This window comes from Microcoleus sp. AT3-A2, from assembly GCF_036705685.1.
GTDB lineage: Bacteria > Cyanobacteriota > Cyanobacteriia > Cyanobacteriales > Microcoleaceae > Microcoleus.
The window spans coordinates 57,672-115,342 of record NZ_JAUBVF010000014.1; the positions used below are offsets into that span (position 1 = coordinate 57,672).

The window sequence follows — 57,671 nt, forward strand, 5'->3', positions numbered from 1 at the left end:
ACCTGCAAACCACCCGTTAATTCTATTTGCCCTCCAGCGTTGACTGTCACCCCCGTGGCACTTCCCCCGCCACCAGTCAACAACTGCGGCAAAGATGCAACTGGCAACACCCAATTTTGAGGCAAACTCCCGGCTACAGATTGCGGCTGAATCTCCAAACTCAACAGATTTCCCGGTTGACTAATTCTGACTAAACTCTCGCCCGGTACAGCCGCAACAGTAATATTTCCTCCCGGTGCAGAAAGTTGTCCCGTACTCAAAACCGTGCCGCCCAATAAAGTTAAATTTTGCCCTTGTCCCACTGCCAAATTGCCTAAATTGATAATTCCCCCCGGCTGTGTATTTGTAAAAGCAAAACTATTAGGATTTCCGACTAATTGAGTATAATTGTTTGTACCATTCGCACTAAACCAGTTATTGCTAAAACCGATGCCCGTCGCAGTAGTCGAGGTGAAAGCAGCAGGCACATTCAAACTGGCATTTGTGCCGAAAACAATCCCCGCCGGATTCATTAAAAATAAATTGGAATTGCCGCCCGTTATTTGAATTAATCCGTTAATCAGCGAAGCATCGCCGCCGACAACTCGCCCTAAAATATTGCGAATATTGGGATTTGATATAAAATTGGCAGTTTGTCCTTGAGTTAAACCAAATTCTTGGAAACTGTGAAAGAGATTTGCACCGTCGCCAGATTGTTGACCGCCGTTGATGTTAAATTGGTTGCCGCTGGGAGTAATTTGAGTATTCGTGCCGTCGGTTGCGGGGGTAATTTGGGCTATGGCTGTTTGGGATGGGGCGAAAAGTCCTATTTCCCACATTGCTAAGGTGGTGAAGGAGAGGAATGTTAGGAAAAAGCGGGGTTTTTTGTGTGTTGATTTCATGGTTTTGTTAGTAGATGATATCTCGTACACTCTGATAATTGCGAAAGTCCGCCAGCGCCCTCTGACAGTCCCAAAGTCCGTCAATCCGCCAGGGAATTCATTCCCTGGCTAATAGCGAAAGTCCTCTGAAGAGGACTGTAGAAAAAGTTTAATGTCAGTCCACTTCAGTGGACTTTTGCTTTGAGGCAGGGAATGAATTCCCTGCCGGAATTAACGTCACATCCCGCGATTCCGCCAGGGGTTTCAACCCCTGGCTAATAGCGAAAGTCCTTTGAAGAGGACTGTAGAAAAAAGTTTGATATCAGTCCACTTTAGTGGACTTTTGCTTTGAGGCAGGGAATTCATTCCCTGCCGGAATTAACGTCACAATTCCTGCCGGAATTAACGTCACAGCCCGTTACTATTTCCTGTCTTCCCTCCTTTGCAAATCTCGCAATTGTTTATCAATCTTTTCCACCATGGGCAAATCTCCCAAAGTTGTATATCCATCTTTTGCCATTCGCAAATATTTCATAGCTTCCAGATTATTTCTCATCGCTGAATGAACTTGCCCCAATCCGTATCGAGCGGCTGTCAACTCCTCAATATCGTCAGGGTTCGCCGTATTAATCACCTTGGAATAGTAGACTTTAGCCTGGGGAACCAGTTGTAGCTTTTCCAGATATAGATCGCCCAACGTGCGATAAATGGGCGGTGTTTCCACGCCTGTTTCTTGTAAATTTTCTAAAATTTCTCTTGCTTCGGCAATCAAGTTTGTGTTAAGATAAACGCTGGAAATTGCTAATTTTTTGGCGTTTTCGTTAGGTACTTGTTTGTCGATCGCCCCAACTGCATCCTTAACGGCCTCAACTTGCTTCTCATCCAGCAACCCAAACTCTGTATCTCCTTCTCCCACGGCACTTTCTGAAGAAGCACCTGTATTCGCCTCGACAATCAATCGGTACCTAACACCCGGTTTCAGCGCCGGTTCCCCCGGATACACAGCCTCAGTACCGCTAACAGTCATTTCCCAGTTTAATTTCGCTCCATTTTCGCGGAGACTCAACTTATAGCTAGTAGCACCAGCAACCGGATTCCACCGCAAAATAGGCTTGCTGTCGAGCAATTGTGTCCGCTGCGGACTGATAATATAAGGAATTGGCGCGCTATTCCAAGCAATTTTATCATCGCCGCGATCGGGACATTTAATCAAGTCGCGGCTGCAATCAGATTTCGACTCTTGTTTGGCTAACAAACAGCTATTCAATTGGTTTTCACCCGGTGCGATCGACTTAATTCCCAAATCTGCACATTGGATCGTCAGTTGTGCATTTTGTGCTGTTCGCAATTTGTCTCCCGGATAAATCGGCGTACCGCTGGTAGGGCGGACAATTCGACCGTTTTGGCGCTCGATCGCAACTTCTCCGCTAGTATGGATAATCAGTCCGTTGGAGATTCTGTTACTGGCTGCTAGTGCGGTAGTTGCGATCGAGCTTAAAGCTATAAAAACTGCAATCCTGATTTTCACTTGATATTTCCTTTTGCTTGTAAACGTTGCTGGGCAATCTGGATACATTCATCTTGTTTCGGCACGCGGTAATCTGAATATTTAAGCGCCTGATTCCAGGCTTCTAAGGCTGCTTGCGGCTTACCTTTGATTTCGAGAACCTGTGCTAAAAGGCATTGAGCTTCAGGGCTATCGCCTCTGAATCCTATTGCTATTCTTAAATCTGCTTCAGCAGCGTCATATTGCTTTTGTTTAAACCGCGCCCAACCCCGATTTTTTAAACAAGCGGCTTTTACTCCGTCGTGTTGAGTGTTTGCCAAACAAAGGGCGATCGCTTTTAAAGCTTCTTCGTGTTTATTATCGAGCAGTAGCGATCGCGATCTTTGAGCATAAGCATCAGGAAGCCCCCGCCATACTGCGTTTTGCATTGCGTTAGACGCACATTCATCCTCATTCAATTGGTCGCACAATATAGATAAATTATAGTAAGGCTGTGCATAATTGAGGTTTATTAAAGTTGCTAAACTGTAGTATGATTTAGCTATTAAAGGTTTATTCAAACGGTGGTTTCTTATACCAAGTTGATTGGCAACTGGGGCAAGAATTGGACCGATTAACATATAACTGCTAGCGGTAGTAGCTAAACCGATTCCCAGGCGTCGCATCAAATTAGATCTCATAATAGAGATATCGCTATTTAGGCGCGCGATCGCAGTATCACCCAAAACATCTCCTGCAGGAACCACAGGGCGATCGCGCTCTAATTCCAGCACAGTAAATGCTTCAAAATTTGGATGCTGACAAAGCATCGGAATCCCACTCGCACCAGCCGGGAATCCCGAAGATTTCTCAAACCTTTTCAGTTCATCCTTAGCTTTACGCACTGCGACAAACAATATCTCTCCCTCAATCAAATATTTCAAAAAAAACTTTAAAAACTCATGAGCTACTTTGTCTGGTACTGGCTCTCGCATCACAATCATTGGCGGCAAAGAAATACCTTCAGCCGCTAAATCCCGTACTAATGCTAAACTCTTACAAGAATTAAAAATTAACAACTGCAATCCTCGGTCAATAGCTTTTTTCAAACCTTCTTTTAAGTCTGCTATTGTGATAGTATTATTGTAAGGTTTTTGATTGATATGCAGAAACCCATTTTTCGCATTATCATCGCTGTCACTGTGTCCTGCAAAAAATAAAATTTGCCAGCCTTTTTCATCTACAAGCTTGTTATTTAATTCTTCTGGTTCCGGCTCGTCAAGAAATTTGATATAGCAGCGATCGCCCAGTTGCCGTCTAAGTTGTTTTTCATCTTTTTTAACATTGATACCCCTACTATTTCCCAAAACACCTAAAATTCTGAGTTGAGATATTCTGAGTAATCCTCCTGTGACCGCTTTAGGAGCTGCATTTGGATATTCTAATGTACTCCCAATTATTTCACAGTAAGGGAAATCTTCGTAGAAGTGCCACGACTCCCAAGGCAGCAGCAATATATCAAGATTATCGCTTTCAATAAATATCTGAATCTGATCGGAGGGATGTAATTCTGTTCGGAGCGCTTTCTCTATTTTATTAAAAAATTCGCTACTCCTGAGCCACTGATTAATATTTTCTTTTAAACCTCGATCGATATCGGCTAGAGTGGCATCTGAGAAATTGTTGACGCCGGATTCAAGAATTTCGATGCGAGGTTCTGCTCTACCAGAGTAAAGCGTCTCATAAAGAAATTTCCGTTTTTCATAAAGCTCTTTAACTCTAGGAGCCGGCCCTAAGCTACTTTGAAATTTCCTGTTTGATTTTTGAATATCTAACCTGGCTGTGACATAGGGAAATCCTTCGATTAAGTTTCCCAATCCAAAATCTAAGTTAACTACCCTGAGCATAAATTAGCAATGAGTACAGTTGATTGAGATTATACAACAAAATTTTCCTGTATGCTCAAATTGTCGATCGCCACTTTGACACTAAAGTTAGTTTGTGGTAAAACTTTAAAATCCTTCATTTGGATCAAACTACTTTGGGCGGTTGATTCTGCCTGCTGTAAAGTTTCCCCAGTATCCGATACCAGCGCTAATTTGAGTTCTGGCGGCAGAAACTTTTGACCAACGACGGGATGCAACTGAATGCGAACTTTGATTCGTCGATCGTCCTCTTCGGTAATAGCAACCAACAAAGCAACACTCGTCCTTCCCAAACGCATCCCCAAGTCAATCAACTTTGCCCGCGTGACATCAGCTTCAGGAAACCTATTGATATTGCTTTGACGGCTCTGCGAGCGAGACTCGGCTCTCGAATGACCACCTCCTCGCAACGCAAAACTGGGGTTTTTGTCAGGAAAAATCAGATTTTCTAAATTTTCCTTACCTTGTTCAATTTTATGCCAGCCTGTTTCAACAACATCCTTAAGCCAATTTCTAAAATTTGATGGAACCGGATTTTTAATCTCCAGGGTCGAACTTTGTGGCTGCGGGTTAAATACCGCTTCAAAAGGCTGCCAGTCAGAAGTAAATACATTTACCAACCACTGACGCAGGTTAATTTTAGAGTCAAACAAATGTTCTAGATGCTCTAAGAAATCATCCAGCGAATGCAACTTACTTAATAATAATTCTCCCTCCTCCGCAGTTGGAGAAAAACCAAGCAATCTCGCTTCCTTTTCCTCCTCATCAATTTCTACTGCAATATAGCCGATGCGTTCTGCCCTTGCTTCCACCGGCACCGGGCAAATCTCAGGCGGATGTGCAGATGAATTATGGTCATTTTCTTGATTTTGAGGCCGATTGTTAATCGGACGGCATTCGATTTTTCCCAATCCTTTAACATACAAATCTGCTGCATCTGCAAACAGGCGAATTACGGGATTCCAGCTATCGCATTGAGTCAAATCAGTTTCAATATCGATAATTTTTAGATAATCGCGAACTGCCAGCACTGCCAAAGTATTGAGATAAACTTGCTCGTGCCTTTGCGGGTGGCGCTGTTGGGTGGCAAACTGCTGAGCAAGTTGCAGTGCCTTCTGAGTAATTGGCATCGGCAAAGATTCGATTTCCCAAAGGTTGTTATGGTTCATTGTTCTGGTACACTCCTGGTATATTTAAAGTTTGATATCCTTGGTCTTCGCAAAATTTTTGCAGCAGATGACGACAGTCATTGTTGAACAATTGATATAAAGTAGAATGCGCGCAGCCAAACTCTTTGGCGAGTTCTTGAAGACTTTGACCGTACAAACACTTGCGCTGCAATAAAACTTGGCAATTTATCTGGGGCTTGCCTCTAACGTGTTTACTTTTTAACTCGTTATTTGGATCTGTTTCTATCCATGCGAGAACTTCGTCCAAATAGAAAGTTACATCAGGATCGGCGGCGAGATAGTCAATGGGATTGATAGTTTCTTCGTCTTGTTTTCCTTCTGAGAACGCTATTCGACGGCGGTTTGGTGTGTCAGTTTCTTTTATGGGGGCCCGACGACAATCAAATAGCCGCATTTCGAGATAGCTATTTAACCAAGTCGTAATTAGGCTTTCTTCGGGATCGTAAGGTCGTTTTGCTGTGGTAGCTTCACATAAATTTCGATTGAGATAGATCCAGGTTTCTTGCAATGCCTCTTCATAGTAAGGTGTTTTTGGTTTCCAGAGTTTGCCGGATTTGAGAATCTCTCGAATTAGTTGATTCAAGAAATGACCTCGCCTCATACTGCCGGGGGGCTGCTGGCAAGCTTTGGTGACGAGTTCGACGATTTGCGGGTGTGCCGGACCTCGATCGAACTTTTCCGATTTTACTGAGCACCCAACAGCATCGGTTTCGTCAGATAAGTGGTCTTCCCCCTCGGAGGGGTTGGATTTATCAGTCATAGTTCAGTGCGGCCGCAACTTTGTTCCTACATTTATTTATCAGGGTGAGTTCAGTAGTTTTATGCGAAATTCTGAAAGTTTTTTTGAGCAAATGGTTGAAAGTCTTGCTGTGCGGTCAATTTGAGCGGACGAAGAGGATGTTAAGCTTTGTAAAAAGTGAAAAAACTTGATAAGTACGTATAATAATACGTATGCCCCTTGAAAAGCGTTCCGATGTTGATAGAGGTGAAAAAGCTATGCTGAGTCAATCTTCGCGCCTGGTGTACGGCGATGAATTAATTACCGCCACCGAATTGAACCGGCAACCAGGTAGAGTGCTGGATTTGGCGATGGATCATCCTATCACCATCACTCGTAACGACCAGCATTTTGCTTTGCTGCGCCGCGACGATATGGCGCTGTTGGTAAAAGCCGCCGCCCTTTCCCTGAAAGTCTTTGAGGTGACAGCCGCTGCTTATCGGTTGCGTCTGGGAGAACAGATTGGTTCAGAACATCCCTATGGGTGGCTAAAAGAATTTGACAAGGATGAACTCAGTGAACTGATCGCAGAAATGGAGAAAGATTACCGTGTTGTGGAGTCGGAACCTGCGGCTTGGGATCGGATTGAGGCAACGATTTATGAATGGCATAAAAGCGCGATCGCAATTTCTAGTCCTGAACTCGCAGCAGCTTTCAGCGATGAAATTGAAGAAGTGTTACTGACAAAACCGACCGCAGAAAACACTACCGAATCGGCTTCGGTATGACGCACTCTGAACCAATTCCAGACGATTCGGCAAGCCCGGTGTCTCCTGAAGAACAGCCGACACCATCACCCGCAACTCTTGAAGCGGAAGCCGAAATTACCGCACCAGCGCCTGTGCTTTCAGAGTTGGTAGAGCCTCCTGAAGAACCGCTGACAGCACCGCGAACAAAGCCATCTGCTAAAGAAAACGAAATCAAACTTATCGCGCAAGTACCTGCATCGCCCTGGTTAGTAGTAGCGAAAAACCGACGGGTTAACCGGGATTGGGAAGCCTTAATGTTACGCGCTCCGGAGAATACTCGTCGGTGCTATCAGGATTTATGTAATGCGCCAATGGTGAGAAAACCAAAGAGAGTTTTTCCCTTAAAAGGTAAACTCTACAAAGGTGCATGGGAGTATGAAGTAACCAGCTCAGACCGAGTATTTTATGTACCGGATGAAGACCAACGCAAAGTGCTTGTTTACTACGCTGGGACTCATCCTAAATCAGCTCCATTTCCTCCGTAAAGCAAGTGGTAGGGTGCGTCAGTTGCGAGATTGTCGATCACCACAAAAAGTCGAGTTCTGACGCACCGTTGGTTGGCAAGGTGTCTCAAGGATAAGATTTTTGATAGAAAGCGAAAATAATCGTAGCTGACGCACCCTAAAGATAAAAACGACTTAAAAGACCGATCGCCCTTAAGTCCCGAAAACACCCGTCGTTCCGTACTTTCACCCAGTGTTTGCCAAACTCGACAAAAAAACTTGAGAGTTTTGCATAAAACTACTGAGCTCACCCTGATAAGTAAATAGGAACAACAAAAAGGCTTTAGGGGCGATCGATCTTTGGCGCTAACAACCAGATCGATCGCGCAATCCGGCTATCTCGCAATCCCGAACTCCGGCAAGGGTTGAAACCCCTGCCTCAAAGCGAAAGTCGTCTGAAGACGACTGAAGAATTTACCAGTCCTCTTTGAGAGGACTTTGGCTATGAGGCGGGGAATGAATTCCCCGCCGGATTGTGGGAAAGCGCGTGATTCGATCGCCCTGAAATCCCAAAAACACTCGTTGTTCCGTACTTTCACCAGTGTTTGCAAAACTTTACAAAAAAAACTTGAGAGTTTTGCATAAAACCACTGAGTTCACCCTGATAAGTAAATGTAAGGGAAATTACGAAGTTCATCGCACTTGTTGAGAGTTATTCAAAAGTGCGATCGCCCGTAACTTCCCGATCGAAATCCGAACCAACATCCCAACGGATATTGGAAAGGGCTTCTTCCGATGTTGGTTTAGTCTATTTCCACGGTTGCATTTATTGAGTTCATTTGAACGGGTAATTGCGACAACAGAGTTGAAGTGCGATCGCGCTTCGCGAGACTTCAGTTTGGGTAAATGACGGATATACGACAGCTAGAGAGTGCAGAAGTGCAGAAGTACAGAAGTGCGATCGGGCTTGTCGATAGAGTCGCTTTGTCAATTTTCAGAACACATTGTATCTACCACGCGAGGACAAAAATCATGGCTACTTCTAACAACTCATTCAATTCTGCGATCGAAACTTCTTTGCAAGATGTTTACAGCATTTTGAATAATTTTGCCAATGGTGATGATTTTGTTGCCAAAGTTCAAAGTATTTTCGGCACAAATTTTGATGCTGGTAAGTTAGAAGAAATCCGCCAGCAGTGGATTAATAGCGATTTTGCATCTTTGCCTGCGATCGAAATTCGCAGTGGTTCTGAACTCCAAGGGGCTAATGCTGCTTATGCGGGTTCAAATAATACCATTTATGTTTCTGAAGAGTTTTTGACCCAAAATACTGATAATCTTCAAGGGATTACCAGTGTTTTATTGGAAGAAATTGGTCATTCTGTGGATTGGAGTATTAACACTTCTGATACTCCGGGAGATGAAGGGGAGTTATTTTCATACGTTGCTCGTAATTTAGGCTTGAGTGATGGCGAAGTCAAGCGCTTGCAAAGAGAGGATGATTCTTTTGTTTTGAATTTGGGTAATGATTTAGCTATAGTGGAACAGAATTCGATTATTATAATTCCTGATGTAACTCTAATATCATCGCCTACTCCCACTTATAATACCCATCCTAATAATGACCAAAACGCTATATATGTAGAATCAAAAAAAGTAACAATACCGGGGTTAGGTATACCTATCGGTAAACAACATCTTTATCTTGTTATCAAAAAAGATGATGGTAAAGAATATGTAATTCGTGGTGGTCCTCAAGGTCCAGGCACTTTTGGAGCGATAGAAATTCAGGCCGATATCGAACTAATTGCCTCAAAAGATAAACGGGATAATAATTATGTATCAAACAAGAAAGTTGAGTTGGGTGGGAGAAATGCCAAAGATGTTTGGGATGTGATGAAAAATCAAGCGTTTGCTATTAGCAATGCCAATCTTGATTACAACAATTCTAATTTTTTGGCTGGCAACCAAGCATGGCAAAATAGTAACTCAGTGATTGTCTCTGTTTTAAATGCAGTTGGTCTTAGCATTGATAATAATTTTCCAGAGGGTACTAGCGAGAGCGATTTTCCTGCTGTTACAAATTTACTGGAATTTAACCGATCTCTACAAGGAACACCAGCAGCAGATATTATTTGGGGACATACTGGTAAAGATAGCTTATACGGAAGTTTTGGTCCTGATAGCCTCAGTGGTTGGGGTGGTAGCGATGAAATCCGAGGAGAAAACGGCAACGACTTTCTTTACGGCGGTACGGAAAATGATTCCTTGTACGGTGACGAGGGTGAAGACGAACTGCGTGGCGAACAAGGTTCTGATGAACTCCGAGGAGAAATTGGCAACGACACTATCTACGGTGGCAGTGAAAATGACTTCATCTACGGCGGTGAAGGCGAAGACGAACTGCGTGGCGAACAAGGTTCTGATGAACTTCGCGGAGAAATTGGCAACGACACTATCTACGGTGGTAGTGAAAATGACTTCATCTACGGCGGTGATGGTTCCGATCAACTGCGTGGCGAACAAGGTTCTGATGAACTCCGAGGAGAAAATGACAACGACTTTCTCTACGGAGGCACCGAAAATGATTCCTTGTACGGCGGTGATGGTGAAGACGAACTGCGTGGCGAACAAGGTTCTGATAACCTCCGAGGAGAAAACGGCAATGACACTCTCTACGGTGGTGTAGATAATGATTTCCTCTACGGTGGCGATGGCGAAGACGAACTTCGCGGCGAACAAGGTGCCGATGACCTCCGAGGAGAAAATGGCAACGACACCCTCTACGGTGGCACCGAAAATGATTCCTTGTACGGTGGCGATGGTGAAGACAAACTCTACGGCGAAGAAGGAGACGATGACTTAAAAGGAGAAGAAAACAACGATTCTCTTTACGGCGGAACTGGCAAAGATAGCCTCAATGGTGGCACAGGAAATGACGATTTGCGAGGCGAACAAGGCGATGATTTGCTAAAAGGAGAAGCCGGAAACGACACTTTATATGGTGGCGACGACAAAGACCAACTTTATGGTGGATTAAATGCCGACTTACTCTACGGGCAAGCTGGCAACGACCAACTTTTTGGTGAAGAAGGCGACGACATCCTAGACGGTGGTAGCGACAACGATATCCTCATTGGAGGTACCGGCGATGACAAACTCTACGGCCAAACTGGCAACGACATCATCCAAGGCAACGAAGGCGAAGACTACGCCGAAGGTGGCAGCGGCCGCGACTTCATCCAAGGCAACGAAGGCAACGACATCCTCTACGGACAAGACGGCAGCGACACCATCGAAGGCAACGCAGACGATGACTTCATTGATGGTGGCAACGGCCAAGACTTGCTTTCCGGCAATACCGGAGATGACAGAATTTACGGACAAGCTGGCAACGACATCATCCAAGGCAACGAAAATAATGACTGGCTAGAAGGTGGCGACGGCCAAGACATCATTGATGGCGGGGCCGACGACGATGATATTTACGGACAAGCAGGGGAAGACAACCTTTTCGGCAGTCAAGGCCAAGATTACATCGATGGTGGCGACGGCAAAGATACCCTGTTTGGCGGCTTCGATGACGACGTACTTTTAGGCCAAGCGGGCGATGATACTCTCAACGGCAACGCAGGCAATGACGAATTATTTGGCGGTACTGGCAATGACTCCTTAATCGGAGAAATCGGCGATGATTTAATTGATGGGGGAGAAGGAGTCGATCTCGTTAATTACATAAATTCTCCCAGTGGCGTTATCGTTAATATTGACGAAAATAGCGACTACGACAACAACACCAACCAACGTTTCAAAGAATTCGTCACCGCAGTTAATCCCAGCGAATATTACACGGAACTCGAACGGGATTTTGAAATTGCCGCTGGTACCGGTAAAGACGGTTTTGGCACTACCGATGCTTTGAGAAACTTAGAAGACATCATCGGTACTCGCTTTGAAGACATCCTAATTGGCAACGAAAAAGATAACCGAATTTGGGCATTAGAAGGCAACGATTTATTAATTGGCAATGCCGGCAATGACTCATTTTACGGCGGAGAAGGCATCGACATTCTCAGCTACCGCCGCGACCCCAACGGCGTTACTGTCAATTTACAAACAGGCGATGCTACCGACGGTTGGGGCGACCAAGACAAAATTTCCGGCATTGAAAACGTCGCCGGTTCTACTCATAACGACGATATTACCGGCGACGATACCGTTAACGTTATCACTGGCGATGCTGGGGACGATCGCATTGATGGACTCGGTGGCGACGACAAACTCTACGGCGAATTCGGCAACGACCTAATCTACGGCGGCGAAGGCGGCGACAGCATCTACGGCAACCAAGACGAAGACACTCTTTACGGTGAAGCCGGTCAAGACTACATCCGAGGTGGCGATGCCGACGACTTAATCTACGCCGGTAGCGATGACGACACCGTTGCCGGAGACGCTGGCTACGGCAACGACACCATTTTTGGCGAAACAGGCAAAGACTTACTCTACGGCGGCGCTGGCGACGATTTTGTGTACGGCGGCGAAGACAAAGACATCATCTACGGCGAAGGCGAAAACGACAAACTCTACGGAGAAGGAGACACCGACTTAATCTACGGCGGCATCGGCGACGACGAACTCTCCGGCGGCGACGAAAAAGACACCCTCATCGGCGAAGCCGGCAACGACACTCTCGCAGGCGATGCAGGCGACGACACCCTAGACGCCGGAACAGGCAACGACTACCTCTACGGCGGTACCGGCAAAGACACCCTAAATGCCGGCCTCGGCAACGACCAACTTTACGGCGGCGACGATGCCGACATTCTCCTAGGCAAAGAAGGCGACGACAACCTGTTTGGCGAAGCGGGCGACGACACCCTCGATGCAGCAGAAGGCAACGACAACCTCTACGGTGGCGACGGCAAAGACATTCTCGATGCTGGAATCGGCAACGACCAACTTTGGGGTGGTCAAGACGATGACACGTTATACGCCAAAGCAGGCGACGACAACTTGTTTGGCGAAGGTGGCAACGACTCACTCAACGCAGCAGAAGGCAACGACAGTCTCTACGGTGGAGACGGCAAAGACATTCTTGATGCCGGAGTTGGCAACGACTTTCTCTGGGGTGGTCAAGACGACGATACTTTATCAGCCCAAGCTGGCGATGACTACCTGTTTGGCGAAGGCGGCAACGACAGTCTCGATGCAGCCGAAGGCAACGATTCCCTTTACGGCGATAGTGGCAAAGACTTTCTCAATGCTGGCGCAGGCAACGATTACCTCTGGGGTGGTCAAGACGACGACACTTTATCAGCCCAAGCTGGCGACGACTACCTCTACGGCGAAAACGGCGATGACATCCTCGATGCTGGCGAAGGCAACGATTCCCTCTACGGCGCTAGTGGCAAAGACATTTTAGATGCCGGAAGTGGCAATGACTATCTGTGGGGAGGTCAAGGCGATGACACTTTATCAGCCAAAGCCGGCGATGACAACTTGTTTGGGGAATCTGGCAATGACATCCTTGATGCAGCAGAAGGCAACGATTCCCTCTACGGTGGCGACGGCAAAGACACCTTGTTCGGTCAAGCTGGCAACGACTTATTGCAAGGCGGTTTCGGCGACGACTCACTCTTAGCAGGCGACGGTAACGATACCCTTCTCGGTCAAGCTGACAGCGACACTCTGTACGGCTTCGGTGGCGATGACATCCTGGAAGGCAACTCAGGAACAGACCGACTTTTTGGGGAACTCGGCAACGACTTCCTCAACGGCGGTACTGAAAACGATACCCTCGAAGGCGGCGACGGTAACGACATTCTCGACGGTGGTGATAATAACGACAGTCTGTTCGGACAAGTCAGTGATGATACGGTTATCGGCAACCGGGGCGATGACATTGTTGACGGCGGTTCCGGCAATGATTTGCTTCAGGGTAATCAAGGGCGCGATCGAATTTACGGTCAATCCGGCCTCGACACCCTGTTCGGTGGCGACGATAGCGACACTCTTTGGGGAGGAGACGACGCGGACAACTTGCTGGGAGAATCCGGCAGCGATACCCTGTTCGGCGGTTTCGGCAACGACCAACTCGACGGCGGCGAAAATAATGACAGCCTCTACGGGGAAGGTGGCGAGGATACCCTAGCTGGCGGAACAGGCGACGATTTCGTAGATGGCGGCACCGAAAACGACACACTCTCCGGCAATGACGGCCGTGACAAATTATACGGCCGCCAAGGCAACGATTTGTTAGAAGGCAATGCCGATAACGACCAACTGTGGGGCGGAGATAACGACGATACGCTGTTGGGACAAACCGGAGACGACCAACTGTGGGGCGAATCGGGCAATGACAGCCTTGATGGTGGCGAAGGGGCCGATCGACTTTTTGGTCAAATCGGCAAAGATACCCTCTCCGGTAACAATGGCGACGACTACTTAGAAGGTGGCGCAGACGATGATAGCTTAACGGGCGGCGCAGGGCGCGATCGCATTTACGGAAATGACGGCAATGACTTCGCCGACGGCAACAGTGGCGACGACTACATCGACGGCGGGGCGAACAACGATACTTTAGCAGGGGGAGAAGGGCGCGATCGCATTTTCGGTCAAGCCGGCAACGACAGCCTCGAAGGCAATGACGACAACGACTTCCTCGATGCCGGTACCGGAAATGACACCCTGTGGGGCAACGACGGCGAGGACGAACTCTACGGCCGAGAAGACCAAGATTTCATTGATGGTGGTCGCGGCAACGACCAAATCTACGGCGGAGATGCAGCCGACACCCTCCTCGGACAAACCGGAAACGACAACATCGACGGTGGTTCCGGCGTAGACTCGATTCTCGGCGGCGATGGCAACGACAACATTTGGGCAAAAGCCGGCGATGACTCGATTTTTGCCGGCGCCGGCAGCGACAACATTTGGGGCGACGAAGACAACGACCTGATTTTTGGAGAAGCAGGCGAAGACAAAATCGACGGCGGTTCCGGCTACGACACCATCGACGGCGGCGCCGGCAACGACCAACTGTTCGGCGGTACGGGCAACGACCAATTATTAGGAGGTGCCGGCAACGACAAAATTGACGGCAGCATCGACGACGACAAACTCTTCGGAGGCGCCGGCAACGACTTGATGTTTGGCAGTCAGGGGCAAGACACGATGCTAGGCGAAGTAGGGGAAGACACCCTCTACGGTGGCGATGAAACCGACTTGATGGACGGCGGCGCCAGTAACGACATGGTTTTCGGCGACTCCGGCGATGACACCCTCACAGGCGATTCCGGCGACGACACCCTCACAGGTGGTGGTGGCAACGACTGGATGGGCGGTGGTAACGGCGACGACTTAATGTTCGGTGAATGCGACGACGACACCATGCTGGGAGGTGCCGGTAAGGACACCCTTGACGGCGGTTGTGGCAACGATTTGCTAACCGGGGAAGCTGGCAGCGACAACCTGTTGGGTAATGAAGGCGATGACAGTCTTGATGGCGGCAGCAGCAATGACACCCTCGATGGCGGTAATGGCAACGACTTCTTAAATGGTGGCAGCGGCAACGATAGCCTTAACGGTAACGATGGCGATGACAGTCTCTACGGCGGTGAAGGCAACAACCTACTCAAGGGCGGCAACGGCTTAGATACGCTGATTGGAGGCAGCAGTTCCGACATCTTTGTGCTAGCACCAAGTTCGGGACTCGACAACATTGTTTACTTCCAGGTCGATCGCGATTACTTCGGACTAACACAAGACCTCACTTTTGACCAATTGCAAATCGTTCAAGGCGGTGAAAATTATACTAACGATGCTTTGATTAGCATCGCAGGCACCGGCGAACATTTAGCTTGGGTGAAAGATACTCAATTTAGTGCGATCGACAGTTCTCGGTTTATTTCCATCACCCCCGGAGCCCCGCTGCCTGGAGTTTTCAATACTCCCTCGGATACCGATCTTTTAACCGGCGAACCTGTTGATAGTGACGATGTTCTAAGTGCGATCGACAGCGGTTCTGATACTAGCTTGTCCAGCACGATTACTGAACCAATTAGTCAGCCAAACAGCACGATTACTGCACTAATTGACCAGTCAAGTAGCACGATTACTGCATCAATTGACCAGTCAAATAGCACGATTACTACTCTAGAAAGTGCCAGCCAGCCACTGGTGACAACAGCTACTAATCCAGCTATTTCAATAGCAACTGATGGCACATCTACCACCGATGACATCTTGCTGAATGGCGGTTCAATTCCAACACTGAATAGCTTTAGTGGCATCGATGATGACATTCTCATCTACGACTCTAACAGCTTGTTAACATCTCTAACCAACGCTCAAACTCAGCCAATTATTCCTTTGCAAGCGACGACTGTTGGTAGTGCGATCGCTCCTAATGCTAATCCTTCTGGTAATGAATCTGACCTCTTCCTTAATGCGAATCCTAGTCCCATTCAGCTACCAACAAGTAGCGATTTAAGTGGCACTTCTACCTTGTAGTAATTGTAGGTTTGCTTGAGGGCGATTGAATAGATAAAAACCTGGTTTCTTCAAGAAGCCGGGTTTTTTGCAGTTTTTTCGGTTTGTAATACCAAATCCGGGTTGTATCGTTGACCGTTGCCTGGTCATGATTTAACCGCAGAGAACACAGAGGACACAGAGGGAGAGAAGAGAGATATCAATAATTATGCTACGGGATTTGATATTAGCTATTGTTGCGATCGCGCCTTACGATCGCGTGAGCTTTGCTGTTTCCCGATCGTACCGGAATTGATCGAGGGTTCCTTCCTTGATTTTTTCGATCGCCTCCTCAATGGCTTCTAGTGGAACCATGAACCACTCCCTTGGCTGCACTGGTATACCGAAGCGATCCTGTAATTCCAAATCCAATCGAGCGCTGGCGAAGAACTTCTGAAGGAGTGCCTCAAGTCGCTTCCGGTTCATATTTGCCAGTTTGAATTTTGCGACGATTTCCACATCTGCTAGCAGATAGGTGGGGTCTTTCTTGGCGTTGCCAATTCGGCTTTTTACGTCTCCTCCGGTGACGCCGATCTTGTGAATAATAAACCGATTCTCCGCAATGAAGGGATGATCCGATTGGCTCCTGAGCACGTAAATATAGCCCGTCGGTAAGTCGTCTGCTGCTTCAATATGGGAAAATAGGGGGCCGAAATCTGGGGTGGTGATGCGGCGGCTGGCCTTGTCTTTATTTAAAGCACGCTGGAGCGATCGCAACAGCAAATCGCTCTCGGTGGCATTGTCATAAACCACCCTCAGCCGGCAGTCCGATCGACCATAGTCGCTGACAAACGGCTCACCCATATCGACCACCATCACCTTCTGCCCATCAAGGATGAACAAATCACCTTCCTTTACGGCCGCATAGTCCTGATATTTGATGGTTTGCCGTTCCCCCGACTGCAATTGCCGTTGCACTTTGTCAAAGATGGGTTTGAATTCATCAAAGTCCTGACAGGGAGTACGTTGGGCGATTTCCTCGGCTGCTTTGATTTCGCTGCGCGATCGCACATGAGTAAGCTGGGTAACGTCGTTCTCTGAGGCTGCATCGACTCCCAGGGAGGCCAGCAGTGCTTCATCTGTGAGATCGCGAACTGTGCTCAGGCTGGCATCAGTCTCAGCATCTAACAGTCGGCGTGAGTCTAGCGGTTCCAAGACTGCGCGACATTCCTCCGATTCTCGCAGGCGATCGAGCCGTACCGCATAAAGCCGCTCGAAGATATCGCGATCTTCCCCATGCTGGGGCAGTCTGCCATATTCTTCCACAAACCGCTCGATCTCCTCAAAGCCTGCGATGATCCGCTCTTCTCTGGCAGAACGCTGGCCGGAGGGTTCGGAGGTCATGTCCATGCCCAATTCACCGAGCAATTCCAAATCATCATCGGTGGTGTACTTAGGCATTAGTTTCCTCCTTCACTTTGCGTTGCAGGAAGGCAACTCCTTCTGCCATCCGTTTTTCCCAGGGATCGACTGCTGTGAGAGAGGGCAACCTGCCTTTTTCTTGCTTGAACCGCAGCGCCCGTTTGGCTAATTCCCGCGCTTCTTCCACGCTAAGGGTTACTCGCTTAGCCGCAATGACTTCTGCCACCTGCTTCAGCCGTTCTTCGCTCATGGACTTAGCCAGGATGGCATAGGCTTCGCCAAAGGGATTGATGCGATCGATCAGATCCATATCGAGATCTGTTACCGATAGGGCGAACTTCCTCACCCCATCGAGGAGTGAGGTGTTTTTCGCTGCTTCCCCACCACCAGGATTTGTGGTGTACTGCCCACCACTTTCGTTCATGGTTTTTTTAGCTTGTTGGACAAGGGTTAGGGCGGCGATCGCGTGTTGGCGGACGGCTTCTCGATCTTCTGCTTCTAGATTTGGGAATTTCTCTTTGACGATTTTGCCCATGCGAACTTGGGTTAGTTCTTCTGGCACCAGTTCTTCATCAAATAGGCCGCGCTCGATCGCTGGCTTATCTTGGACAAATGCCGTCACCAGTTCGGTCAAGTCTTCGCGGCAGATGCGTTCCGCTTCCGGGCTCTTGGGTTCGGCTAATCCCTTAATTTCCATTTGAATCAGGCCTCTCTCTGGATTGATGCCCACGTTGCACTTGCCAGGATTGTACCCATCTTCCCCGTAGTCGAAACCCGGTGTTGGTTGATTGTCGGGGCGCTTGGGTTTGAACTCGAAGCGTGGCGCGAGCACTTGCTCCATCAGTAGGCTGGCCGCAATGGCTTTGAGCGTGTCGTTCACCGCCTCGGTGACGGCAGATTCGGCGGCATCCGGCTCGGCAATCAGGTTGGTGAATCGAGCGCGGGTTTTCCCTGGTGCATCGCGGGTGGCGCGACCGATAATCTGAATAATCTCTGTCAAACTGGAGCGGTAGCCGATCGTCAGGGCGTGCTCGCACCAGATCCAATCAAAACCTTCTTTCGCCATGCCGAGGGCGATAATGATGTCCACACGATCGCGATTGTTCTTATGGGTGGGGTCTTTTAGGGCGGTGGCGACTTTATCCCGTTTGGTGGGGTCGTCGTCTACTAGATCGGCAATCTTGAGGATCGTGCCGTCGGCGGTTTTGACGAGTTGAAATCCCGTACTCGGATCGGTGCCTTGCCATTCGCCCAGTTCCTCGATGATGTGCTCCACCTCGCGGATCTTGTCCTTCGTACTTTCGCGGGAGTTGACGTTGGGAATGTGCAGGATGGTTTTCTCTTTCGGGTTTAGCACCTGCACGATCTCGTCGGTGTAGCTACCCGCGTAGAAGTAGTAGCCAATGTCGAGTTGCTTCAGGTATTGGTAGCCGTTGAGCTGTTCGTAGTAGGTGTAGGTGACGGTATCGAATCGGGATTCGTCTTCGGGGTGCAAGACGGCTTCGGCATCGCCGCGAAAGTAGGAGCCGGTCATGGCTATGATGTGGGTTTTGTCGCGGGCCATGAGTTGGCGCACACGATCGCCCAGCTTGTTGTCTGGGTTCGACGAAACATGGTGAAATTCGTCTATGGCGATTAGGCGATCGTCTAAGACTTCGATACCGAATTTGTCCACGGCAAAGCGGAATGTGGCGTGAGTGCAGACCAGAATCTTGGCACCGCCCGCTAGAAACTTCTGTACCGCGCCCACTTTGCCGCCGTCGTTCCCCGGTGCGTCGCAGAGATTCCACTTCGGTTCAACTTGCCAATCGGCCCAAAAGCCAAACTGACTCAGTGGCTCATCGTGGAAGCTGGAGCCGATCGCCTTTTCTGGCACGACGATGATGGCTTGTTTGAGATTCTGGTTCTCTAGTTTGTCCAGGGCGATGAACATCAGTGCACGACTTTTGCCGGAGGCGGGGGGCGATTTGATCAGGAGGTATTGTTCGCCGCGCTTTTGGTAGGCGCGTTCTTGCATGGGGCGCATACCGAGGGCGTTGGGGCGGGTGGAGGTGCCATCCTGGGCGTAGGTGACGGAAACTGAGGGAATCGCGATCGGCTTGCTCATGGGTGGTAAACTTTGGTTTTGCGATTGACAGGCTGTTCGGTAGCACTTATCGGACATTCATTTTGGTAAGTCAAAGTCTACTGATTAAATCGCCACGCCGAAAGGTTGCAGATAGCTGCTGTAAGGAAATCTCTTGTTCCCCATAAAGATCTTGCAGCGCACGTTGAATATCCTGTACTGAGGCATCGAAATAGGCTTCGCTATTTTGTTCAATCAGATGCTGTGCAGATTTAAAATTCTGATGGCTAATGTCTTTCATCTGAATATTCAAATCAGCAAGAAGCTTGCGTCCCATCTGCATGGCAATAAAGCATGAAGCATAGCGAACAACATCTGGATCGGCAGGATTTGGTCTTTTGCGACGATTTTCTGCAATTCTGTAAAGCTGAACGGCAATTACAACTTGCGATCCGTTCAATTGGTCGGTGAAGATTGCGTCATAAAGTTTTCCGAAATGCTCGCGCGAGAAGAATTTTGCTTGATGAGGCTTTTCTCGCCAAACAGATAGTATGGCTTCAGCAGCTACTCCTGAAGTAATATCTATCGGACGGGTACTAGAATCAGAACGCTTCCGGCGGTAATTGAATCCTAATTGCTGAATATCTATTTCCAGTCTTTGCTGGAGTTCGTCATTAGCGCGTAAATCTTTAAGATCTACGGGATTTTGACTATTAGTAGCATAAGTGATTCTTTGAACTAAACTTTCGTTTTCATGAGGTAATTGATAAAGCCGAAGCAGAACATAAGCTTGGGCATTTTCATGAAGCAAATTGTTGTCCCGCAAAGTTTTGAATATGGTCAGACAGGTTTGACCTCCATTGATAATTTGTAAATTTTCGACACGCACCTGATAATTACCATCTTGCAAAGCGTTGTACGAAAAGTTTTCACAAGTTAGGGTTATCCCATTATTGTAAAAGTAGAAATTGTTCTTCTCATTGCTGGTTAAAGTGTTTCTAATAGCCTCATTGACGCGATTACCTTGCAAGCCTAAGTAACGACGAATATTCCGCTCTAATAATCGTTCACCATGTCGTTCAATTAGTGCTGCGATTTCGGTGACGGAAATTCTGCCAACTAATACTCGGCTAAATTCCATATCTTCAACGATCGCCTTGCCACTTAGTTGCAAAGAATCTTTTACGGGTTTGGAAGCTTGCAGAATTTTGACCAAGCGTTCATGATTAATATGCTCCCACGTAACTTGACTGCCGAAGCCAGTGCGTTCAATAGCTTCCTGTGCAGACGCATTCCAATTTAGGCCATTGTTACAGGCTAATGCCCGAACCTGTGGGATGTAACCATCCCGAATCAAACTACGAGCTTCTTCGACTTTTGCGAGCAGTCGTTGATTAATATGTTCTAGTCTAGCTGCTGGATTAAATAAGTATTGAATTGCGTTGATTAAACTTTCAATGCCTTCTTGGGGAAAGTTAGAATCTCCTGCTAGCTTGTTTTTGTATTTTGCTTGAAACAAGCTAACTGTAAATTCACCATCATACTCTTCGGAAATGTGCATGGCATCTACGCCAAAGTCACCAGATCCTTCGGTCAGGCACTCGAAAGCGTCGTCATCTTCTAAATCCAAGATGGTTCTAACACATAGGTATACAAATGCGAGAGACTTGATTTTACCTTCATCTTGGATGTGCAATTCTTCGGCGGACTTTTGACGAATCTCGTTAACGACTGATGCTAATCGTTGGTCAATGATAGAGGCATTAATGTCCATGTAATTATTTACTTAGTATGTTCTCAAGAATTCGCTTCATTCAGTCGAGGCGGGAATATGGTCGGCTTGATTATGAGATAGTTGAGAATTTTTAATTCTTTTGCTGAAGCCAGTTAGTGAAATCGACGATATTCGTAAAACCCTTCAAGTCTAGATTGCACAGCCTCTGCATATTCTTGCAGGGCGACTGGGTGAAATTCATATTTCATTGCTGTGCAAGTTGCCGTATTTGGGCTAAGGCAATATCTCCGGGAATGGTTTGAACCGCGCCGCTATCAATTTCGGCAATGCGTTCTTGAGCTTTCTGCACGCCTTCTAATAAAATATCTCGATCGATTTGTCTTTCCATGCTCTCCACAATTTTGTCAATGAGGATAGCCTTGGCTGCATCTGGTAATGCAGTTGCTTCTGAAATGAGTTGGTCTAGGGTTAGCATTGGCTTGTTTGGCTATAAGGGGCTAGTCTGATTTTAACATTCTGTATTTAACGGGTCATTTTGGTAGCTCGTAGGCGCAAGCCGGGGCGCAGCCATCGCACTTCTCCTCATTTACCTCCTTTAGGTTTGGCGGATTTTTTTGGCAGTGCTGGCTGACTGGTCATCTTTGTATACAATTCAAACAGTTTTTCGAGGCGTTCGGTGTCGTTTTTGAAGCGGCGACCAATGTAGATTCGTTCCAGAATTTCGTCATTACGATCGAGCAGCGACTTCTTTGGGGTAGCGTGGTTTGCGCGGAGGTTGGGGGGCATGGTTTGGGGGTGACTCCCATTTGCTTTTAAGCACTTAAATCCTTCATTCATAAGGGTTTTAAGCTTTGGAGCTTCGTCATGTGGATTTGCATTTAATACCATTTCTCTACAATCGTGCAACACTCTTCGACCCCCCCTAGCCCCCCCTTGCCAAGGGGGGGAACAAGAATACTGTTGCATTCTTTTTTAAAATTGGTATAAGCACTTTTACGCCCAAAAAGGGAGGTAACGACTCTGCTCTAGCTAAGCTAACCATTAGAATCAATATCGCCCATGACAGCAAGCGCTAACTTAAACTTAAGTTCTTCACTGAAATCTTCCTCGAAAATAAGAGACTCAATCAGTTCACATAAAAACTCTTTAGAAATTTTTCCTTCTGCTACCCAGACGGCGATATTTTCCATTTATAGGACAAACTTTTTTACCACAAAATCGTAACCATTGAGCTTTAGAAAATAAGCTCCCAATACAATACTAGAGCGTTTATTTCCGTCATTAAAAGCATGAAACTTGTTGACAGCAAAAACTAGGTGAGTTAATTTGTGGTGAATCTCAGGATAATAGAGATCGTTTTGAATATGTTCTAATGCGCTCTCTAGTAGACTCGGATTATTAGACCCCGGAAAGCCGCCTGAGTTTTCGATAATCCAATCATGCAGCTCGATCGCATAATGAATGTCAAAGTAAAAAAAATCTGCTGCCATAACTTACCGATCCTTCAATCGCTTAAATACAGCCAAAAGAGCCGGATCGGAAAGTTGCTCTTCTAAAGAACGGCTGGTTTCTCCTAAAAATTTATCAAAGTCGCTCTCTGGAACACTTTGGATATACGCTTCTAATTGTTGATGCAGAGCATCCCGAAACCCTAAATCACGACTGGCCATTTTGATGCGGGCATCTTCAATAATTGGTTTTAGATAGGGGTTTTCCTCTGCCGATTCAAATAGCGAATCAACCTCTTTCTGTTTCAGCTTTCGTCCCACCTTTTCTGACTCGGCTTTCAGCTCTGCTGCCAAACCATTCTCTAGACTGGCAATGGCGATTAGAACTTCGGCATACATGGTATCACGGGGGCAATCTTTTTTGCCCAAGCTTAGGATCTGTTTATATTCTTCCGCCTTCTCTCGGAAAACAATCTGATACACTTTGTTGGTGTAAATGCCATACTTAAATTTACCCATGTCGAGGTAATTATCAAGGGCATCGGTAAAGGTTTTACGATAGCTAAATTCTTGATAGACTGCTGGTAAGTAATTGTTATCTCTCTGGTTAATATATTTGGTATGTCCGCCTGCCCTTTCTGCCATTATGTCAATGACGATATCTAAGATGCGCGATCGAATTGCACGGGCCCGATCGCTCTCTAGCAGTACCATTGCTAGATTTAGAGTCGCCCGGAAGGTGAAAACCCCTAAGACTGTGGTTTTGGTACCGTAATCAGTTACGGTAGCATCCATCAAAGCCTTGAACTCTCGAAGCTTCTGACCTCGTAGCACGGTATAACCATTAGCGCTCAGTTCATCGTTGTGACTGGATAGATACTTTTCAATTGTACTTTCGCTGATACCGAAAATCTCAATCAGTTGTTGTTTGGTAAAAAGCAGTTCTTCTTCATAGTAAGTGCCTCCTAATCCCAAGTATTCTTCTATTTTTTCTAGGGCATAGCGATTGTTGAGGATATTTTGGCGATCGAGTGGCGATGAAGTTAAATCTTTTGCCATCATCATTTTTATCCTTTGGTTTTACCTTTGGCAGACTTGTTGAGGGGCGCTGGCTGACTGGTCATTTTTGTGTACAATTCAAACAGTTTTTCGAGGCGTTCGGTGTCGTTTTTGAAGCGGCGACCAATGTAGATTCGTTCGAGGATTTCGTCATTACGATCGTGCGCTTCCCTAACCAGAGGGAATTCGGTATCCATACGATCGCGATCGTACATATCGGCGATCGTGGCTGGGAAATAGTGCTCCCGCGCTAGCAGGATATCTTCGGCGCAGCGGGTGAGGTCGGCTTTGTTTTGGTCGGTGAGGGTGGGGACGGGGAAGGTGTTCCAGCCGAGGGTGTTGGAGTAGCGATATCGGGTTTCTAGCTGGCCGCAGACGGTGGCGATCCAGACTAGGTGAAGGCGGGAGACTCCCAAAGCAATGTTCCAAAGTGGGGCATCGTAGAGAGCAAACGCTTGATCGGAGAGTATCGAGTTACTATCTAAGATTCCGATTGGAAGGTATTCCCTTCTTTCTGAGCAAATGCGCGGAAATACAATTGAGTATTCTTTAGCTATGCTCTGAATTTGTATAAACTTATGCGGCCATTCTGCTGCGATTTTAGTTGTCGGAGCTTTTGCATTCCGACGCATCTCTACAACCTCTTTCAGTCTCACTGAAACTGCATCAATTCTTGTAGCCTCTTTGACATCTGAGTCCTCAATCCAAAGACAGTACCTTTCTTTTCCTTGAATATAGTCTGCGGCACCCAGGTAACGTTTGATAAACTTTTTCGCTGCTGACGCAGATGCCAACAAATCTTGTTTCTGTTGTCTACTAAGACAGAGATGCCCACCATCTGAGGGTTGATTTCCTTTTAGCATCTCCGCTTGTTGACCCAAGGACTGGCGGGTGGGAAGAACAACAATATTAGCTCCTGCAAAGAGATATGGATTGATATTGTCAACTTCGCGAACTTTTACCAACCCTATTTCATCCATAGAAAAGATTTTTCTACTCTTGAGTGTAGAATTTGTAACGCCGATGATTACGACAGTGACTCCAGCATTGTGGCTGGCTAAGTTACTCCATTTGAAAGATAAGTGAGCAAAATTGATACATTGTTTCTTGTAATACACTAAAGGCCAAAGTAATGGAACTTGTTGTCCTTGGCAAATTGAATTAGTGCTCACAAAAGCAAAACTTCCACTGGTTGTCTCGATATGCTCAGAAGCTTTAACGAACCAGCCCGCCACATAATCAAAGTTTTTCCATTGGGACGTTTTGTTCTTAAATATTGCTTCTAGATCGCTTTTTTGGGCTGAAGTTTGATAACTACTTCCTTTGTACGGCGGATTCCCACAAATATAAGTCTCCCCACCCTCATTCTCAAAATCAATCTCCGCTTGATCTCGCGTCTCGCCAAACAAATCCAAATCCTCCCGCTGCACCTTCACCCCCGTCCCAGTCGGCGGACAAAGACTCAACCAATCCAACCGCAACGCATTCCCACAGGTAATCCAGTTATCGTCCTTCAGCGGCAAAAACTCAGCCAGCGCCAGCTTTGGCCCTCGATACATCACATCACATTGATACTCCGCAATAATCAAGGCCAACCGCGCAATCTCACAGGAAAAGTGACGCAATTCAATTCCCCGAAAATTCGTCAGCGGAATCTCAGATTTGCGATCGCCCTCACCCCGAAGACGATTAATCTCCGCCTCAATTTCCCTCATATTCTTATACGCAATCACCAGAAAATTCCCCGATCCACAAGCCGGATCGAAAACCCGAATTCGCGCTATCCGTTGCCGCAAATTCAGCAGCTTGCGGGCATTCTCCCCCGCTGCCTCCAATTGCGATCGCAAATCATCCAAAAACAGCGGATTCAATACTTTGAGGATATTCGGCACACTCGTATAGTGCATCCCCAACGCACCCCGCTCTTCATCATCCGCCACCGCCTGAATCATCGAGCCGAAAATATCGGGATTAATCTTTGTCCAGTCGAGATTGCCAACATGAAGTAAGTACGATCGGGCAATCTTGCTAAAACGCGGCACCGCCACCCCACCCGAAAACAGCCCTCCATTCACATAGGGGAATCCATCTGCCCAATTCCGAATCTTCGCCGCCTCCCGATCCTTAAGCGGCGTACACATCGCCCGAAACATCTCCGACAGCACCTCGTGCGTATTCGACGAATCACTCGCACTCATTTGTTCGATGGTGGCAGTGAAGAGGGCATTGCTGTGAAAGATATTCGTATCCTCGGCGAAGAAACAGAAGATTAGTCGCGCCATGAAGTGATTTAACGCTTCCCGGCGATCGGCATTGTCCCACTCCGGGTTCTCCTTCAGCAGCTCCACATACAGGCGGTTGAGGCGCCCTGTAGCCTTGATATCAAAGGCGTTCTCACGGATCTGCTTGACTGTCGTAATGCCCGCCAAGGGCAGGAAAAAACCGAAATGGTTGTGAAAGTCCGGGTAGTCGCAGGCGACTATCTCCCCATCAGCGAGGTTTTCGGCCTCAAAACTTTTGCCATCGGTGGCCAGGATAAACTTAACCTTATACCGAGCCGTCGCCGCACTATCCCGCAACGCCGTGAGGGTGTTTGTCACCTCGCCTTCCGGGCAAACCTTCACATGGATATTGTTACGCTGCAGCACGCCACCGAGATCCGATTGGTTTGAGCCACCGCTTTTGCTTTTGAGCCGCTTGAGAGTCGTCGGCTTGTTACCAAAGGCTTCGAGGAAGGCAAAGGGGAACTCTTCCGAGTCAAAGGGCGCTTCAGCCAGCCTGGAAACTGCTTCTTCGATTTCGACTGCATTCATACTTCGACCATAGGTAGCTCAGGGGCGGTAGCTCAGAGGTTCCATTATCGCCTGTTAACGCAATTTTGGATTTTACCTGATTTCTCGATCGATCTTCTGAGTTCAAGCGACACTACCCATGATTAACTCTGCGATGTAGAAATGCCCAGAAAATCTCTGGGAACCCAATGTCTATTAATATCATGTGCGATCAATTAATTATAATATGCCGATCGGGCGGGTTTTTGAGATTGTCAATTATTGGCAGATATTCTTGGTGAGGGAAACCCTACAAAAATCGAGGTAGATCGATCGGACATGATATAATTCCGATGCTACCGGAAACGATATTATACCAATTTTAAAAAAGAATGCAACAGTATTCTTGTCCCCCCCCTTTGCAAGGGGGGGCTAGGGGGGGTCAAAGAGTTTTGCACGATTTTAGAGAAACGATATTACCAGCCCCTACAGCATTAACTTAATTAAAAGAACGCAGACGAAATTTCATCTGCGTTCATCTGTGTTTATCTGCTAATATCTGCGGTCAAAAAACATCCCCATCCCACTACTTCGCCGCAGGCAAAGACAACTGAGGCGAAGTTTTAGGGTAGCTTCCATTCACGGGAATCGCCTCCGGTTCCTGCGAAAGCAAAAACTCACGAATTACCCTAGCAACAGCTCTTTGAGCTAAACCGCCGACTACTTTCTGCCCCATATTCTGCACTTCCGGTTTCACCAACAACTGCGGAAGAAGCTGCAATACTTTCATCGTGTCAAAACCGGGAGTTGATTGCAAAATATCCCAAATCCGCTTGATGTGTTCTAAGTTTTTTTGTTCAGTTGGTGAAACCACAGGTTGATTTGCCTTGACTCCAAACCATTCGCCGACTACAGCTTTGGCGTTAGCAAAAGCGTTGGTGGAAAGTGTGTCCAGACTTTTGACTAATTCCAGGACAATACGATCGCGAATGAAATCTCCTCTTTCGGAAAATAAATATTCTAATGCTTGGTTCAAGATTTTGCTGACATCGTAATCGTCGCTCTCACGGGCATTGTTGAGCAAGTTTTCTAAGCGGTTCCAGCGGAATTCGCCTTGTTTGAACAGCAAATCTTGCAGGGATGCTCTCAATTCCGGTGCGGGGTCGCTCAACAGCCGTTTTGCTACGTAAGGATAAGCTTTGCTCAACACTTTGAATTCTGGATCGACATTAATGGCAATCCCTTCTAACGTAACGAGCGATCGAATAATCAAAGCATAGTAAGCTGGAACTCGGAAAGGATATTCGTACATCACTGCCGAAAGTTCGTCAGTAATGCTTTTGAAATTTAGTTCGGCAACGCTAGCACCCAAAGCATTGTTAAATACGCTAGCTAAGGCCGGAATAATTGGCGTCAAATCCGTGTCTGGTGTTAAAAACTCTAACTTGACATAATCTTTTGCCAAACCTTCAAAGTCGCGGTTCACCAAATGCACCACAGCTTCCAACAAGCCGTACCGCTGATAAGGTTTCACTTCGCTCATCATCCCGAAATCGAGATAAGCTAATTGACCGTCAAGAGTTGCCAAAAGATTGCCGGGATGCGGGTCGGCGTGAAAGAAACCGTGTTCTAGCAGTTGTCTGAGAGAACACTGCACACCCACTTCAATTAAGTAAGGAGCATCGATTCCTTGAGCTTTAACGGCTTCTAAATTCGTAAGTTTGATGCCGGTGATCCACTCCATTGTTAAGACGCGGCGGCGGGTATATTCCCAGTAGATGCTGGGAACATAAATGTCTTTGATGTGGCCGTAGAGTTGGGCAAACCGTTCGGCATTTTGACCTTCGTGGGTGTAGTCCATTTCTTCGTAAATGCGCTCACCCAACTCGTCCATAATGCTTGCGAGGTCACTGCGAATTATTTTGAAGTTGTTTTGTGCCCAAACTGCAACGCGCCGCAGGATGTAGATATCTAAGCCGATGTTCTCGGCTAAACCTGGTCGCTGCACTTTGATTGCGACTGTTTCCCCGGTTTTGAGTTTGCCTTTGTAAACTTGTCCGAGGGAAGCTGCTGCGATCGGATCTGGGGTGATTTCTGCGTAGATGTCTTTGGGGTGGGCGCCCAATTCTTCTTGGATGAATTGATAGGCTACTTCGTTCGGAAATGCTGGCAATTGGTCTTGCAGCGTTGTTAGTTCTTCTAAATATACTGGCGGTACTAAGTCGGGCCGTGTTGAGAGTGCTTGTCCGATTTTGATGAAAGCTGGGCCGAGTTGGGCCAGAATTTCTCGCAGTCGGACGGCGCGACGCTTTTGGTTGGTGGCGGTACGACCTGTTTTGCCGTCGAACCACACACTGAAGGCAAAGCTAAAAAATGTCCAAACAACGCTCGACAGCCTTCCCCAGACTTGTAGAGGTCGATTTCGGTACTGGGCTGCGATCGCCACTGGATCGTACCGAACAGCATCTCCGGCCAACTCGAAAGCTATGTCTCTGGCTGATTTGAGCCGATCGTCCGTTACGACCTCCGTCTCTAGTGATACTGGTACTGCTTGCAGGGGAATTGTATTTGCATCTTGGAGATTGCCGAGTACAGCCTGAGTCCCTGAATTTACATAAGTTTGCGGGGAGGCTGGCGATACTGTCTTGACATTCATAAATCAGACCTAGTGTGAAGCATTGTAAATATATTGTAACAATTTAAGGAAGAAGACCCTTCTTCCTTCTTACATACTTACTCGCCGCTGGATCTTTGGAGCCGATCGCGCAGGCCGGATAGTTGCGATTGGCTGCTGACTGGCGATCGAGGTTGGGGCATTTCGGTATCGGGCCAGTTCGGTAAGTCGTTACAGGGACAGAACTCCGGGGGCATTCCGGTTTGTTTGAACACTACGGGCATAGCGCAGCGCGCGCAGCCACTGATTTCCCAAGCTGGTGTCAGCAGTTGGGCAATTGTTTCGTTTGTGCCTTCGAGGTAACAGTCTCCGCTGTCGCAGGAGATGATTTTTTGCCAGCAGTCTTCAAATTCCTGGCTGTAGCGATCGCCGGCATTTACCGATTTGGGCAGCAGCGCTTCGGAACCGTTGCGAATTAATACTTTTTTGCCTAACTGAAACCAGTAAGCAATATATTTTCTTACTTCACTATCTGATGCCATAAGTTTTAGTCAACCCTTCAACTAATTGATGATTTTAGACTTTCAATTTGAAATTAGCACTCTTTCTCAAGAGACATTTTATATTTTACATTATTTCAAAATTTGGCTATTCCTCATGTCAAATTGTTGTGCTATTTGCCCTGGGGAGTATGTTTTTTGACTAATTTCTGTGACTCTTGAGTTTTCAATCTTAGTTAAAATTATACCTGATTTTCAGTTAAAATTGTCGTTCGGGAAACCGAGATGTTTTCTCTCTTGTCGATCGCGACTCCGGCTGTTAATTTTTCAAGGGCGGCAGCGGTGTACCCAAAGCGCTTAGATTCAAGGCGTAACCTCCGGTGGCGAGATAAACAGTATCGGCGATCGCCCCGATGTGGCGCACGAGAGTACCGAGGCGATCGCGAAACAGCCGCCCCGCCGGATAAGCAGGCACAACGCCCCATCCGGTTTCTTCTCCTACCAAAATTACATCAGCCGCCGCCGACTTCAAACTAGCGAGCAAATCTTGCTGCGTAGTCGCCCAAACAGCCGCTTCTTGTTCCAAAAGATTCGCCGTCCAAGTTCCCAGGGAATCAATCAACAAACAATCTGAAGACTTGCTGGCCCGCACAACGGCCGATAATTCGATCGGCACTTCTAGAGTTGCCCAATCAACTGGGCGGCGATTTCGGTGCTGATCGAGGCGACGAAGCCACTCCAAATCCGTTTCATCAACCTGACCGGTAGCCACATAGATTACTTGTTTTCCCAAACCCGCCGCCAGAGTTTCGGCCCATTCACTTTTGCCACTTCGGGCCGGCCCAGTTACTAAGATTAATTGTCTCGATGTGGTGGGTTCTGAGTTACTCATTAGTCATTAGTCAGCAGTCATTAGTCAGCAGTCACATACAAAGGATTAAACACAATTATCCATTACCAATTACCAATTACCCATTACCCATTACCCATTATGATTTAAACGGCCAACTACCAAATGCTTTTTAAGCGATAATAGCATTGATGAGACAATATCAGAGTAAGTCGATCGAGAACCCCCGTATTTCCCAAGCTGTTATTTATGCCAGATCATCCTCAGATATCAGCGATTATTTGCACCCACAATCGCGCCGCCTATTTAGGTGGGGCGATCGACAGCTTGCTGGTACAGGATTTTCCCGACAACTTTGAAGTAGTAGTAGTGGATAACGCTTCTAGCGATTATGCCAGCCCCGAAAGTTCGATTTCGCGCACCCGCGAGGTGGTAGAAGCAAGACAGGGCGATCGGCGCCTCAAGTACGTCTGGGAACCGGAAATCGGTCTGTCAGTAGCCCGGAATACCGGCGCTAAGCAAGCTCGCAGTGAAATATTAGCTTATCTCGACGACGACGCTATTGCTGAGCCGAATTGGCTCAGGGTGCTGCACGCGGCTTATCAAAGCAATCAAAAACTCGCCGTAGCTGGTGGCAAAGTCAATGTGCTCTGGCCTTGTGGAGTCTCCCCGCCCCAATGGCTGTCAGCGGGATTGGCCCAGAACTTGGGAGCATATGATTTAGGCGATACTTGCCTGTACCTGACTGCTCCCGGTTTGACTCCCAGGGGGGTAAACTACTCGATCAGGCGCGCTTTTCTCGAACAAATTGGCGGCTTCGATGCCAAACTCGGTAGAGTCGGCAAAAAGTTGCTGTCAAATGAAGAATTGCGCGCCACAGAATTAGCATTAGAGCTAGGTTGGCAAGTAGTTTATCTACCTGATGCCCAGGTGCTGCACCATGTCGCGACAGAAAGGCTCAACAAAGCTTGGTTTCTAGAGCGCGGGTGGTGGCAAGGCATCAGCGAGTGTTATCGCGAACAATTGTCCGATCGAGCCGGTATTGCTCAGCTTGGGCGGGGGGGTGAAAGAATCTTGAGGGGTGTCTGGAAGTCTTTTAAATATATTAGAGATCCGGCGCTGCGTTTTGAAAATTTCGTTTTTGCCTGGGGTCAAATCGGTTATTTGAGCGCAGCCATCCGCGGCCTGATTTTTGCACCGAAATCGACCACTAGGTATTAGGCTATAGGCAATATCCCTCGCTGCTCAACTCGTTGGCGCGGCTGTGCCGATCGCACTTCATCCACCAAAACTCGACCGCATTTAGGTTCAAGCACTCGATTATGACATCTAGTTCATCCAAGATTCCGGTTTCAGTTCTCATTCCGGCAAAAGACGAAGAACTTAATCTACCTGCGTGTCTGGCCAGCATTGCCAGGGCGGATGAAGTTTTCATGGTTGATTCCCAAAGCAGCGATCGCACGGTGGAAATTGCCATCAGCACCGGCGCAAAAGTAGTGCAATTCTACTTCGACAACCGCTGGCCGAAAAAGAAAAATTGGTCTTTGGACAACCTGCCCTTTCGCAACGAATGGGTATTAATTGTCGATTGCGACGAGCGCATTCCGCCGGAACTTTGGGACGAAATCGCGCGGGCGATCGAAGACCCCAATTTTGACGGCTACTACCTCAACCGCAAAGTCTTATTTTTAGGTCAGTGGCTGCGTTACGGCGGCCGATATCCCGACTGGAATTTGCGTTTGTTCAAGCATCAAAAAGGACGTTACGAAAACCTCGGCACTGAATCCGTCCCCAATACTGGCGACAACGAAGTTCACGAACACGTCATTTTAGCCGGTCAAGTCGGCTACTTAAAAAATGACATGATCCACGAGGATTACCGCGATTTATTTCACTGGATAGAACGGCATAACCGCTATTCTAATTGGGAAGCTCGTGTTTATTACAATATTATTGAAGGGCGCGACGACAGTGGCACTATTGGAGCTCACTTATTTGGAGATGCAGTCCAGCGGAAACGCTTCCTCAAAAAAGTTTGGGTGTGGCTGCCGTTTAAACCCATGCTCAGATTTATTTTATTTTACTTCATTCAGCTCGGCTTTTTAGATGGAAAAGCTGGCTATATTTATGCAAGGTTATTGAGTCAATATGAGTATCAAATTAATGCCAAACTTTACGAGTTGCGTTGTTGTGGCGGTCAGTTGAATGTGGCCGAACCTGAGCCTACTTTGTCGCCGCCAGTAGTTATCAGTCAGGAGACAGAAGTGAAATTGCCTTAATATTTTGGAGGCATGGGGGAATTGGGAATTAGGAAAGCCAGCCCCGACCGAGTGGCTTGAGACATTTTCATTTAATAAGTTCTTCTAGGGATGGAAAAAGTAATTTTTCGGCGCTCACTTTTTCGCAATCACAAGGCTGTTGACTTGCGGATATTGCTGATACTTTTCCTAGCAGCAATTGGATGCTTTCGATTAGCAATGGTAGAGTTAATAAAATAATTGATGCTGATACTAGCAAGCTAATTAAGCCGTCAGCCCAATTCCAGTGTAGCCACGCGACGGCGATCGCAGCTAAAATTACTCCAACCGACGAAAAAATGTCGGCGACTGCGTGCAGAAACGCGCTTTTGAGGTTCAAGTCGCCGTGACAGCAGGAATGCAAGCAACAAGCATTAATCGAGTTGATGCTTAAACCGACTATGGCGGTAATTAACATCGGCAGCCCTTCTACTTCGGGAGTTGGGGACTGCAACCGGCCGATCGACTCTGCGGCAATCCACAGGGCGATCGCCACTAAACTGATACTATTAATTAAAGCAGCAATGATTTCTCCTCGTTCAGGGATTGACGATTGTGCGATCGTACAATCTACGGATTTACTTTTGCGTTTGACTGAGGAGTACCAAGTCGCTGTCAAAGTTATTGCTAAAGCTGCTACATCTGAAAAAACGTGACCCGCATCTGCTAATAGGGACAAACTATGAGAATTAAGTGCGGCGATTAACTCTGCTACAAAAAAGCTGCTAAGCAGTACCAATGCTGTTTGTAAAAGTCGAACTTTGCCAATTCTGGGATTTGTTGTATTCTCGCATTGTGCGATATCCTTGGCGTTTTCCGAGTCAAAATTGTCCCTAACTAGAAATGTCATGCAGCAGTCCTTAAGGTTAAACTCGATTTTAAATTAAACATTAAATTAACTATCAATGACCGATTATATACCAACTCCGCACCAAGATCCGGAAAATTTAAGCGCAAATTCCCCCAATTCTCAAATAAACGATCGTCCAATTAGCGGCAACCAGGCAAATATTTTAACAGGCGAATCTTTTGTTGATTTGCGGCTGTACAACCAATCAAAGTTCGATCGAGGAAAGCCTACTTGGGTAATTTTGCTTTGGTGGTTCGTGCAGGCGATCGCATTTCCTCTCACTCCACACCCTTTTAACGGCATCAGAAGCGCGCTGCTGCGGTTATTTGGAGCGAAAATAGGTCGGGGTGCGATCATTCGCCCCACGGCTCGTTTTACCTATCCTTGGAAAATTGCCATCGGAGACTACAGTTGGATCGGAGATGATGTTGTATTGTACAGTCTCGATCGAATTGCGATCGGCAAACACTGCGTCATTTCTCAAAAAAGCTACCTCTGCACCGGCACTCATAACCCTCAAGACCCAGCCTTTGGCTTAATAACAGCACCTGTGATCATTAATAACGGCGTTTGGATTGCCGCCGACTGCTTCATTGGCCCTGGTGTAGAAATCGGTGCTAACGCTTTAATCGGAGCTCGCAGCAGCGTCTTTAAAAATATGCCAGCTAGCTTTGTTTGCACGGGAACACCTTGTCGTCCCCGCTGTCAGCGAGAAATCAACAAAAGTTCGTAAGAGACATTGTACCGGGAAACTAAGCAGCTTTACAAGCTTGTTGCCGAATAGGAATTTCAATGACGAATTCTATTCCCTTTCCTAATCCAGGCTGGCAGTATAATCTGCCCCCATGCTTTTCAACAATAATTTGGTAACTGATAGATAACCCCAACCCAGTCCCTTTACCGATAGGTTTGGTGGTAAAAAAAGGGTCAAATACTTTCTGTTGTAAAGTTTCGCAAACTCCCCGACCATTGTCACTAATATAAATAGCAACCCAATTCTCGTCAATTACTTTTGTAGCAATTTGAATGCGGTTTTGGTGTTGTTTAATTTCTGCAAAGGAACGCTCCTGATTAGATTCCTCTAAAGCATCAATCGCATTGGAAATAATATTCATGAACACTTGATTTAATTGTCCGGCATGGCATTCTACTGGTGGAAGCTGACCGTACTTTTTTATTAGTTCAATCTCAGGATGATCTGGTCTTGCTTTTAAACGATGATGCAGAATGGTGAGTGTACTATCAATCCCTTCATGAATATTTACAGCTTTTACCTCTGCCTCATCTAAGCGAGAAAAAATTCGCATAGACTTGACAATCTCCTGGATGCGCTGCGTTCCTAAGTTGATTGAGTTAAGAACTTTGATAAAATCTTCCTCCACAAATTCCAGTTCTATTTCATCCATAGCTGCTTGAATCCGAGGGGTGGGATTTACATAATCTTCTTGATATAGGTGTATAATTTTTAGTAAGTTATGAGCGTACTCTTGGGCATAACCCAGATTGCCAGATATGAAATTTATAGGGTTATTTATTTCATGAGCAATCCCAGCCGCCATTTGCCCTAAGCCGGACATTTTCTCGCTTTGGATTAACTTAAGTTGCATTTGTTGTAAATCATCATAGGCTTGGCTAACTTCTAAAACTTTTTGCTCCAATAAGGTATTTTTTTCTTCTAATTTGTCAGCTAGAACATGAAGCTTTAAATGCAGCTTGACGCGAGCTAATACTTCCTCTTGTTGGAAGGGTTTGGTAATATAATCTACAGCCCCAAGCTTAAACCCCTCAACTTTATTAGCCGTATCCGAGAGAGCAGTCATAAATATAATGGGAATTTGTTTAGTTTCTGGATTAGCCTGTAATCGACGACAGGTTTCAAATCCATCAATCTCTGGCATCATGACATCTAGCAAGATGAGATCCGGTAGAGCATATTTGACTCGCTCTAGTGCCATCTTTCCAGATTTCGCAACCCGAACTTCAAATCCTTCCTGACTTAAGGCATCAGATAAGACACCCAAGTTGGCTGAATTGTCATCAACTATAAGAATCGTACCATTTGCTTGAATTTCTAAATTCATAAACCTTACTTGTAGGACTCAATAAACGTTAAAAGCTCTTCGTCTTGAAAGTCCTTTGCCATTTGATGCAATCTTTTAGCAAAGGGAATGTATTGGGTATCTATTTCTTCAAGTAATACCGCCTGCTTAACTATTTCTAGGAAATTTCCTTTCATAGCCAGCTCGTAGAGCATTTCCATTTCTTTAGCTGGCGGGGCAATTAGCTCATTGGTGTCTGAAGCGATCGCCAGTGGCTCTTCATTAGCTTCGTAAACCCATTCCAAATGAAGATACTGTTGCAATTTTTGCAGGAGTTCTGTTGCCTGAACAGGTTTGGGAATAAAGGCGTTGCCTCCTGCCTCTAAACTTCTGTATTGATCAGTTTCAAATACGCTGGCAGAAGAAACAATAATCACGGTGTCTTTGAAATTTTCCGATTCTCGAACCCGCTTAATTACCTCGAAGCCATCTAGTTCGGGCATTAATAAGTCGGTAACGATTAAATCTGGCTGCACCTCTATAATCTTTTCCCAGCCTTCCAGCCCATCGTTCGCTTCAAACACCTCAAAGCCGATCGGACTGAGCAAATTGTTAATTACCGAACGGTTAGCCCATTTGTCATCAATAACCACAATCTTAGGTTGGCAATCTTTGATGCCGATAATCTGCCCGTGATGGTCGATTTGAGACGTTTTTACCCATTCATCGGCTTGAGGCAGACTAACATCAAACCAGAAAATACTGCCAACATTCATCTCACTTTGAACCTGAATGGTACTGCCCATTAGTTCTACAATCCTTTGGCTAATTGCCAATCCCAGCCCAGTGCCCTCCGTCTGCCGTCTGCGATCTCCAACCTGCTCGAAGGGCTGAAAGATAGCTTCGAGTTGCTCTTGGGCAATGCCGGTACCTGTATCGCGTACTTCAAAGCGAATTTTTCCTTCTGTTGCAAAACTGACTATAAAAGTAACACTGCCCTCATCCGTAAATTTAATAGCGTTGCTCAAAAGATTAAATAACACTTGTCGCAAGCGTTTTTCATCCGCACGAATACCGATCGGGAGTTCTGGGCTGGATGGAAAATGAAAGTGAATTCCCTTAATTTCAGCTCGGATGCGAGACATTTCTGCTACACCTTGCAGGAACGCCGGGAAATGAAAATCTGTGGGCATTAGTTCCACTTTCTGTGCTTCAATCTTCGACAAATCGAGAATATCATTGATTAACGTTAGTAAATGCGAACCGCACTGATAAATAACATCAATGCGCGATCGCTCTTCTTCATTCAACACTTTGGAACGCTGAAGAATCTGCGCGTACCCCATGATGCCATTAAGCGGAGTCCGCAACTCGTGGCTCATGTTAGCAAGGAATTCACTTTTGGCCCGACTAGCTGCTTCTGCAGCTTCCCTGGCTTTTTCCTGTACGATTTCTGTTTGTTTGCGATCCTGGATATCGATGCAAGTGCCAACCCACTCCCGGATGCTGCCATCTTCATCCAGAAGTGGCACCCCTCTAGCTTGGAAATAACGATAGTTTCCATCCGTTCCGCACATTCGATATTCCATCTCAAACAGGCTTCTCGTTTGCACTGCTTCCATCCACACCTGAACTGTTCGTTCCCGATCGTCCGGGTGGATTGTATCTAACCAGCCAAAACCAACCACCTCAGCTTCCGTTTGTCCGTTGTAAGCTCTCATACTCGGTGAATCCTGGCATCTTCCTTCAGGATCGGTTGTCCAGACAATTTGGGAGATGGCAAGGGTTAGCGATCGATAGCGTTCTTCGCTTTGTTTTATAGCATCTTCCGCTTGTTTGCGATCATGGATATCGGTACAAGTGCCAATCCACTCCCGGATGCTGCCATCTTCATTCAGAATTGGCACCCCTCTACCTTGAAAATAGCGATAGTTTCCATCCGCCCCTCGGATTCGATATTCTATGTCATATAGGCTTCTCGTTTGCACTGCTTCCATCCATACCTGAGCCGTTCGTTCGCGATCGTCTGGGTGCATTGCATCTAACCAGCCAAAACCAACCACTTCCTCTACGGTTTGTCCGGTGTAAGCTCTCAGAGTCGGCATATCCGGGCATCGCCCCTCAGCATCCCCCGTCCAGACAATTTGAGACGTGGCAAGGATTAGCGATCGATAGCGTTCTTCGCTTTGTTTGATAGCATCTTGGGCAAGTTTGCGATCGTGGATATCATTGCAAGTACCAATCCACTCGCGGATGTTGCCATTTTCATCCACAATTGGCACTCCCCTACCTTGAAAATAACGATAGTTTCCATCCGTTCCCCGGATTCGATATTCTATGTCAAACAGGCTTTTCGTTTGCACTGCTTCCATCCAGGCCTGACTCGTTCGTTCCCGATCGTCCGCATAAATTGGATCTAACCAGCCTAAACCAAGCACTTCAGCTTCAGTTTGCCCGGTGTAAGCTCTCCAACTCTGTAGATCCGTGCCTCTTCCTTCAGCATCGGTTGCCCAGACGATTTGGGATGTGGCAACCATTAGCGATCGATAGCGTTCTTCGCTTTGTTTTAAAGCATCTTCCGCTTGTTTGCGATCGTGGATATCGCTACAAGTGCCAACCCACTCCCGGATGCTGCCATCTTCATTCAGAATTGGCACCCCTCTTACTTGAAAATAACGATAGTTTCCATCCGCTCCCCGGATTCGATATTCTATGTCAAACAGCGTTTTCGTTTGCACTGCTTCCATCCACACCTGATTCGTTCGTTCCTGATCGTCCGGGTGAATTGCATCTAACCAGCCCAAATCAACCATTTCAGCTTCGATTTGTCCGGTGTAAGCTCTCCAACTCGGTAGATCTGGGCTTCTTCCTTCAGCATCCGCTGTCCAGACCATTTGGGACGTAGCAGCGATCAGCGAACGATAGCGTTCTTCGCTTTGTTTTAGAGCATCTTCGGCAAGTTTGCGATCGCTAATGTCATTATTAATTTCGAGTTGGGCACAAGGCTTCCCTTCCCCATCGCGCTGTAATGTCCAGCGACTTGCCACAATAATCTGGCGACCATCACTGGTGGTGTGCTGCACTTCTCCTTCCCAACTTCCCTGCTGGAAAAACTCTGCCCTTACGATTTCTAACGGTTTAGGAAAGGCTGTTTCCAAGCAGGTGTGAATGTACTGCCCTACTACTTCCACTTTTGTCCAACCATAGAGCTTTTCTGCACCTTGGTTCCAGTATATGATCCGGTCATCCATATCCCGAATAATGATACTATCGCTGGCTAAGTCCAGTATTTCTAGGGTTTGACGGAGTGTTTGCTCGACTTTTTTGCGATCGGTAATATCTCGTGTTGTGGCGATCAGGCCGAGGATATTGCCATTAGCATCCCGCCAAGGAGCTTTTGTAGTTAAAAAGGTCCTAGGGGTTTCATCAGAAGAGATATCTTCCTCGTAAGTCTCAGTGATTCCTGTTGCCATGATTTGACGATCTTTTGCCATCATTTCACGGGCAGCGTTAGGCAGTAATTCCCAATCATCTTTGCCGATGATTTCCTCACTTGGCTTGCCCAAGAAGTTTGCCGCATTGGAGTTAATGGCAACATAACGCCCTTCTCGATCTTGAACAACAATGAAGTCGGGTGTACTTTCCAAAATAGAGTTTAGCAGTGCATTGCGATGGCGCAGAGCTTCTTCAGCTTGTTTGCGATCGGTAATATCTCGTGTGGTGGCGATGATGCCCAAGATATTACCATTACCATCCCGCCAAGGAGCTTTTGTAGTGAAAAAAGTCGCGGTTTTTTCACCGTCAGAGACCTCTTCCTCGTAAGTCTCACTGATGCCTGCTGCCATGAGTTGGCGATCTTTCGCCATAATTGCACGGGCACTCTCAGGCGGCAGTAATTCCAAATCATCTTTGCCGATGATTGCCTCCATTGGCTTGCCAAAGAAGTTTGCCAAATTCGAGTTAAGGGCAATATGACGCCCTTCCCGATCTTTAACAACAATGAAGTCGGGCGCACTTTCCAAAATAGAGTTTAGCAGTGCGTTGCGATCGCGCAGCTCAGTTTCAGCTTGTTTGCGATCGTTAATGTTTCGTGCTATGGCGATAAGGCCGATAATATTGCCCTGAGCGTCCCGCCAAGCGGATTTTGTGGTTAAAAAATAATTGCTGGTCTCACCATTATAAATTTCTTCTTCATAGGTTTCAGTAGTGCCTGCTTCCATAATCTCGCGGTCTTTTGCCATTATTGGAACGGCCGCCTCCGGGGGCATCAGTTCCGAATCATCTTTACCCACAATCTCCTCTATGGGTTTACCGTCAAAGAAGAAGTTTGCCACAAAGGAATTAATGGCAACATATCGGCCTTCCCGGTCTTTAACCACAATTATGTCTGGCGTACTTTCCAAAATAGAGCTCAGCAAGACGTTGCGATCGCGCAGCGCAGCTTGCTGTTGGCGCAGAGCTTCTTCAGCTTGTTTGCGATCGGTAATATCTGTATTAGCCCCAATCCATTCCCGAATTGAACCATCCGCATTCAGAATTGGGACACCACGACAACTAATGTAGCGATATTCCCCGTCATAGCGACGCATACGGAATTCAGCTTCATAGAACGATCGATTGGCAACAGCCGTTGACCAGGCAGTGGCAATATAGGAGCGATCATCTGGATGTATTGTGTCTAGCCAGCCCCAACCCTTGTAATTATCAAAGGCCTCTCCTGTAAATGCACTCCAAGTAGGTTGCTCGATCGCCATTTCGCCGTCCGCATTGCAGATCCAAATAATTTGAGCAGTGGCTTCGGTTAAAGAACGAAATCTTTCTTCACTTTGTTTCAGGACATCTTCTGCGGTTTTGCGATCGCGAATATCCCGCGATACAGTGGCAATCCCTATGGGTTCGTTAGTCTGCGGGTGTTTGACCAGAAATAGAGTGTAATCTAACGGGATGGGTTGACCCGTTACGAAATGTCTGAAGCGATAATCGCTCCGCCAATCCCCCTCTTGCATTAGAGTAGGCAGGACGCGCTGCTGTATGAATTCCAGATCTTCTGGCATGAAGAAATCGTTCATGTGTTTGGTTCTGGCTTCCTCCAAACTACTGAGTCCCACCAAATCCAGACCAGCCTGATTCACGAGTATAGGGCGACCATCCATTGAGGCCACGCCTATAAAGTCACGGCTATTCTCGATCGTGGTAGCCAGTAATTGTCGTTCTTCCTCTGCTTTTTTGCGATCGCGAATATCCCGCACAATAGTGGAGATAAACTCAACTTCGCCCGCTTCGGTTTTGTGAACGATCAAAACCTGAGAGACTGGAATTTCTTCCCCATCGCGTGACAAAAATAGGATTTCACCAGCCCACCTACCCTCTCGCAAGGCGGTGGGAATTATATCGTTGTGGAATTTTGCCCTTGCCGAGGGAGCTAACACAGAATCTATACTAAATGAAGAGCGTGCTTCTTCTGGGGACATCCCCAGCATTTCCTGTCCGGCTTTGTTGAGATAGACGCTATGCCCAGCCGCATCATAAACTTCTACTAAGTCGGAAGTTGCTTCCAAAATTGCCGTCAGTCGTGCCTGCTTTTGTTCTGCCCGCTTGCGAGCGGTAATTTCAATCACAAGGGCACCAACACCAAAAACCAGGTCATTTTCATCCCGCAAAGGATAGTAAGATGCTTGCCAGTAGCGCAGGATTCCCGGTTGTCTCGGAGTTTCACCCACTACTTCATAGTCGAGAATTGGCTTGCCCGTATCCAGAATTTCTTGCAAGATTGGTCCCAGAGTCGCAGCCAATTCTGGCAGCACTTCACACAGCGACCTACCAATATGATCTGCCACACAAATGCCATTGAGCTCTGCCATAGCTTCGTTAATTTGGACGTACCGAAGTTGGCGGTCTAAAATCATCAGTCCGGCATTCGCAGCAGCAAAAAAAGCGTCGAAGTGAGCCTGTCGCAATACCTGTGCTGTTGTGCTCTCTTGCTGTGGCGGTTGGGTTTTCTTTGGTGGGAATTTGCTCATGTTGGCTCGTGCATTTCAGCTTTTATTCTACAACTTCTGTCCAATTGGGCGATCGCGACGTTTTCGTTTTATCCTATTTGGGTACTGAAAAAAACGTTCAGTAGCGCGACCATTAGGCTTTCAATCTGCGATATATGTATCCCTTGCGATACTATTTCCCTTAATTATTCGGATGTATCGCCAAGTATTTCTATTACTCATCAATTCTATTCCTAATCAATCCTATTGGTAGAACATTGGTGACAACATAAGCTAGGGAAGCGTTTGTCAATCAGCACTTAGGCTCAGCATTTACTTAGATTGGGGGTGGAGAACTTAGATTTGGGCGATCGAGCAATCATGGCGATCGCCTCGCCATATTTATGCCCACCCATCCCCAAATCGCCAATTTTCCACTCCTAAATAAGCAAAGCAATATTTTCAGTAAATTTACGGATTGACAAATGCAATTAAGTTATAATTTGTCCCCCATATCGGTAGAAGGCCAAGTATTCTTGGAACGTTATCAATTTTAGCTAGATCCGTTAAATTTTTACTTAGATATACACAAGACGGACGCCACTGGCAGAGTAATAGCAATATCTCTCCCACCAGTTAAAGTCATTGTAAGACTTGGATATTTGACTTGTCCACTTAAAGAGTCATTGAATAATCCCTGCTTAAGTTGATAACGGGACTTCCCAAAATAATTAGTGGAGAGTATGATAAAATCGCATAGAGTTAATGTTGAATAAATTTAATATAGCAATCCTTGCAGAAGTCGTAATTTTTTTACCCCACCCCAACCCTCCCCTTGGTAAAGGGAGGGAGTAAGAAATTCACAAATGATGCGAGGATTGCTATAGAGGGTTCGCTTTAATAATAGATGAGTCGGATCTCGTCTCGCGAAAAAGTGGCACAATAACCACAGGTCTGCGAAGACAAGGTATCCGAAAAATTCGCAATAGGGATAACTGCGTAGTATGAGGAACCACATATATATGTAAAGACTTCATTTTTTTTACCAAAATAGGCTAAAATTTGTGATAAAGACTTCAGGATTTTATTTTTAAATTTGGCACTGAGGACTTTATGTTTACTACTACCAACTTAAAAAATGACAACACAAAAAACCTTATGGTCGGAATTGGATTTTAATACAATACCAGAAGAAGTATGGACACAGCTATCCCAAATATTTACAGCAACCCTATTTAAAATAGGTGAGAATCCTGTATCGCTGCAGTCACTGGTGGAACTGATTGTATTGTTTATGGCTATCCTTGTCATAGCACGATATTTTACGAACTTTCTTAAAGAACGCTTGCTCGTCAGACTGGGAATTGACGAGGGAAACCGGGAAGCGATCTCAGTAATTATTGGGTATTTAATGGTAGCTTTGGGAGTGATCGTCGCCATCCAAATCATCGGCTTCAACCTCGCTTCTTTTGCAGTAGTTGCGGGGGGATTGGGAGTCGGAATCGGCTTCAGCATCCAGGATTTAACAACTAATTTTGTCAGCGGCTTAACACTGCTTTTAGACAGACCTGTGAAAGTCGGAGACTTTGTGGAATTAGAAGGATTAATGGGAATAGTCAAAAAAATCTCGATTCGATCGACCATCATCCAAACCACTGAGGACTCTAGCGTCATAGTTCCCAACAGCAAAATGATTAGCAACAAAATTGTTAACTGGAGTTACGAAAACTCCCTACTGTGTCTGCGAGTTCCCGTAGAAGTAGCCGAAAATAGTAACCCGCTGTTAGTGACAGAAACTCTGTTAAATATTGCTTACGCGGAAGCAGGAGTTTTGTACGAACCGAATCCGAAAGTATTGTTTGTCGAGTTTGGTGATGATAGTTTTAAATTTGAACTTTTAGTGTGGACGGACAGACCGATTGAAATAGAATTAATTAAAAGTTCTTTGAATTTTGCAATTGAATACAATTTCCGCCAGCAAAAAATAGAATTCCCGTTCAATGACCGAGAAATTTATTTGCAAAACCCCGAAGTTCTGTTGTCAATGTTCAACAAAAAAGAAACTGCAATTGACCTCCCGAACAGTTACTCGGAAAATGAGCAAAAACCCCCAATTTTTGCAGAGAAACTGAAAAAGCAATCTTCTCTTAGCTGTTTGCTGCGAGAGGTGGAATACTTTGAAACTCTGACTGATCTTGAATTGCGGCAATTGATTGAAGTTGGATACCGCAAACGGCTGCGATCGCAAGAATATTTGTTTCACGAAAACGACCCCGGAGATGCTTTTTACATGATTCTTTCTGGTTCAGTAGAAGTTTTTGTAGAAGCTATTAACAAACATCTGAATAACCTCGGTAGTGGTCAGTTTTTGGGGGAGCTTTCTTTAATGTTGGGAATCCCCAGAACTGCTTCGGTAAGAGCTTTGGAAGAAACAATTTTGTTTGCCATCAATAAAGAAGGTTTTCAGAAAGTTTTAACTGAACGACCGGATTTATCAGAACAGATTATTAAAGAAATAGTCAAACACAAAGAAGAACTCAGCGATAGACAGCAATTATTGCGACAAATGGAATTGGTAGATGCAGCAGAAGAGGATGAAAATCCTGTAGAATGGGTGAGAAAACGGCTAAAAGATATATTTACTGTTTGAAATAATTTATTATGACGCGATTTATTCACGATCTCTTTGCCAAAGAATACCTGGAGGAATTGCTGTCGCCGATCGGAACGGTGAATATCGGCCGCGATGTGACTTCCGAAGTTCGAGAAATCGATGTTTATTTCACTCCCAGCAACGCAATTCCCGAATACTCAGAAACCCTGGGATTGTTGGGAAAAATGGCAAACACAACGGCTATTTTTGAACCCTTTCGCAATCCGGCAAACGTCAGCGAAATTTGTAGCTGTCTGGGTAAGTTATTGGACGTGCGAGGTGAATTGGAGCGAAAATTTAGGAGAGAAAATACTCGCTATGATGACGCTCAGTTACCCAAACTGTGGATTTTGATGCCCACAGCATCGAAAGCATTGGTAGATAGCTTTAATGCGATACCAGACACAGAGAATTGGATGCAGGGAATTTATTTTTTGGGTGAATCTTTGCGGACTGCAATTGTGGCGATTCACCAGTTGCCCGAAACTCCAGAAACTCTGTGGTTGAGGATTTTGGGCAAAGGGGGAGTGCAGCAAAGGGCTATTTCCCAATTAAGCGCTTTAGCAACAGATGATCCGTTGCGGATTATCGCGCTAGAATTGCTGTATCGGTTACAGTCAAATTTAGTAACCAATGTGCCACAAGAATTAGAGCCAGAAGAGCGGGAGTTAATTATGGCCATTACACCACTTTTTCAACAACAAATACAAGCAGCACAGCAACAAGCTAGAGAAGAAGGACTAGAACAGGGACTAGAAGAAGGACTAGAACGAGGCAGGCAAGAACAACAGCGCTTAATTTTAGAAAATTTTCTGCGAGTTAGATTTGGAGAATTAAGTCCCAAAATGACTGCTTTTCTATCTTTAATATCAAAGTTGGCTGCGGCGGAATTTACAGTGCTGTTGCTGGCAATATCGATGCTGACAGTCGATGAATCTGGGCGGGAAGCAGCAGTTAAATTGTTGGCTGAAAGTGTCTTGCAAATGCGATCGCCTGAATTGGGCGATATTCTGCCTACAGCCGTTACTAATTTATTGGCATTGCCTGTGGCAGAATTGACATTGTTGGTAGAACAACTGCCACAGTTATCGGCTGAGGAATTGAGGGAGAGGTTAGGGAAAACACCTGAATAGAACCTCCGATCGCAGCCATAAAGGGATCTCGCTCTTTATGGCATTTAAATCATTCTCAAATAAAATTCCTAGATTCTGTCGATCGCACTTAGGAATTGGACTGCGGGCCTAAAATCAAGTGCAGCAGACCGTCGATCAGTCGATCGCGCTCCATTGGCACAATCTCTTTACCGTGCATCATCTCCTGCATTAACTGAAAATATACCAGCGATCCAATAAAAATGCGCGCCGTTGCCTCCGGATCGGGCAATTTTAACTCTGGATGCGATGCCAAATATTCCGCTAGCCGATCGATCCCTGGTTTAGCTAAGTTTTTCACAAAAGTCTGCGCTAGCTGGGGAAAACGCCCCGACTCCGCAATCACTAACCTCACAAAATTGAGAAATGCTGGTTCGTGGGTCGCCTGATCCAATATATTTGTGGCAACGAATCGTAGCGCTACGGCCGGTTCTGCATCCAGAACTGTAAAATTGACTTTTTCTCGCGCCAGCCGCTGTACCAAAGCAGCAAACAATCCCTCTTTATCTTGAAAATAGCTGTAAACCGTGGCTTTGGAAACTCCCCCCGTCTTCGCTACCTTGTCCATACTCGTCCCCGCGTAGCCGTGAGTTAAAAATTCTTGCATCGCACCTTGCAGGATTTGCTCGGTTTTGTCACTTGCTGCGGCGCTGTCTGGTTCGCTGGGTTTTGTCCTTGCCATACCTTGCTTCTGTAATTTTTATTTGGGCTCTTGACATCATTATACTGAACGGTTTAGTATTGAAATACATCAGAACTAAACCGTTTAGTTTTATTTCTCACAAAGAGGTATGTCATGGTACACCGGGCAACAGCGGACGGCTTATCCTCAACTCCATCCCTAGTTAAACAACTCCTAGTTGTGGCAGCAGTAGCAACCCTGGCGGCAGGGGGAACCACAGGCTACACGATCTGGCGATCGCGCATACCCGATCCCAACGCAGTAGCCGCAGCAGCAGCCGTCACAGCATCCCAATTAACCACAGTTACAGCCTTGGGGCGACTCGAACCCAGAGGAGAAGTAATTAAAGTCTCCGCCTCCGGTGCGACGGAAGGAAACCGGATCGATCGACTTTTGGTGAAAGAGGGAGACAGGGTGAAAACAGGCCAAGTGATCGCAATTTTGGACAGCCGCGATCGCCTGCAAGCCGCCCTCGACCAAGCTCAAGAACAAGTGCGCGTCGCCGAGGCAAATCTAGCAAAAGTGAAAGCAGGAGCCAAAAACGGCGAAATTCAAGCCCAAAAAGCGGCTATTAGCCGTTTATCAGCCGATCGCAGCAACGAGATCGCAGCGCAACAGGCGATCGTCAGCCGCCTAGAAGTCGATCGCAGCACCGAAATTGCAGCGCAACAAGCCACAATTGCCCGCATCAGGGCCGAACAGCAAGGGGAAATTCAAACTCAAAAAGCCGCAATTGCCCGCCTACAAGCCGAACTCCGCAACGCCCAAAGCGAAGATCGGCGCTACTCCCAACTGTATGAACAGGGAGCAATTTCCGCCTCAACTAGCGACAGCAAAAGCCTCGCCGCCGAAACAACTCAACAGCAACTCAACGAAGGAAAGGCAAAACTAAATCAAATTCAGGAATCCCGCCAACAACAAATTAACGAAGCCCAAGCCAAATTGAATCAAATTCAGCAATCTCGCCAACAGCAAATTAACGAAGCCCAAGCCAAACTCAGCCAAATTCAGGAATCTCGACAACAGCAGATTAATGAAGCCGCGGCAAATCTCGATCGCATCGCCGAAGTACGCCCCGTTGACATAGCAGCAGCCGCCGCCGAAGTCAGTTCCGCCGCTTCAGCAGCCAAACAAGCCAAAGCCAATCTGGATCTAGCTTACATCCGTGCTCCCAGAGACGCCCAAGTCCTGAAAATTCATACGCATCCGGGGGAAAGGGTGGGAAACGACGGCATTGTCGAACTGGGACAAACTCGCGAGATGCTGGCTGTTGCGGAAATCTACGAAAGCGATGTGGACAAAGTACGCCTCGGACAAACCGCCAAAATTACTAGCGATGCTTTGATCGGCGAATTGCGGGGAACTGTCGAACATATTGGTTTGCAAGTGCAGCGGCAAAACATTGTTAACACCGATCCTTCTGCGAATATTGATGGTCGAATTGTGGAAGTAAAAGTGCGCTTAGATGAAGCTTCCAGCCAGAAAGTAGCGGGATTCACCAATTTGCAAGTCAAAGTGGCGATCGGGGAAATTAAAGATTAAGAAGTCTTAAACCGCAGCATCGCTTTCTTCAAGCCAAAATCCAAAATCTAAAATCTAAAATCCTATGATTGGACTCATAAAACCCTTACAACAATTAAGACGCAGAACTTCCCTCGGATGGCTGCAACTGAGTCACGACAAAGGGCGAATGCTGGTTGCAGTAGCAGGAATTGCCTTTGCTGACGTTTTGATGTTCATGCAGTTGGGCTTTCAAAATGCGCTTTACACCAGCAATACGCGGCTGCACCAAAGCTTGGAAACAGACTTAGTTTTGATTCACCCCCAAGCGCGAAATTTGATTAATTTGTCTTCCTTCCCCAGACGTAGATTGTATCAAGCAATGAACGTACCGGGCGTGAAATCAGCCGAGCCACTTTACGTGAAAATTGCTAACTGGAAAAATCCCGAAACTCGGCGCGAAACGTCGCTGATGGTGGTCGGTTTCAATCCCAACCACCCGGCGTTTGCGCTTCCAGAAGTTAACCAAAATTTGAGCGCGATTAAATTGCCGGATACTGTGTTGTTCGATCGAGCTTCTAGGGGAGATTACCAAGGAACGATCGCACAAATCGCTGAAGGAAAAGCCGTTAAAGCTGAGGTCGAGCGGCGCACGATTAACGTCAGCGGTTTATTCACAGTTGGAGCATCTTTTGCCGCCGATGGTATTTTGATGACTAGCGATCAAAATTACCTGCGCCTGTTTCCCAGACAAAACGCCGCGAGTGTTAATGCTGGATTAATTCAACTGCAACCCGGTGCTGACCCCGTGGAAGTTCAACAAGTTCTGAAAGCATATTTACCGCCGGATGTCAAGGTATTAACCAAACAAGAATTTATCGATTTTGAGAAAAACTATTGGGCTAAGAATACTGCGATCGGCTTTGTGTTTAATTTAGGCGTCGCGATGGGTTTTGTAGTTGGTGTCATTATTGTTTATCAAGTTCTCTCAACCGATGTCAGCGACCACATGGGAGAATACGCTACTTTCAAAGCGATGGGCTACCGCAATGTTTATTTACTCGGCATCGTTTTTGAAGAAGCTCTAATTCTTTCCGTCCTTGGTTTTTTGCCGGGAGTAGGAGTTTCTTTCGGACTTTACTCTTTAACCCGCCAAGCTACCAATTTACCCCTTTATATGACGCTGCTGAGAGCAGTTATAGTATTACTTTTGAACGTGATTATGTGCACTATTTCTGGAGCAATTGCCACTCGCAAACTGCAAGCAGCCGATCCAGCAGATATGTTTTAAGGGAAAATGAATCAGTTTATAATATTCGGCGGTTGAAACCGCTCCTTGTCAAACGAAGTTCGCCTGCGCGGACTAAAGAATTAAGGGGGTATTAAATCCAGATTTTGTATAAAGTCCTAACTCTCCACATATTTTTTGTAATCCTTCTCTAGTTTCTTCTCTGCATTATCGGCGACGAGAGGGATTTATTCTCTAATCTAAAACCTCACACCCAAAAGTTATGAACTCTACTACTCTGTCCCCAACAACAAACACATTACAGATTCCTGCACCTATAATTTCCGCGCACCAACTCGACCACTACTTCGGTCAAGGTCAACTGCGAAAACAGGTACTTTTTGACATTAATCTCGAAATTAAAGCAGGTGAAATCGTACTAATGACGGGGCCTTCCGGTTCGGGAAAAACCACGCTTTTAACTTTGATTGGCGGGCTGAGATCCGGTCAATCGGGAAGTCTCAAAATTCTCGGTCAAGAAATGTGCAAAGCGAGTTCAGACGAATTGGTAAAGGCGCGGCGCAAAATAGGCTATATTTTTCAGGCGCACAACTTGCACCGCAGTTTGACGGCGCTGCAAAACGTGCAGATGGGTTTGGAAGTTCATGGGAATTTGTCGCGTTCTCAAATGCGCGATCGCTCTGCAAAAATGCTAGAGTTAGTAGGATTGGAACAGCGGATTAACTATTATCCAGATGATTTGTCGGGAGGACAAAAACAAAGAGTTGCGATCGCCCGCGCTTTGGTCAGTCAACCGCAAATTGTTTTAGCTGACGAACCAACAGCCGCCCTGGACAGCAAATCCGGTCGCGAAGTGGTGAATTTGATGCAGCAACTTGCCAAAGAACAGGGCTGTACTATTTTGTTAGTAACCCACGATAACCGAATTTTGGATATTGCCGATCGCATCGTTCACATGGAAGATGGAAAATTAGCCTAATTTTTAAATTTCCGAAGAATCGACATCACCCATAACTCCCCCATTTTTAATTTTGGATGTCAAAATTTAATCCAAAATTGCCAAACCCCAATCTAAACTCGTCATGGGACTGTTTACTAATTGCGAACAATCAATCCTTGGCGGTAAATCCCCAAATTTTGCAGGTACATTGCTTCGAGTTTGGGCATTGAGGATTCCACGGAACCGCCATAACGCCGAAAAGAAGGCCAGATGTAAGCGAGTTTTCTAACTGCTGACTCCAATCGACCCGCTTCTATATCTTCTAATGCACCTTTTTCTCGGATTAACTCTATAGCCATCAAATCTTGATTTTCTGGGCTGAAATCGCGGACGCCAAATTTTTTGGCAAATCTGTCCCAAGTTGTGCTGAGAAACTGATATCGCCCCGCTGCGTCGGAACAGAGTTTTTTGCCGTAGCGGCGGCCGCACCTCATTTCCCTGGGATGATCTTGAAAGCTGACAAATTTCGTACCGGTGTACTGGGTGCGGTAGCCGTCGAGGCTAGCGGTTCCTTCGGCGGCTGCGATGGTGTCGAGAAAGGCTTTGACTCGACGTTCGGGCCCGATGCTATCGAGTCTGCGATCTGGTGAATTCAGGGTTGCAGTTTCCGGTGATCGATCGCGCTCGATGTTATCCTCTCCTTTGTCTGGTGAATCGATCGCCGCAACTTCCTGCAGGCGTTTCGGGGCGGGCGAGCTTTCTGCCGAGACCGATTGCCCCCACAGTTTCGGCGTCATTCGACCCAAAAAAAAGCAGAAACAGATTAACAAAGTCCAAGAGATTCTAAAACGGAGGCGTTTGGACATTTGCCTGCGCTGCCGCACCGGCCACCCGTGCAGAGGGATGGCTGCGGGCAAGATTCCCGTTTGCTGGCCGAAGGCGAACAGCGATTTCAGCGCTAGCAAGGTTTGCTTGTAGAAACCGGGTGCAAGTTTGCGAGATCTCATGGCTGCGGCGAAAGTCTCGACATCAGTCAGAGTCACTTCTGCCAGCGGTTTTTCTACAAACAGCCGAAAACGGTTGGCCGCCTGCCAGCTAAAGCGCTTGCTGCGGGGGGATTTGCGCTCCACCCACAGGCGAATTAGCTCGATGTCTGAAATGGGTTGCAGATGGCTTCCCAGATGTTCTGGCGCGTACAAGAGTACCTCCTGATATCACTTATAGTTGAAGGTTCCCAGTTAGAACGGATGAGTGAAACAGGGATCAAGGGAAACTGGCTTCAACTATACTAAGTGATACTACTAAGCGCTCACGGGGTCAAGCTCAAGGGCCGATTGTTCGAGCAGTTGAGTGTAAAGTTGACTGAGTTGGGAGGCGATACCGTCCCAACTGAAATAGGTTTCGACGCGCTTGCGGGCTATGTGTCCGAGTTGCTGGCACCATACTGAATCAAGTAACAAGCGATCGATCGCATGGGCAAAGGCTGCTTCATTTTTCGGCGGCGCGAGCAAACCTGTTTCTTCCTGCACTACAGTATATTTCAGCCCTCCCACGTCCGAGGCGATTACGGGCGTGCCGCAGGCCATCGCTTCAATGGCGACTAAACCGAAGGGTTCGTAGTGGCTGGGAACAACGCAGACATCGGCGGCGGCGTAGTAGGCGGGGAGAAGGTCTCTGCTCAAGGTGCCGGGAAAACTGGTAATCTCGCTCAGGCCGAGTTCTTCCACGATGCTGCCGATACGATCGCGCTCTTTCCCATCGCTTTCCCCCGCACGCCACCCGCCGCCAATTATGAGTTTTAAATCGGCTTTGGGTACTGCAGACAGGCTGACGGCGCGGACTAAGGTTTCGATGCCCTTGCGGGGGTCGAAACGGCCGACGTACAACACGACTTTGGTTTCGGGGGCTATGCCCAAGTAGCGACGGGCGGTCGATCGGGCGATCGAGCCGAACCGTTCAGTGTCGGTACCGCAGGAAATGATGTCAATGTTGCCTTTGGAGGAAACCAGAGACCTCATGTGTTCTTTTTCTTGGGGGCTGGTAGCCACCACGCGATCGGCTGTTTCCAGAAGTGTTTTTTCTACTTGCAACCTGGTTTTGGCAATCATCGGAATTGTCGAAACCGACTTGTATTTAACTGCTGCCAAAGAATGGTAAGTGTGAACTTGCTGCAGAGGTTGGGATTTTTTCAACTCCATTCCCACCCAAGAAGACAGCCAGTAATTCGTGTGAACTAAGGGATATTGAAAGCCTGACTCTAACTGAAACTTCTGAAATTCTTGAACAAAGATTGGCAAATATCCGTAAATTTCGTCGCGGGGAATAAATTCTTGTGGCCCTGCTACTAGCCGAATTGTCCGGCAATTCGGACTGTGCTGTACAATTCTTGCTTGTTGGCGATCGGATGAGCGGGTGAACATATCAACTTGCCACCCCTGTTTTGCCAAAGCTTCGCCTACTTGACGCACGTAAACATTTTGACCGCCCGCTTCTTCTTTGCCAATTTCCACAGCGGGATCACCGTGTACGGAGATGAGAGCGATGCGTTTTTTAGTTAATGAAATCATCATTGTTTACCAAAAAATATTAAAAATATTTCAGGAGAAGATTGAAAGTGCTATTTTGGCTGCTGCGCCGGGACTGTAATCTTCTAGCTAATTTGTATTAAAGTGAAAATGCGGGATCGATAAATCATCCTTCAGGGATAAGTTGCAGGGAAAAATTGACATACTAATTCCTTCTGCTGACAGAGACGTGCAGCAGCTAAAACTCTAGATAATTTAAATATAAATAAACGAGGGTGAAGGGGATTTGCTGTATTCTGGTCGCTGTCAAACTCGCACCTCCTAGCCATATCTAACTAGAGCCTGCTTTCAGCTTGCTGCTAGAGATGCGAGGTCAGCAAAAGGTATAATTTTACCCCTCTGAATCAATCAGTAGGGCTTTCGAGAAAGCAGAAGTCGGTCGTCCCGAAGACTGAATGTTAGAGGGCAAGCGAAAAAAAAAGCAAAATTATTGCATTCAAAATTTTTCTTTCGTTCCGCCTTGCACATTCTGCCTTTTTCCCTCTTCCTTCTTGCTTTTTCTGTCAAAACCGGAGTGCGAGTTTAACCTCTTATTTCCAGTTTGTGTAATGTTAAGAGTTCTTCCGATGTTTGCGTGCGGAGGATTCCCCCTTTTCGCTGTTGAGGATATTGTTTCGGGAACCGGGCATTCTGGAGCCGTATCTGTTAGTCCAAACTTGGGTAAACTCGGCACCTAAGAAGAGAATTTGAGCGGAATAATTAATCCAAAGCAGGATAATCACGAAGGAGCCCGCAGCACCGTAGGTAGAGGCAATACCGCTACCTCCGAGGTAAGCTCCTATTAGGGATTTGCCGATCGTAAACAGCACTGAGGTGATGGCGGCGCCGATCCAAACATCATTCCAGGCAAGATGGACATCGGGCAAAAGTTTGTAAATTAAGGCAAAAAGCAGCGTAACTACGCCAAAGGAGATAGCAAAGTCCACAATCTGCCAAATGCCGACTGGTAAGTGCAGCAAGCCGTTCAACCAATAGCTAACCGCTGCTAAAACTGCGCTAATTACTAAAGATACTAGCAGTAGAAAACCTATGCCTAAAATCATCGCAAAAGACAATACGCGGTCTTGCAAAAATCCCCAGATTCCGCGTCCGGGAGGAGGTGAAACATTCCAAATAGTATTGAGGGCTTCTTTAAGATTAGTAAACACGTTGGAAGCACCCCACAAAAGTGTAGCGATGCCAACTAAAGTAGCAATCATTCCCGACTTTGGTTCGGAGGCTTTGAGGATTAGTTCTTGAACGGTTTGGGCGCCATCTTTGCCGATTAAACTTTGGAGTTGGGCGACGATTTGACCTTGGGCTGCGTCGGCACCAAAGACTAAACCGGCGATCGCAATTACGATAATTAGCAGCGGGGCGAGGGAGAAGACTGTGTAATAGGCTAGGGCGGCGGCTAAGGTTGGCGCTTTATCTTCTTGCCATTCAGTAAAAGTTTGTTTGAGCAGCGATATGACTGTTTTCAAGTTCACGGCATTTGGTTTCCTTATACTTAGCGTTCACCAAGGGATTTTAATAGGTTAGGAGTTTTTTAGCGTCGGCCACAAGATAGATTTATCTATTAGCAAATTTGGAAGATTACTTTTATGTCAGATTCCCACACAACTTTTAACAGCACCGATGTAAAATCGTCCAAAAAAGCAATTTCTTGGGCAAAAATCAGCGCATTAGTAGCGGTGGTCAATTTCTTGCTGGTACTTTTCCATTTCAGTTACCTTCAGTTGCGCCCTGTTTATCAAAGCTATTTTCCAGGTTTAGTTAAATTTTATGACCCGATTAAAGGGATTGATTCAAGTTTGCTAAATCCCGAATATTTGAAAAGCGCTGACCAGTTTTGGCGAATTGATACGTATTTTATTGGTTTTTTTGGGGCGGAATTTTTGATTAAAAGTCTGTTCCACACCCGCCGTAAGCCGGGGGTAACTTGGTTTGATTTTGTGCTGAGGCGCTGGTACGAGGTGTTTCTGGTGATGCCGATTTGGCAGGGGTGGCGGATTCTGCCGGTATTGGTGCGGCTGCACAAGTCGGGTTTGGTGAATCTCGATCGCGTAGTTGCTCAAGTTACCTACGAACCGGTGGCTTATTTAGCCAATACGATGTCGGAATACATGATGGTGCGGTTTATCAATCAAGCTAAAAGTTCCATCAAACAGGGCGACGCGGCGCAGATGTTGCTGGCGCAGCAGCCGTACCTTCACGTCAATCAGGAAAATACGATCGAACAAATTACCAAGCGGATTTTGGATCTGACAATTTACAAAGTTTTGCCACAGGTGCAACCGGATTTGGAAGAATTGCTGCACCACAATTTGGAGGCGACAATCAAACAGTCGGATTTCTATCAAATCCTGCAAAATTTCTCTCCGATTAATATTTTGCCGACGGAGATGACGGAACAACTAGCGAATTATTTGGCTCAAACTGCTGTTGATGTGGTATCTACTACTTATGAAGACGATAAAGGTAGAAAAATTCTGGATAATTTCAGCCAAGAATTTAATCAAAGTTTGCGGCGGGAATTGCAAGATGAGAAAACTATCGGGGAATTGCAGTCGCTGCTGTCGGATTTGTTGGAAGAAGTGAAGTTGAATTACATTCAAGGCGGGTTGAAGTCCGATCCGGTGCAGACTTTTACGGAAATTAACTCGCTCCGGGGAGTAAGGGAGAGTTGATACATCACTGAGTTCCGGTTTGGTGAATTAGATTTTTTTTTACTCACATTTTGCACCATTTTCAAGAACAGGCAAGATGCCTGTTCCACAATAAAATTCATCTCTTGTGGAACAGGCATCTTGCCTGTTCCTAAACAAGTAATTGAGGATGGTACAATATCTCAGTTAAAACGAACCGCGAAGACGCGAAGAGCGCGAAGGAAGAGAAGAGAAAGAGTCTACAAGTTCTACGGGTAAGGTGCGCCTCGGCGCACCTACGAATAAGGGTAGTGGGGATATCCGAAATGTCGGGGGATAAACCTATCTGAATCGCCAGCTAAAATAAAAGAATTAGCCTAAAACATCTATCATATTAGATATCTATCTTGGACAGCATTACTTGCCTGGAAATACAAGTAGCCCAAACACTGCTGAGGTTAGCAATGTTGGTTGGCTTAACACTTTTAATCGCCTTTTTTGTGGCGTCAGAACTAGCATTAGTATCAGCCGATCGCCATCAAATCCGCCAACTTGCCCACTCGGACGATCGCCCAACTGCTAAAACCGCCGAACTCGTCCACCAAGCTCAGAAAAACATACCGCATTACCTGTCTGTGACTCAAACTGGCACAACAGCAGGGAGTTTGCTGTTGGGTTGGTTGGGTGAGGGAGCAACTGTACACTGGATCGAACCGTGGATCGACAAATTGCCGATCGGTCATTTTCCCGCTATGCTGACTGCTCATTCGATCGCAGTTCCCGCAGCTTTTATCTTAGTAACTTACGTAGAAATAGTCTTAGGAGAACTAATCCCCAAAGTATTAGCAACCCACGCCCCAGAACGCACCGCTTTGCTGCTGATGCCGGCCCTCGAACTCTGCTCAAAATTACTGTGGCCACTGCTAGCAATTCTCAACGGTACCGTGCGGCTGCTGACCGATTGGATTACCAGTAAAGAGTCTCAACCGCTGCTGTCACATTCCCAGGCAACTTTCGTTCAAAAAGATGCTCATTCAGCACTAATTTCTGGCAATTGGGAAGTGACAGCAGTTAACGAAAAACTCGGGTTAAACCTGCCGACTAACCAAGCGTACCAAACAATCGCCGGATTCGTGATCCACAATTTAGGTAAAATCCCAAATCAAGGCGATCGGCTATTGTGGGGCGAGTTGGAAATAGAAGCAGAAAATGTAGTAGAAGGCAGTTTAGAAACAGTGCTCTTGCGTCAGGTAACTCGCCCTTTGTTTGAGACTCAGCAGCCAGAACTTGTGTTGAATTGATAGCAAATCCAGGTTTAATATCCCCTTTTCCCCATGTTCAAAGCGATTAATCCGCTGCAATAACTTGGATTTACTCTCCGTTTGGCGATCGGGCTAAAACAGTGTTAGGTTGTAATTAGTCGCTCAGTGCGACAACCTACCAGAAATCTGCAAATTGAATAAAGCACAGTTTATGAGGTGGATATGCTAAAAACACTTTGGGCTACTGTTCGACAAGGGAAAATTGAACTGTTGGAGTTATCAGAATTACCCGAAGGGGCAAAAGTATTAGTAACACTCTTACCTGATGAAGAAACTGAGTTTTGGCTTCAAGTCAGTCAAACATCACTAGATACAGTTTGGGATAATACTGAGGATGATGTCTATGCCCAGCTACTCTAAAAATGACATAATTTTGGTTCGATATCCCTTTTCAGACTTGTCTAGTTCTAAGGTAAGACCAGCAATTGTTGTGAGTGCGCCGCACGTATCTCAAGACATCATGATTGTGCCATTGACAAGCAAAACAGCATCCTTACTTGAGGGTGAGTTCGTACTTGCTGAATGGTCAAAAGCAGGGTTAAATGTGGCCACAGCAGTCAAGCGAGGTTTGTATACAGTACATGAAAGCTTGATTGCAATGACGATTGGCAAATTAGCAGATTCTGATGCTGAGCGACTGGAGCAATCTCTTCGAGGTTGGTTAGGGTTTTAGTGCAGCTATACACTATAATATCCTGTGTTTTCGATACAAATTACCTTCGTTTACTTCACAGCAAGCTCGATCGCACCCCCAACAAACTGCTCGTAATCCGCCAACAACCACGCCGGCAAACAAGTCTTCGCATCCTGAACCCGCAACTGTCCAGGCCGACAATACAGCATCGCCGCCAACAAATTATTCACAGCTTTAGGTGTTCCAAACCCTTTACTCAACTCAGCAACCAACGAGTTAAAAAACGCGCGATCGCTCTCATCCAGCGGCTTGTTAATAAACCTGCAGCCCAGCATTTCTTTGTAACCATTGCCAAAATCACTCCGGTACAAAAGTTCCAGTTGTTCCCCGGAAACGCTCAGCCATAAATCGGCAATTTGCTTGCGAATTTGCCGCAAATCTGCTATTACCAATTCAGCCGTCGGGTCGATTTCATAAAGATTGACGGCAGCAGTTAATTGATTGAGAAACTGCGGCAGATAATCTTGTTTGACAAGTGGTTGTTCTGTTGTTGCAAATGCGCTTTCAAACACCTTTTCGTAATCTTCAAGCAACCACTGCGGCAAGCGGGTGCGAGCATCGGGAACCCGCATTTTACCGGGTACAAAATACAGCATCGCACCCAGCAGAGCATTGATAGCTTGAGGCTGCACCAACCCTTTGCTAATTTCGGTCAGTTGCTGCAAAAATTTTTGTTCCGCTTCAGTCATCGATTCTGCTTGCAAGCCGCAGCTAAGAATTGCTTGATATCCCTTGCG

Annotated in this window: 41 protein-coding genes (2 of these 41 cut by a window edge); 15 read left to right on the top strand and 26 right to left on the bottom strand. The window is 46.5% G+C overall.

The genetic code is table 11. The features are described 5' to 3' along the window. The 5 genes from QUB37_RS11165 to QUB37_RS11185 all read right to left on the bottom strand — a co-directional run. Nucleotides 1-818: the beginning of a CHAT domain-containing protein gene (locus QUB37_RS11165; protein WP_445300020.1), read on the bottom strand. The gene continues 5,809 nt to the left of window position 1, outside the view; 818 of the gene's 6,627 nt are visible here — the first part of the coding sequence; it begins with the start codon at nt 816-818; its stop codon lies off the left edge, out of view. A gap of 463 nt (nt 819-1,281) precedes the next feature. Beyond that, a complete protein-coding gene (locus tag QUB37_RS11170; protein ID WP_333161871.1) occupies nt 1,282-2,388 on the bottom strand; it encodes a hypothetical protein in 1,107 nt (368 codons plus the stop codon). Next, entirely contained in the window at nt 2,385-4,253 is a 1,869-nt protein-coding gene (locus tag QUB37_RS11175; RefSeq protein ID WP_333161873.1) for a CHAT domain-containing protein, read from the bottom strand. The genes QUB37_RS11170 and QUB37_RS11175 overlap by 4 nt, the downstream gene beginning before the upstream one ends. Before the next feature lie 29 nt (nt 4,254-4,282). Further along, complete coding sequence (locus QUB37_RS11180; protein ID WP_333161875.1) at nt 4,283-5,440, bottom strand: DUF1822 family protein; 1,158 nt, start codon at nt 5,438-5,440, stop codon at nt 4,283-4,285. Further along, on the bottom strand, nt 5,430-6,221 hold the full coding sequence (locus tag QUB37_RS11185; RefSeq protein WP_333161876.1) for a sigma-70 family RNA polymerase sigma factor: 792 nt from the start codon (nt 6,219-6,221) through the stop codon (nt 5,430-5,432). The genes QUB37_RS11180 and QUB37_RS11185 overlap by 11 nt, the downstream gene beginning before the upstream one ends. 191 nt (nt 6,222-6,412) lie before the next feature. On the opposite strand from QUB37_RS11185, the gene QUB37_RS11190 reads away from it, so the two are divergent. From QUB37_RS11190 to QUB37_RS11200, 3 genes are all read left to right on the top strand, one after another. Beyond that, the gene (locus QUB37_RS11190; RefSeq protein ID WP_333161878.1) at nt 6,413-6,967 is read left to right on the top strand and encodes a hypothetical protein; all 555 of its coding nucleotides are present in this window, start codon (nt 6,413-6,415) and stop codon (nt 6,965-6,967) included. Continuing rightward, entirely contained in the window at nt 6,964-7,473 is a 510-nt protein-coding gene (locus QUB37_RS11195) for a hypothetical protein (protein ID WP_333161880.1), read from the top strand. The genes QUB37_RS11190 and QUB37_RS11195 overlap by 4 nt, the downstream gene beginning before the upstream one ends. 864 nt (nt 7,474-8,337) lie before the next feature. Next, nucleotides 8,338-15,945, top strand: a complete 7,608-nt coding sequence (locus QUB37_RS11200; protein ID WP_333161882.1) for a hypothetical protein — start codon at nt 8,338-8,340, stop codon at nt 15,943-15,945. A 228-nt stretch (nt 15,946-16,173) separates the two neighbouring features. Here QUB37_RS11200 and QUB37_RS11205 read toward each other — a convergent pair whose 3' ends face one another. The 12 genes from QUB37_RS11205 to cobU form a co-directional block, all read right to left on the bottom strand. Beyond that, nucleotides 16,174-17,364: a GIY-YIG nuclease family protein gene (locus QUB37_RS11205; RefSeq protein ID WP_333161884.1), complete on the bottom strand. Its 1,191-nt coding sequence runs from the start codon at nt 17,362-17,364 to the stop codon at nt 16,174-16,176. Further along, entirely contained in the window at nt 17,357-19,432 is a 2,076-nt protein-coding gene (locus tag QUB37_RS11210) for a DEAD/DEAH box helicase (RefSeq protein ID WP_333161886.1), read from the bottom strand. Before QUB37_RS11210 ends, QUB37_RS11205 begins: the two co-directional genes overlap by 8 nt. A 70-nt stretch (nt 19,433-19,502) precedes the next feature. After that, the gene (locus QUB37_RS11215) at nt 19,503-21,164 is read right to left on the bottom strand and encodes an AIPR family protein (protein ID WP_333161888.1); all 1,662 of its coding nucleotides are present in this window, start codon (nt 21,162-21,164) and stop codon (nt 19,503-19,505) included. Nucleotides 21,165-21,369: 205 nt separating this feature from the next. Next, nucleotides 21,370-21,600: an addiction module protein gene (locus tag QUB37_RS11220; protein WP_333053276.1), complete on the bottom strand. Its 231-nt coding sequence runs from the start codon at nt 21,598-21,600 to the stop codon at nt 21,370-21,372. A gap of 107 nt (nt 21,601-21,707) precedes the next feature. Beyond that, nucleotides 21,708-21,962 (bottom strand): type IIL restriction-modification enzyme MmeI, encoded by a 255-nt coding sequence (locus QUB37_RS11225; RefSeq protein ID WP_333161891.1) that lies wholly within the window; start codon nt 21,960-21,962, stop codon nt 21,708-21,710. Between the two features lie 197 nt (nt 21,963-22,159). Then, entirely contained in the window at nt 22,160-22,315 is a 156-nt protein-coding gene (locus QUB37_RS11230) for a hypothetical protein (protein ID WP_333161893.1), read from the bottom strand. Beyond that, the gene (locus QUB37_RS11235) at nt 22,316-22,615 is read right to left on the bottom strand and encodes a type II toxin-antitoxin system death-on-curing family toxin (RefSeq protein WP_333161895.1); all 300 of its coding nucleotides are present in this window, start codon (nt 22,613-22,615) and stop codon (nt 22,316-22,318) included. Nucleotides 22,616-22,618: 3 nt separating this feature from the next. Next, complete coding sequence (locus QUB37_RS11240; RefSeq protein ID WP_333161897.1) at nt 22,619-23,638, bottom strand: DNA-binding protein; 1,020 nt, start codon at nt 23,636-23,638, stop codon at nt 22,619-22,621. 2 nt (nt 23,639-23,640) lie between these two features. After that, nucleotides 23,641-26,445, bottom strand: a complete 2,805-nt coding sequence (locus QUB37_RS11245) for a DNA methyltransferase (protein WP_333161899.1) — start codon at nt 26,443-26,445, stop codon at nt 23,641-23,643. A 544-nt stretch (nt 26,446-26,989) separates the two neighbouring features. After that, a complete protein-coding gene (locus QUB37_RS11250; protein ID WP_333161901.1) occupies nt 26,990-29,059 on the bottom strand; it encodes an AarF/ABC1/UbiB kinase family protein in 2,070 nt (689 codons plus the stop codon). Between the two features lie 77 nt (nt 29,060-29,136). Continuing rightward, nucleotides 29,137-29,559, bottom strand: coding sequence for a hypothetical protein (locus QUB37_RS11255; RefSeq protein WP_333161903.1), 423 nt, complete (start codon nt 29,557-29,559; stop codon nt 29,137-29,139). Between the two features lie 277 nt (nt 29,560-29,836). Then, the gene (gene cobU, locus QUB37_RS11260; RefSeq protein ID WP_333161905.1) at nt 29,837-30,409 is read right to left on the bottom strand and encodes a bifunctional adenosylcobinamide kinase/adenosylcobinamide-phosphate guanylyltransferase; all 573 of its coding nucleotides are present in this window, start codon (nt 30,407-30,409) and stop codon (nt 29,837-29,839) included. A 207-nt stretch (nt 30,410-30,616) separates the two neighbouring features. Between cobU and QUB37_RS11265 the strand changes: the two genes are divergently transcribed. Further along, nucleotides 30,617-31,588, top strand: coding sequence for a glycosyltransferase (locus QUB37_RS11265; RefSeq protein WP_333161907.1), 972 nt, complete (start codon nt 30,617-30,619; stop codon nt 31,586-31,588). A 1-nt stretch (nt 31,589) separates the two neighbouring features. Here QUB37_RS11265 and QUB37_RS11270 read toward each other — a convergent pair whose 3' ends face one another. Continuing rightward, nucleotides 31,590-31,802 carry a hypothetical protein gene (locus QUB37_RS11270; protein ID WP_333094623.1) on the bottom strand — a complete coding sequence of 71 codons (213 nt, stop codon included), beginning with the start codon at nt 31,800-31,802 and terminating at the stop codon, nt 31,590-31,592. Between QUB37_RS11270 and QUB37_RS11275 the strand changes: the two genes are divergently transcribed. After that, entirely contained in the window at nt 31,729-32,646 is a 918-nt protein-coding gene (locus QUB37_RS11275) for a glycosyltransferase family 2 protein (RefSeq protein ID WP_333161963.1), read from the top strand. The genes QUB37_RS11270 and QUB37_RS11275 overlap by 74 nt on opposite strands. A 67-nt stretch (nt 32,647-32,713) precedes the next feature. Here QUB37_RS11275 and QUB37_RS11280 read toward each other — a convergent pair whose 3' ends face one another. Next, a complete protein-coding gene (locus QUB37_RS11280) occupies nt 32,714-33,514 on the bottom strand; it encodes a cation diffusion facilitator family transporter (RefSeq protein ID WP_333115529.1) in 801 nt (266 codons plus the stop codon). Between the two features lie 55 nt (nt 33,515-33,569). On the opposite strand from QUB37_RS11280, the gene hpsU reads away from it, so the two are divergent. Further along, on the top strand, nt 33,570-34,247 hold the full coding sequence (gene hpsU / locus QUB37_RS11285; RefSeq protein WP_333161909.1) for a hormogonium polysaccharide biosynthesis acetyltransferase HpsU: 678 nt from the start codon (nt 33,570-33,572) through the stop codon (nt 34,245-34,247). 19 nt (nt 34,248-34,266) lie between these two features. Here hpsU and QUB37_RS11290 read toward each other — a convergent pair whose 3' ends face one another. Then, complete coding sequence (locus QUB37_RS11290; protein WP_333161911.1) at nt 34,267-35,595, bottom strand: response regulator; 1,329 nt, start codon at nt 35,593-35,595, stop codon at nt 34,267-34,269. A gap of 5 nt (nt 35,596-35,600) precedes the next feature. Beyond that, nucleotides 35,601-41,573 carry a PAS domain S-box protein gene (locus QUB37_RS11295; protein WP_333161913.1) on the bottom strand — a complete coding sequence of 1,991 codons (5,973 nt, stop codon included), beginning with the start codon at nt 41,571-41,573 and terminating at the stop codon, nt 35,601-35,603. Between the two features lie 1,096 nt (nt 41,574-42,669). Here QUB37_RS11295 and QUB37_RS11300 point away from each other — a divergent pair. Together QUB37_RS11300 and QUB37_RS11305 are read left to right on the top strand one after the other, a co-directional pair. Next, nucleotides 42,670-44,181: a mechanosensitive ion channel domain-containing protein gene (locus QUB37_RS11300; protein WP_333161915.1), complete on the top strand. Its 1,512-nt coding sequence runs from the start codon at nt 42,670-42,672 to the stop codon at nt 44,179-44,181. 11 nt (nt 44,182-44,192) lie between these two features. Beyond that, nucleotides 44,193-45,317, top strand: a complete 1,125-nt coding sequence (locus QUB37_RS11305) for a flagellar assembly protein H (RefSeq protein WP_333161917.1) — start codon at nt 44,193-44,195, stop codon at nt 45,315-45,317. Nucleotides 45,318-45,405: 88 nt separating this feature from the next. On the opposite strand, the gene QUB37_RS11310 is transcribed toward QUB37_RS11305, so the two are convergent. Continuing rightward, nucleotides 45,406-46,017, bottom strand: a complete 612-nt coding sequence (locus tag QUB37_RS11310; RefSeq protein ID WP_333161919.1) for a TetR/AcrR family transcriptional regulator — start codon at nt 46,015-46,017, stop codon at nt 45,406-45,408. 114 nt (nt 46,018-46,131) lie between these two features. Here QUB37_RS11310 and QUB37_RS11315 point away from each other — a divergent pair, with 114 nt between their 5' ends. The 3 genes from QUB37_RS11315 to QUB37_RS11325 all read left to right on the top strand — a co-directional run bounded on the left by QUB37_RS11315 (nt 46,132) and on the right by QUB37_RS11325 (nt 49,745). Then, nucleotides 46,132-47,559: an HlyD family efflux transporter periplasmic adaptor subunit gene (locus QUB37_RS11315; protein ID WP_333161921.1), complete on the top strand. Its 1,428-nt coding sequence runs from the start codon at nt 46,132-46,134 to the stop codon at nt 47,557-47,559. 64 nt (nt 47,560-47,623) lie between these two features. Beyond that, entirely contained in the window at nt 47,624-48,808 is a 1,185-nt protein-coding gene (gene devC, locus QUB37_RS11320; RefSeq protein ID WP_333161922.1) for an ABC transporter permease DevC, read from the top strand. A gap of 220 nt (nt 48,809-49,028) precedes the next feature. After that, on the top strand, nt 49,029-49,745 hold the full coding sequence (locus tag QUB37_RS11325) for a DevA family ABC transporter ATP-binding protein (RefSeq protein ID WP_333161924.1): 717 nt from the start codon (nt 49,029-49,031) through the stop codon (nt 49,743-49,745). A 116-nt stretch (nt 49,746-49,861) separates the two neighbouring features. On the opposite strand, the gene QUB37_RS11330 is transcribed toward QUB37_RS11325, so the two are convergent. The 3 genes from QUB37_RS11330 to QUB37_RS11340 form a co-directional block, all read right to left on the bottom strand. Then, nucleotides 49,862-50,905, bottom strand: coding sequence for a glycoside hydrolase family 104 protein (locus QUB37_RS11330; RefSeq protein WP_333161926.1), 1,044 nt, complete (start codon nt 50,903-50,905; stop codon nt 49,862-49,864). Between the two features lie 102 nt (nt 50,906-51,007). After that, on the bottom strand, nt 51,008-52,273 hold the full coding sequence (locus tag QUB37_RS11335) for a glycosyltransferase family 1 protein (RefSeq protein ID WP_333161965.1): 1,266 nt from the start codon (nt 52,271-52,273) through the stop codon (nt 51,008-51,010). A 569-nt stretch (nt 52,274-52,842) separates the two neighbouring features. After that, on the bottom strand, nt 52,843-53,760 hold the full coding sequence (locus tag QUB37_RS11340; RefSeq protein WP_333161927.1) for a YihY/virulence factor BrkB family protein: 918 nt from the start codon (nt 53,758-53,760) through the stop codon (nt 52,843-52,845). A 114-nt stretch (nt 53,761-53,874) separates the two neighbouring features. Here QUB37_RS11340 and QUB37_RS11345 point away from each other — a divergent pair, with 114 nt between their 5' ends. The 4 genes from QUB37_RS11345 (at nt 53,875) to QUB37_RS11360 (ending at nt 56,913) form a co-directional block, all read left to right on the top strand. Then, the gene (locus tag QUB37_RS11345) at nt 53,875-54,960 is read left to right on the top strand and encodes a hypothetical protein (protein WP_333161929.1); all 1,086 of its coding nucleotides are present in this window, start codon (nt 53,875-53,877) and stop codon (nt 54,958-54,960) included. Between the two features lie 365 nt (nt 54,961-55,325). Further along, the gene (locus tag QUB37_RS11350; RefSeq protein WP_333161931.1) at nt 55,326-56,219 is read left to right on the top strand and encodes a CNNM domain-containing protein; all 894 of its coding nucleotides are present in this window, start codon (nt 55,326-55,328) and stop codon (nt 56,217-56,219) included. Nucleotides 56,220-56,402: 183 nt separating this feature from the next. Further along, entirely contained in the window at nt 56,403-56,600 is a 198-nt protein-coding gene (locus QUB37_RS11355; protein ID WP_333161933.1) for a hypothetical protein, read from the top strand. Next, a complete protein-coding gene (locus QUB37_RS11360; RefSeq protein WP_333161935.1) occupies nt 56,584-56,913 on the top strand; it encodes a type II toxin-antitoxin system PemK/MazF family toxin in 330 nt (109 codons plus the stop codon). Before QUB37_RS11355 ends, QUB37_RS11360 begins: the two co-directional genes overlap by 17 nt. 50 nt (nt 56,914-56,963) lie before the next feature. Here the strand turns inward: QUB37_RS11360 and QUB37_RS11365 are convergent, their stop codons facing one another. Then, on the bottom strand, nt 56,964-57,671 hold the end of the coding sequence (locus QUB37_RS11365; protein WP_333161937.1) for an O-linked N-acetylglucosamine transferase family protein. The gene runs 6,039 nt beyond the window's last position; 708 of the gene's 6,747 nt are visible here — the last part of the coding sequence; its start codon lies beyond the right edge, outside the window — the gene reads right to left on this strand; its stop codon occupies nt 56,964-56,966.

What these genes read in the sequence shown, in the direction of transcription:
- QUB37_RS11175 (WP_333161873.1), bottom strand. Translation starts at nt 4,253, where the DNA reads ATGCTCAGGGTAGTTAACTTAGATTTTGGATTGGGAAACTTAATCGAA.
- QUB37_RS11180 (WP_333161875.1), bottom strand. Translation starts at nt 5,440, where the DNA reads ATGAACCATAACAACCTTTGGGAAATCGAATCTTTGCCGATGCCAATT.
- QUB37_RS11185 (WP_333161876.1), bottom strand. Translation starts at nt 6,221, where the DNA reads ATGACTGATAAATCCAACCCCTCCGAGGGGGAAGACCACTTATCTGAC.
- QUB37_RS11190 (WP_333161878.1), top strand. Translation starts at nt 6,413, where the DNA reads ATGCCCCTTGAAAAGCGTTCCGATGTTGATAGAGGTGAAAAAGCTATG.
- QUB37_RS11195 (WP_333161880.1), top strand. Translation starts at nt 6,964, where the DNA reads ATGACGCACTCTGAACCAATTCCAGACGATTCGGCAAGCCCGGTGTCT.
- QUB37_RS11200 (WP_333161882.1), top strand. Translation starts at nt 8,338, where the DNA reads ATGACGGATATACGACAGCTAGAGAGTGCAGAAGTGCAGAAGTACAGA.
- QUB37_RS11205 (WP_333161884.1), bottom strand. Translation starts at nt 17,364, where the DNA reads ATGCCTAAGTACACCACCGATGATGATTTGGAATTGCTCGGTGAATTG.
- QUB37_RS11210 (WP_333161886.1), bottom strand. Translation starts at nt 19,432, where the DNA reads ATGAGCAAGCCGATCGCGATTCCCTCAGTTTCCGTCACCTACGCCCAG.
- QUB37_RS11215 (WP_333161888.1), bottom strand. Translation starts at nt 21,164, where the DNA reads ATGGACATTAATGCCTCTATCATTGACCAACGATTAGCATCAGTCGTT.
- QUB37_RS11220 (WP_333053276.1), bottom strand. Translation starts at nt 21,600, where the DNA reads ATGCTAACCCTAGACCAACTCATTTCAGAAGCAACTGCATTACCAGAT.
- QUB37_RS11225 (WP_333161891.1), bottom strand. Translation starts at nt 21,962, where the DNA reads ATGAATGAAGGATTTAAGTGCTTAAAAGCAAATGGGAGTCACCCCCAA.
- QUB37_RS11230 (WP_333161893.1), bottom strand. Translation starts at nt 22,315, where the DNA reads ATGGAAAATATCGCCGTCTGGGTAGCAGAAGGAAAAATTTCTAAAGAG.
- QUB37_RS11235 (WP_333161895.1), bottom strand. Translation starts at nt 22,615, where the DNA reads ATGGCAGCAGATTTTTTTTACTTTGACATTCATTATGCGATCGAGCTG.
- QUB37_RS11240 (WP_333161897.1), bottom strand. Translation starts at nt 23,638, where the DNA reads ATGATGATGGCAAAAGATTTAACTTCATCGCCACTCGATCGCCAAAAT.
- QUB37_RS11245 (WP_333161899.1), bottom strand. Translation starts at nt 26,445, where the DNA reads ATGAATGCAGTCGAAATCGAAGAAGCAGTTTCCAGGCTGGCTGAAGCG.
- QUB37_RS11250 (WP_333161901.1), bottom strand. Translation starts at nt 29,059, where the DNA reads ATGAATGTCAAGACAGTATCGCCAGCCTCCCCGCAAACTTATGTAAAT.
- QUB37_RS11255 (WP_333161903.1), bottom strand. Translation starts at nt 29,559, where the DNA reads ATGGCATCAGATAGTGAAGTAAGAAAATATATTGCTTACTGGTTTCAG.
- cobU (WP_333161905.1), bottom strand. Translation starts at nt 30,409, where the DNA reads ATGAGTAACTCAGAACCCACCACATCGAGACAATTAATCTTAGTAACT.
- QUB37_RS11265 (WP_333161907.1), top strand. Translation starts at nt 30,617, where the DNA reads ATGCCAGATCATCCTCAGATATCAGCGATTATTTGCACCCACAATCGC.
- QUB37_RS11270 (WP_333094623.1), bottom strand. Translation starts at nt 31,802, where the DNA reads ATGAAAACTTCATCCGCCCTGGCAATGCTGGCCAGACACGCAGGTAGA.
- QUB37_RS11280 (WP_333115529.1), bottom strand. Translation starts at nt 33,514, where the DNA reads ATGACATTTCTAGTTAGGGACAATTTTGACTCGGAAAACGCCAAGGAT.
- hpsU (WP_333161909.1), top strand. Translation starts at nt 33,570, where the DNA reads ATGACCGATTATATACCAACTCCGCACCAAGATCCGGAAAATTTAAGC.
- QUB37_RS11290 (WP_333161911.1), bottom strand. Translation starts at nt 35,595, where the DNA reads ATGAATTTAGAAATTCAAGCAAATGGTACGATTCTTATAGTTGATGAC.
- QUB37_RS11295 (WP_333161913.1), bottom strand. Translation starts at nt 41,573, where the DNA reads ATGAGCAAATTCCCACCAAAGAAAACCCAACCGCCACAGCAAGAGAGC.
- QUB37_RS11300 (WP_333161915.1), top strand. Translation starts at nt 42,670, where the DNA reads ATGACAACACAAAAAACCTTATGGTCGGAATTGGATTTTAATACAATA.
- QUB37_RS11305 (WP_333161917.1), top strand. Translation starts at nt 44,193, where the DNA reads ATGACGCGATTTATTCACGATCTCTTTGCCAAAGAATACCTGGAGGAA.
- QUB37_RS11310 (WP_333161919.1), bottom strand. Translation starts at nt 46,017, where the DNA reads ATGGCAAGGACAAAACCCAGCGAACCAGACAGCGCCGCAGCAAGTGAC.
- QUB37_RS11315 (WP_333161921.1), top strand. Translation starts at nt 46,132, where the DNA reads ATGGTACACCGGGCAACAGCGGACGGCTTATCCTCAACTCCATCCCTA.
- devC (WP_333161922.1), top strand. Translation starts at nt 47,624, where the DNA reads ATGATTGGACTCATAAAACCCTTACAACAATTAAGACGCAGAACTTCC.
- QUB37_RS11325 (WP_333161924.1), top strand. Translation starts at nt 49,029, where the DNA reads ATGAACTCTACTACTCTGTCCCCAACAACAAACACATTACAGATTCCT.
- QUB37_RS11335 (WP_333161965.1), bottom strand. Translation starts at nt 52,273, where the DNA reads ATGATTTCATTAACTAAAAAACGCATCGCTCTCATCTCCGTACACGGT.
- QUB37_RS11345 (WP_333161929.1), top strand. Translation starts at nt 53,875, where the DNA reads ATGTCAGATTCCCACACAACTTTTAACAGCACCGATGTAAAATCGTCC.
- QUB37_RS11355 (WP_333161933.1), top strand. Translation starts at nt 56,403, where the DNA reads ATGCTAAAAACACTTTGGGCTACTGTTCGACAAGGGAAAATTGAACTG.
- QUB37_RS11360 (WP_333161935.1), top strand. Translation starts at nt 56,584, where the DNA reads ATGCCCAGCTACTCTAAAAATGACATAATTTTGGTTCGATATCCCTTT.